This is a genomic window from Aeromonas sp. AE23HZ002T15, from assembly GCF_054165525.2.
On record NZ_CM201342.1, the window covers coordinates 1262844 to 1319523 of the forward strand.

The following is a 56680-nucleotide window of genomic DNA, read 5'->3' on the forward strand; positions in this document are numbered from 1 at the left end:
AGGATGTCGCTGGCGGCGATGGCGAGCGTCCCCTGACTGTGCTGATTGAGGGCGTTGAGGTCGGACTGGCACAACTGCAGCTCGTTGATGGCGCGCTCGGCGCTTTGCAGCAACCGCTCCCCCGCCTGGGTGAGGCGAAAGGGGCTGCGCTCGATGAGCTTGACCCGGGTCGCCTGCTCCAGGTTCTTGAGGTGCAGGCTGACATTGGGCTGGGTCATGTGCAACTCGGTAGCTGTCTGGCCGAAGTGCTGCAGGCGGGCCAGGGTGACGAAGGTGTTTAACCAGTGAATATCCAGCATGAGGTAGCTCTCCCCCGCGGCTGGCGCGACATGGCGGGGCTTTGTCGATAAAGTGGCCGCAATTATATGCCTTCCTTATCGGAACTATAAAGATAATTAATTTTTCTAATCCACCCCAGGCTCCTAGGATGAACGCCTAACGTCTTAGGAGAATGAGTCATGTCGTCTATCGTAGTCGTAGGTGCTAACTGGGGTGATGAAGGCAAGGGCCGCATCGTCGATTATCTGGCAGGTGAGTCCGCCGCCAGCATCCGCTTCCAGGGCGGCAACAACGCCGGCCACACCGTGGTCAACGATCTCGGCACCTTCAAGCTGCACCAGCTGCCGAGCGGCGTCTTCAACCCGGATTGCCTGGTTGTACTCGGCCCTGGCATGGTCATCAGCCCGGAGCCGCTCACCAAGGAGCTGGCCGAAGTGAAGGCCGCCGGCGTGACTCCCAAGCTCGCCATCTCCGATCGCGCCACCTTCTGCCTGCCGATCCACGCGCTGGAAGATACTCTGGAAGAAGTGCGTCTGGGCGACGGCGCCTACGGCTCCACCCGTCAGGGCATTGCCCCCGCTTACGGTGATCGGGTCATGAAAAAGGCGATCCTGGTTGGCTGGCTGAAACAGCCGGACGTGCTGGTCGAGCGCATCCAATTCTTCCTCGACTGGAAACTGCCGCAGCTGAAAGCCCTCTACCCGAGCTTCGAGTTCAAGCAGACCGCCCAGGAGATGGCCGACTGGCTGCTGGAAGTGTCTGCCTCCTGGCGCGATGCCATCTGCAACGTCAGCGAACCCCTCAAGGCGATCCAGGCCCAAAACGGCACCCTGCTGTTCGAAGCCCAGCTGGGCGCCGGCCGTGACCTCATCTACGGCGAGTACCCCTGGGTGACCTCCTCCCACGTCTCCGGCGCCTACGCCGGCATCGGTGGCGGCCTGCCGGCCCTGCGCCCAGAGCGCGTCATCGCCGTGGCCAAGGCGTTCAGCACCTCTGTCGGTACCGGCACCCTGATCACCGCCATGGAGAATCAGGAAGAGTTCCGCAAGTTTGCCAACGAGTTCGGCGCCACCACAGGCCGTCCCCGTGACATCGGCTACTTCGATGCGGTCGCCACCAAGCAGGGTCTGGAGATCCAGGCCGCCAACGAGATCGCCCTGACCAAGCTGGACTGCCTCTCCGGCATGCCGGATCTGAAGATCTGCGTGGCCTACGAAGGGGCTCACACCGAGAACCCGATCTGGCCGCAGACCGCCGGTCTCAAGCCGGTGTACGAGTCCATGGAAGCCTGGAGCGAAGACATCTCCCACATCCGCAAGTTCGAAGACCTGCCCAAGGCTGCCCAGCACTATGTGCTGCGTATCGAAGCCCTGCTGGGTGTGCCTGTGCCCATGGTCTCCGTCGGCCCGGGTCGCGATCAGATGATCCTGCGCTAAGCAACAGGATCTGCTCGCAGCAAGGTGTCAGAACCGGCCTCCTCGAGGCCGGTTTTTTTATGGGCATTCGGCCCGCTCATCGACTCTCTTTCCCCTCATCCCGCCAATATACAGATCGGCTCAGTATTGTCCTCTTATGGCACAAGGTTGAGCCTTTCTGTGAATGCCTGCTCAGCCCCCCTCGCTACACTGGTCCCTCATCCATCGAGGAGCACCACCATGAAGATTGCCACCCGATCCACCCTGGCAGCCCTGCTGTGCGCCGCCGCCCTGCCCGCGGGCGCCATGACCCTGAGCAGCACCGACATCCACGAAGGCCAGTTGATGGACAAATCCTTCAGCTTCAACGGCTTCGGCTGCAAGGGGGAGAACCGCTCACCCCAGCTGAGCTGGCGGGATCTGCCGGCGGGCACCCAGAGCCTGGCCGTCACCGCCTATGATCCCGATGCCCCCACCGGCAGCGGCTGGTGGCACTGGCTGGTGGTCAACCTGCCCGCCAGCCAGAGCTCCCTAGCCAGCAACGCCTCCGGCTCGCTCAAGCAGGGGCTGGAGCTTGGCACCGACTTCGGCAGCCAGGGCTATGGCGGCCCCTGTCCCCCCGCCGGTCACGGCATGCACCGCTACCAGTTTACCGTCTGGGCCCTGCCCCAGGCCCTGGATGTCAAGGCGGACACCCCGCCCGCCATGGTAGGCTACATGCTCAACGCCATGGCGCTCGGCAAGGCGACCCTGACCGCCACCTTCTTCACCCCCAAGGAGTAAGCTGATGAGCACCCCCTTGTTGCAGCAGAGCCGTTATCGCGGGATCCGCCAGCAGCCCCTGCATCGGGTGCTCATCTATGCACCGACCGTCATCTGGGTGCAGCAGGGGCACAAGCAGCTGTGGTGGCAGGATCGGCGCCTCTCCTTTAACAAGGAGAGCTGGCTGCTGATCCCCGCCGGCCACCAGCTCACCTTCGTCAACCAGCCGGAGCAGGGCAGGTTCAGCTCTCACGCCCTGACCCTGCTGGCCCCGCCACCGGCCGAGTGGTTGGAAGCCGAAGCCAGCCCCTTGCGCCTCCAGGATCCCAGGCAGCGGGTCACCCCCGGGCTCGCCTACTGCCACGAGCTCATCTGCGCCATGGAGGAGCGCCGCCTCAGTCGCGCCACCCAGGCTCAGCTGCTACACGGCTTCTACGCCGAGCTTCAGGCCGAAGGGGCCCTTGGCCTGCTGTTTCCCGCCGGCACCATGACGCTCGGGGAGCGGCTGGCCCGTTTTCTCAGCGTGGAGCCCGGCGCCGATCACAGCCTGGAGGGGCTGGCCCCCCATTTCTCCATGAGCCGCGCCTCCCTGGTGCGCAAGCTGGCCGCCGAGGGGCGTAGCTTCCGGCAGCTGCTGACCCAAGTACGCATGAGCCATGCCCTCACCCTGCTGCAGCGGGGACTGAGCCCGCTGGAGGCCGCCCTCGCCTGCGGCTACGATGCTCCCAGCCGCTTCTCCGCCCGCTTCAAGCAGGAGTTCGGAATGACGCCCCATCAGTATCTGCGCACCTGCCCCAGGCCCGAGTCGCCACAAAAGGTAAATAGTTACTAAAAATAACTTGGATGTAACCCCGTGTAACCGGGTGACGCACCTCACATATCCCCGCCACCATTGTGTGACACAGCTCCAATCTTTCCCGTCTTCTTGCCATACAATGGCATTCGCAAGCGCTTTCACTAAAAACAAGATAAAAAACACCTTCCTTAACCTACAAGATCGCAATTGGAGCGAGATATGTTTCGTAAAAATTTACTCTCCATCGCCCTCGGCGTCGCCCTGTTTGGCCTGACCGCCTGCAACGGCAACGATTCCAGCGCCCCGACCACGGCCACCCCGACCCTGGCGAGCCAGTATCAGGACGTGATCGACCGCAGCGGCACCCCGCTCCAGTTCCGCGACTTTGACAGCTACTCCAACCTCAAGTACAACCCGCTGCTGGATCTGGGGGCCTGGCACGGCTTCCTGCTGCCCGCCGGCGAGAACGAATGGGGCGGCTTCACCGGCCCCATGGTGATCGCCGAGGAGTACAGCCTGTTCTTCGCAAGCGAATTGGACAAGCTGACCCTGAGCGATGAGCGCGGTCGCCAATATCCGCTCACCGCCGCCAGCAAGCACGACATCCACGCCATCCCGGGGGCACTCATCCAGCGCTTCGAGTTCGAGCCCTTCACCCTGGAGCTGGAGCTGCGCTACGGCGATGCCCGCACGGCGCTGGTGCGTACCCGCCTCATCAACAACCAGGACGCGCCGCTCACCTTGAATCTCAGCTGGCAGGGTGAGCTGCTCAAGCAGTGGGATGCCAAGAAGACGGTGGCCGAGCAGTACCCGGACTGGACTCGCACCGTCAGCCAGAACGAACAGGGCATCGAGTTCCAGTTCGGCGAGCTGCGCAGCACCTGGAACATGATGCAAAGCGGCAGCGCCCGTTATCGCATCGATCGCACCCTGCCGACCCGCACCACGCTGGATGAGAAGGAACTCGGCTATGTGAGCGAGGCCAGCCTCACTCTGGCGGCCAAGGGCCAGCAGGATGTGTACACCCTGCAGAGTTATGTGCACTCAAGTGACGAGGCGAGCCGCTTCGAGCAGAGCCGCCAGGCCCTGCTGGCCAATCCCGCCAACTATTTCGATGACTCCATTCGCCGCTGGGAAGGGTATCTGGAGCGCGGCCTCTCCAATCAGGGGATCAGCGAATCCGAGCGGCGCATCGCGGTCAAGGCGATGGAGACCCTCAACGGTAACTGGCGCTCCCCGGCCGGCGCCATCCTCCACGACGGGGTGACCCCCTCCAACACGGCCCGCTGGTTCGACGGCGTCTGGGCCTGGGACAGCTGGAAGCACGCCTACGCCATGGCCCACTTCAACCCGGAGGTGGCCAAGAACAACGTGCGCGCCATGTATGACTACCAAATTCAGCCAGACGATCCGGTGCGTCCCCAGGACGCAGGCATGGTCATCGACGCCGTCTTCTACAACAAGCTCTCCGATCGGGGCGGCGACGGCGGCAACTGGAACGAGCGCGACACCAAGCCGCCCCTCTCCGCCTGGGCCATCTGGGAGATCTACAGCGCGACCAAGGACAAGGCCTTCATCGCCGAGATGTATCCCAAGCTCCAGGCCTACCACGACTGGTGGTACAGGGCGCGGGACAACAACCGCAATGGCATCATAGAGTACGGCGCCACCCGCCACGTCGAGCACAACGACGAGTTCGGCAATATCACCTTCAAGGTGCAGTACGCCAGCGTGCCGGCCGGAATCGATCTCTCCAGCTGTACCGTCGAGGGAGATGGCTGGTACGCCTGCGCCGGCATGCCGCTCTACCAGAAGGTACTCGCCGTCGGTGGTTACAGCGACATGGATATAGGTGCCCAGCACGGCGCCGGCTGGGAGTCCGGCATGGACAACGCCGCCCGCTTCGGCTTTATCGAGCAGGATCAGCTCAAGCGCTACGCCGACAAGACCTATGGCGGGGATCTGGCCCGTGCGCGCCAGGACTGGAACGTCGCCTTCTTCGAGAACCACGAGGACGACGGCAGCCTCATCGGCTTCTCCATCGATCAGGAGTCGGTGGAGCTCAACGCCTTCCTCGCCAAGGAGAAGCGCATCCTGGCGGACATGGCAGATCTGCTCGGCAAGCCCGATGACGCTAACCGCTATCGCGAAGGCGCCACCCAGCTCGCCGGTTACATCAATACCTGCCTGTTCGATGAGACCTCCGGCTTCTATTACGATCGCCAGATCCATCAAGGGGACGTGGCAGACGCCAACGGCTGCGTCGGCAAGCTGCTGACCGCCCGTGGCCGTGGCCCGGAAGGCTGGAGCCCGCTCTGGGCCGAGGTGGCGGATAAAGAGAAGGCGGCGCGGGTGCGCGAGGTGATGCTGAGCAGCCAGGAGTTCAACACCAAGGTGCCGCTCGGCACGGCGGCCCTGACCAACCCGGCCTATGACCCCAACATCTACTGGCGCGGCCGGGTCTGGCTGGATCAGTTCTACTTCGGGGTGAAGGGGCTGGAGAACTACGGTTATCGCAGCGATGCCCAGATGCTGGTCAACAAGCTGTTTGCCAATGCCGAGGGGCTGGCGGGCAGTGGCCCCATTCGCGAGAACTACAACCCGGAGACAGGCGCCATGCAGGGGGCCAGCAACTTCAGCTGGAGCTCGGCCCACCTCTATATGCTCTATCGCAACTTCCTGAAGAAAGAGGGCTAATCCCTTCTTCCTGCGGTAATGAGCCAACAAAAAGGCCTCCAGATGGAGGCCTTTTTTATCAGGAGAGTTTGGCTTACTTGACGGTGACCCGGGCAAACTTGCGCTTGCCGACCTGATAGACGGCGGTACCGGCACCGATAAGCGCCTTGCCATCGTCCAGCTTGTCGCCGTCACGCTTGACCGCGCCCTGCTTGATCATGCGCAGCGCCTCCGAGGTGGTCTCCACCAGACCGGCGTCCTTGAGCAGGTTGGCGATGGGCAGGCCTTCCCCTTCCAGGGCCAGCTCGACCTCCGGCATCTCGTCCGGGATGGCGTTCTTGGAGAAGCGCTGGGTGAAGTCTTCGTGGGCCGCTTCGGCCGCCGCTTCGTCGTGGTAGCGGGTGATGATCTCTTTCGCCAGCCAGATCTTCACGTCACGCGGGTTCAGGGTCCCGGCGGCGATGCCGGCCTTGAAACCCTCGATCTCGGTGAGGGGGCGGAAGGAGAGCAGCTCGTAGTAGTTCCACATCAGATCGTCTGTGATGGACATGATCTTGCCGAACATCTCACCCGGGGCATCGTGCACGCCTATGTAGTTGGCGGCGGACTTGGACATCTTCTTGACGCCATCCAGACCCACCAGCAGCGGCATCATCAGCACACACTGGGTGGCCATGCCGGCGTCTTTTTGCAGCTCGCGGCCCATCAGCAGGTTGAACTTCTGATCGGTACCGCCGAGCTCCACGTCCGCCTTCAGCGCGACCGAGTCATAGCCTTGTAGCAGCGGGTAGAGGAATTCGTGAATGGCGATGGACTGGCCGCCGGAATAGCGCTTCTTGAAGTCGTCGCGCTCCATCATGCGGGCCACTGTCTGCTTGGCCGCCAGCTTGATCATGCCGGTCGCCCCGAGCTCGCTCAGCCAGGTGGAGTTGTACTCGATGCGGGTCTTCTTGGGATCCAAAATCTTGAACGCCTGCTCCGCATAGGTGAGGGCGTTGTGCTTGATGGCCTCTTCGGAGAGCGGCGGACGGGTGGCGTTCTTGCCGGAGGGATCCCCCACCATGGCGGTGAAGTCGCCGATCAGCAGGATGATCTCGTGCCCCAGATCCTGGAAGGTCTTCAGCTTGTTGAGGATCACTGTGTGGCCGAGGTGAATGTCGGGAGCCGTCGGGTCCATCCCCAGCTTGATGCGCAGCGGGCGCCCTTCCTTCAACTTGGCGACAAGTTCTTCTTCCACCAGAATTTCTTCCGCTCCGCGCTTGATCTCGGCTAGCGCCACCTCGAGCTGGGACATTTTTTGACTCTCCAATCACGATTCCACAGGGCCAAACATATTACTGGAATGGCGGGCCAATTGGAAAGGCTGTAAAATCCGACGTTCTTTCTCTTCTCGACCCGTCTGCCTCGATGATTATTTGGAACGCCTTCAACTCTCTTCCTACCTGGCACCGTAAAATGGTGCTGATCCTGAGCATCATGGTGATGATGCTGGCGGCCTGGCCGAGCGAGCAGGCCGTCGCTACCCGGGTCAACGATGACCAGCCCCTCGCCGATGCCTCCCCCCTCGATGACGGTGAGGCCCAGCCCCAGGCCCTGGCACAGAAGTCCGCCAAGCCGAGCTATGTCACCAAGCAGGTAAAAGTGCGCCGGGGTGACAACATGCAGGTCATCTTCCAGCGCCTCGGCCTCAGTGCCAGCGATCTCTACCTCATCGCCCAGTTGGAAGAGACCAACCCGCTGCGCACCCTGCAGCCGGGTCAGGAGCTCACCTTCAAACTCACCAAAAGCGGCGATCTGCAGAGCCTCTATTACCCCCACAGCCTGGAGCAGGCCCTGAAAGTCAGCCGTAAGTCCGAGGGCTTCGTCGCCAAACCGGTCAAGCTCGAGCTCGACACCCGCGAGCAGGTGGCCAAGGGCGAGATCCGCTCCAGCTTCTGGGGCGCCGCCGCCGAAGCGGGCATGACCGAGGATCAGATCATGGACCTCGCCGCCATCTTCGGCTGGGACATCGACTTTGCCCAGGATCTGCAGCCGGGAGACAGCTTCCGGGTGGTCTATGAGGACAAATACCAGGATGACGAACGGGTCGCCTCCGGCGACATCCTGGCCGCCGAGTTCATCAACCAGGGCGCCATCTATCGCGCCGTGCTGAACGAGGATGGCAACTACTACACGCCGGAGGGCAAGGCGATGCGCAAGAGCTTCCTGCGCGCGCCGGTCAACTTCAAATACATCAGCTCCAACTTCAATCCGCGCCGCCTGCACCCGGTCACCGGCAAGGTACGCCCCCACAACGGCATCGACTACGTGGCGCCGGTGGGCACTCCCATCATGGCGGCGGGTGGCGGCAGCGTGGTGGCGGCGGGTTACAACCAGTTCAACGGCAACTATGTCTTTATCAAGCACGCCGGCAACTTTGTGACCAAGTACCTGCACCTCTCCAAGCGCACGGTCAACAAGGGCCAGCGGGTCAAGCAGGGGCAGACCATAGGTCTCCTGGGCGGCACCGGCCGGGTCACCGGGCCGCATCTGCACTATGAATTTGTGGTGGGCGGCGTGCACAAGAACCCGCGCACCCTGAATCTGCCCCAAGCTGAAACCCTGAGTGGACGAGAGCTGGCGAACTTCAGGGCTCAGGCCATGCCCCAGCTCGCCAAGCTCGGCAGCAACGAGCTGCAGCTGGCGCAGCATAAACAGGACAGTGGCGGCATCTAACCCGCCGCCAGGGAGTGTGGGATGAAAGAGCGCTATATCGGATTGATGTCGGGGACCAGCCTGGATGGCATAGACGCCGTGCTGATCGAAACGGACGGGGATGCACTGCGGGTCGAGGCGGCCCTCTGCCACCCCTGGCCGAGCGATACCGCCCGCGAGCTGCACGCCCTCTGCACCCCGGGTGAGAACGAGATCGACCGCATGGGGGTGGCGGACAACCTGGTGGCGCGGGAGTTTGCCGCCGCCACCCAGGCGTTGCTCGCCAAAGCAGGGCTCTGCCCTTCCGACATGCGCGCCATCGGCTCCCACGGCCAGACCATCCGCCATCGCCCCCACCTGGGTTTCACCCTGCAGATAGGCAACGCAGCCCTGCTGGCGGCCCTGACCGGCATCGACGTGATCAGCGACTTTCGCACCATGGACATGGCCCTCGGCGGCCAGGGGGCGCCCCTGGTGCCCGCCTTCCATCAGGCCCTGTTCGCCAAACCGGACGCTCTGCGGGTGGTGCTGAACCTCGGCGGCATCGCCAATATTTCCGTGCTGCCGGGCACGCCCGACGGGGTTTATGGTTTCGACACCGGCCCCGCCAACACCCTGCTCGATGGCTGGTATCGCCGCCATCACCCCCAGGGTGGCGACTACGATGCGGGCGGCCTTTGGGCGGCCAGCGGTACCCTCCTTCCTGAGCTGCTTGCCAATCTGCTGGCTCATCCCTACTTCGCCGCCCCCTGGCCCAAGAGCACGGGGCGGGAGATGTTTACCCTGGAATGGCTGGACGGCGAGCTGACCGGCGACTCCTATGCCCCCGTGGATGTGCAGCGCACCCTGCAGGCGCTGACCTGCCACAGCATCGCTCGCCAGTTGCCTGCGCTGGACAAGGCCCATGGTCAGGCCGAGCTCTTCGTCTGCGGTGGCGGCGCCCATAATGCCCCCCTGCTGGCAGAGCTCGCCGCCCTGCTGCCCCGGTGGCGTATTGCCAGCACGGCAGAGCTCGGGCTCGCTCCCGACTGGGTGGAAGGGGCCGCCTTTGCCTGGCTGGCGCAGCGCTTCATTCACCGCGAACCGGGCAACCTGCCCGCCGTTACCGGCGCCAGCCGCCCCGCGGTATTGGGCGCCCTCTATCCCGCCTGAGCAATATCTGCCTCAATCCAGGGAGGGCACAGAGCCCTCCCTACCCTCTCAACGCCAGTGCCAGCGTCCCAGCCATTGATTTCTCGGCAAGTGGATCGGCCTCCTCTCCGAGCCGCATCACCTGATGATCCCGGTTTGAGCAAATTCGCCGCACCGCTCGCCAATCTGGCTCAGGCCACCACCTTCTCCCTGTCACCCGCCCGCAGCAGGCTCTGACGACCGAACCAATAGCCCTGCAGATAGCCGGATTCCAGCTTGGAGAGATCCTGGGTAAAGCGGGAGACCGGAAAATCCGTCGGCGGCGCTATCACCTCGATCTCGCAATCGGCGGGGGGATGGGCGATGAAGTCGAGGGCACGGTTGTAGGAGCGATCCCGCTCCAGCATGGCCTGCGCCAGCGCCGGTTGGGTTTTCAACAGCGCCTTCACCATCCAGCAGAATCTGGGGGGCTTCTTGCGATAGCCATAGGGCTCGGATAACACCACCGTCATCCGGCGCACACCGCGGCGATAGGCCTCTATCACAGGGATGGAGTCGCTGAGCCCCCCATCGGCCATGGGGCGGCCATCGACGCAGGGGGTGCCGTGCTGCACCACAGGCAGCGCGCAAGTGGCGGTCAGCACCTGGTCCATGTTATCGGGCCGCACCCTCAGGTAGGCGGCGGCCCCCGTGCTCACGTCGGTGGCGACCGCATAGAAGGCGATATCGCGGGCGCAGAAGGTCTCGAGATCCAGCGGGAAACGATGACAACTGGTGTGCCACAGCCAGCCGATGTCCACCAGATCCCCCCCTTTCACGAAACGCAGGGGATCGAGGAAGTCGCTGCTGCAGGCCAGCTCTGTGATGATGTGGTGGTTGCGGCGCGGCTGTTCGCTCAGATAGGAGACCAGGTTGGTGGCACCGGCCGACACCCCCATGACCAGATCAAAGGGGTAGTAACGGCTCTCGACGAAAGCATCGAGTACGCCGCTGGCGAAGATGCCGCGCATCGCGCCGCCCTCGACAATCAGGGCGGCAGAGTGGGAACTGAACATGGCAAGGCTCCGTCAGCGGTAATGAGCGCAGGGACTGGCCCTGCCCAGTGATGGACGCCTTCATGCAGAACACCAAGACGCCGCAGCGGGGCGGCTCAGGCAGGCTGTTGACGAGGAGAGGCCAGGCCGCTGCCAACCCGAGAACGTGAAGCAGGTCACAGTATATGCAGCGCAACAACCTTCCAAAAATGAATTTAAATAATAGGAAACATGCGATTTTGGAATGATTTAGGGGGCTGGCGCTTGGCTAACGAGCCTCACTATCTGCGCTAACTCACTAGGCTCAGGCCCGGTCTGAAGGTCATTGAGGGAGCACAGCGAGCATGGCTAGCGGCCAGCCCCCCTGCATGGATCACTGGCTTGGACGATCGCCGCCGATAAGCCTTGCCACTTATGTGTTGATGAGGCGTTTGAGCTCCATCGCCTGCGCTTGAAAGAGTTCATGGTCGGCGGCATGGCGGCTCCTGGCCACCGTGATCCACTGCACGCCGGTTTCATCCGCGTGGGCAAACTCGATGCGAAACTCATATTTCGCGCAGGACAGCAACCCCATCAATGCCCCTGCCAAGAAAGCGGCCATGGGCAGAAAGAGCACGAGAAGCGCACTTTTTGCCTGCTCCTCAGTGGGGATGAAATAGAAGAGCACGCTGGAGGTCACCAGGCCCAGCAAGACCATCTTGCGCAGATGATCTTTCCAGCTCAGCACCCACACCTCGACCCCCTTTATTTTATTCAGGTCATAGCTGTCGTTGTTTATCTGCAATCTGTTATCCGGCTGCCGGATGGAAATAGCACACGCCATTCGATATACCCCTGGATGCGAAAAGCACACGTCAATATGTCTCTTGTCTTGCGATGCCCATTCCGTCGGCGCTGATGAAGATGGAATGGGTGGCCGCATCGGCACTGAGCAAACAGTCATTGCCCATACGAGTCACACGCGACGGATAGTATCGAATGGCGCCAAATTACCAAGGGAATTGAAGAGAAATAGCGACCTGGATCCGATTCGAGTGCCCTGCGCCACCCATATGCGGAGCATCACGCCGTACAGGAGCTTTCCCAGCTGCGATGGAGGTAAAGAGAGACACGCCTTCCATTCAGTCGCGGGAGACGCGCTTCGAGCGGCACAGGAGAGGCACGGATGGCAGGCAAGAGGCGCCCTGGGACAGAGCGCCTCACACAGTCAGCATCCCTAGAAGGCCCCTCTCAGGAAGCGGCTCACCTGCCGCTTGACCGGTGCACACAGGGGGGGCTTGGGGGGCACCAGGTTGATCTGGGTGCGGCCGACCCTGGCCTCACAGCGCTGCAAGATCTGCAGGTAATGGGGGTGGTGGCGCTGGATAAACAGAGAGACCTGATAGGCCCAGGGTTTGGGCACGCCCCAGAGGGTGCTGGCGATGGCGCCGACGATGCAGAAGAAGGCGGGTTCGCGCAGCCCCATCCTGATGCCGTTCTCCAGCGCCTCCCTGAGAGACCCCGAATGGGCGATGCAGGTCATGATGTTGACCATGAAGACCACGTAGTCCTCCTCTCCCCCGCCGCCGACCCGGGCCACCAGCTCGGGCTCGGGTTTGTAGCCGAACTGATGGCCTATGTTCTCCAGGACCGCATTGCGCTGGCGAATGACCTTGGCGTAGAACATCAGCATGGCGGTGCAATCGAGCACCTGGCAGAGCACATCGTGATGAGGATGGGTCTTGGTGGGACGCGGTGTGGTCAGCAGCGCTATCTCCTCCGAGATGGCGAGCAGGCCGATGGGCACCGCCGTGCTGATGAAGGAGAGATCGACGGACACCTCCAGATCCTGGCTGCTCTCCATCTGGGCGATGACCACGTGCTCCGCAAACAGGCGGCGCTGACGTTCGATGAAGGCCCCATAGACCAGATCCCTGAACTTCTTCTGGGGATAGGGGGTATCGAGCAGGGTCTCTATGGTCATGATGGCGGCGCCGGCGCGGCCACGCAGCTGATAATCCGGCGCCAGGGGGAAGTGTTTGCCAAGACGGGGGGGCGGCCTGAAGGTACAGGTTCGACAGTACATATCACCCAATATATAGCCCAGCATAAATCCTCCAACAGTCAGCTCATGATGATCACGGGCGCCGCCTCTGGAGAGTCTCTTGCCTGTGCGTCCAGTCGCCCCCGACGGGGTGCCAGCGGCACAGTTAATCTTATGATTAATAACAGATTCAAAAAGCGACTCCCCTCCCATTCGAGCCACTTATTAACTTTTTAATCAAAAACTGTGAGCTGGATGGCCCCTGGTCCGCTTCCGGCATCCATATCCCCGGAACGACCCGTGAGGATCAGTGCCGCAGGAGGCGCGCTAGAAAATAGGCCGCCGCAAGCAAGAGACTGAAGGTTAGCCACTGCCCCGGGATCAGCCACAGATACCCACAGCCAGCAATGGAACTGGTGAAATATATGAGATGCAAAACCTCAATCACTCGATAGTCAATTCCATAAAGAGGCTGTTGGGGTCGGGCTTGTACTCCCCAAACGGCTCGCAATCCACGAAGCCGTGCTTGCGATAGAGGGCATGGGCCGGGGTGAAGAAGGCCATGGCACCCGTCTCCAGCTTCAGGGTGCGATAGCCCCGCCCCCGCGCTATGGTGATGAGGTGCTGCAAGATGGCCGAGCCAACTCCCCTGCCCCTGGCGGCACCGTGCACCCGCATGGATTTGATCTCCCCGCCATCGGGGGCCAGCTCCTTGATGGCGCCGCAACCCACCAGGGTCTGATCGTCGTAGGCAGACCAGAAGGTGATGGCCGGTGCCTTGAGCCCCTTGAGATCCAGCGCATGCTTGCTCTCCGGCGGCGAGACGGCACGCATGTCATCCAGATGGGCCTGCAGGAAGGCGGCTATCTCGGGGCCGTCGAGGCGGTCGATGACTATCTCCATTTGGGCGATCTCCTTGAAAAGGGGTGGCAAGGGCTCCGGTGGCCGGCGTCGGCCCCCTGGAGTCAGCCCTTATTGATACGCCATCGAGCACGCCAGATCCAGTCAGCCCGGTTAGCCCTTCCTAAGGGAGCACTCGCCCGGACAGCTATTCCGATCCTATCCCTGGCAATATCAAACCGGCCGGAAAATATATGCCATAAGGGACGACGAATATCGAGGGCTGACGGGATATGAAGAGAGCCAGCATTCAGAAGCGGTGAATCATATTTCAGGGCATATATCGATAAAGGCGGAATCAAGAACCGCTAGCATATTTTTAGCCGGCGAGATAGCCCCTCCTTTTAGCCAAGATTGCATATTCATTCACAATAAAATCCATTTTCTGCAAGATGGCGCATAATGTTAACCCTTTATTCACACTCCGCCTTGCCCCAGCCTCGGTGAAAGGCCTGTCCCGGCGGCCTTGCCACGAGAAAAGTGCTGTTTGAATCGTCTTTTTCCTGCCTTTATCGTGAATCTAAGTGCAATTTGGCGATATTTCAGAGCATTGAGCCATCTCATAGAAATGAGATCCCGGTTTGCATCGCGGTCAAAGGCGCTCCTAGAATCCTCCCGACTGAAATAATCCAAACCAACCCTCTCTTATCCAATCCCTCTGCCTGGTGGATTGCCGCAATAACCGAGGAGAGGTTGTCGTTGATGGTTGTTCATCGAAACGGGCTCGCCAATATGCCAGGCGACCCTGGGTGCAGCCATTCGACAACCCCTGGTCAGGACCCTACCTATATCAATAATGAATATTTAGAAGAGGAACATCCTATGAGTGGCACCATTATCAAGGCGGCAAGAAATACCGAACTCGCTCCCCAGCAGCTGGGTCCCTACACCCAGAGCGTGGCCTTCTCCCACTACAACAATATTTCGGCTCAACTGCCCGTCGATCCCAAGACCGGCAAGCTGATCGGTGGTGATATCAAGGATCAGGCCAGACAGTGCCTCACCAATATCAAGGCCATCGTCGAGAGCATCGGCCATGTGATGGACGACACGGTGAAAGTCACCATCTTCCTCAAGGAGATCACCGATCTGGACGCGGTCAATGCCGTGTATGCGGAATTCTTCCCAGGCTATGTGCCGACCCGCACCGTGCTCGCCGTGGCCGCCCTGCCGATGCACGCCCTGGTGCAGATGGACGCCATCATCTCCAACGGGGAAGGCACCTTCCCGCAAGATCCCTGCCCCTTGGTCAAACTCGCCCGTAATAGCGACAAGGCACCGCGCAGCGCCCTCTCCACCCAGACCGTCGCCTTCTCCCACTACAACAATATCGGTGCCCAGTTGCCCATCGATATGGCATCGGGCAAGCTGGTCGAGGATGGCATCAAGGCGCAGGCCGCCCAGTGCCTGGCCCATATCAAGGCCGTGCTTGAAGGCATCGATGTGCCGTTCGATGACATCGTCAAGGTCACCGTCTATCTGCAGAGCCTTGCGGATCTCGAGGTGGTTGACGAGGTCTACCGTACCTTCTTCCCGGACTCCGCCATCGCACGCGCCGTCGCCTACCTGCCGGCCCGCTCGGTGATAGCCGCCTCCGCCCTGCCCATGGGCGCCCTGGTGCAGATGGATGCGGTCATCTCCCACGGTGACGGCACTCCGCCACAACTGGTGGAAGACAGACACAACCTGGTGATCCGCGCCCGCAACACCGACAAGGCCCCGCGCAGCGCAATGCACACCCAGACCGTCGCCTTCTCCCACTACAACCATATCGCGGGCCAGCTGCCGCTGGATATGGCCACCGGCAAGGTGCTGACCGGCTGCGTTCGTGAGCAGACCGCTCAGTGTCTCGGCCATATCAAGACCATCGTCGAGAGCATCGGCCATGTGATGGACGATATCGTCAAGGTCAATATCCAGGTGAAGAACATCGAGGATCTGGAGGCGGTCAACGCCATCTATACCCAGTACTTCCCGAGCTACCACCCCGCCCGCACCGTGATCGGCGTGAGCGAGCTGCCCGCCGGCGCCCTGGTACAGATGGATGCCGTGATGTCCAATGCGGAAAGCACCCCGCCTTTGGTTTAAGGCATTGCTTTAACGATAAAAAGACACCGGCCTAAGCCGGTGTCTTTTTATTTAAAAATTCAATAGCAACTGACAATATCATTTTTTATTTTCGTCAGTACTTTGACTTATTTCACCAACTAAATCACGAATGGACTCAATACAATATAACAATTCAGCAATGCTAATGGTCGGCAACCCTAACTTCTCATATGAATATCGGCTTCTCACGAAAAGCTTATCGTAATGCTTAACTAACTCGATTAATTCATCGAATGAATGTTGTATCCTTCCATTATTAAACAAATCACCAATGTTGATTTTAATAGCATCATCGACATTAGACAAAATAATGCTTAAGTCGTGTTCGCGTGTCTCTGTTTTTTTTCCGTAACCACACCACCTTCACTACCATCTGAATATTTTTCATAGCTTTCAATAACTGACAGTGTGTTTAGTGACTTTATATATAGCTCCATTGCCAGTGCTGCATTTGTGAGCATTGGAAGTAATACTCCGGAGCCTGTGGCATATATCTAATAATTTTTGCACTTTGATAAAACTGTTCAGCCGCATCCAATACTACGATATTAGGTATATCTAAGCGTTTATATTTATTCATCATGCTTTACCATTTTCAGCCTCACATTGATAAAACTGATCAAATCACTGAATAGCTGGTATGTACAGATAATAGAACTCAGGCTGACTAAATAAAAAAGCGCCTCCCGAGGGAGGCGCTTTTCAGTTCAATGCAAAGCAATCAGGGATTACAGGGATTCAGCGGTAGCAACCACGTTTTCCACGGTAAAGCCGAATTCCTTGAACAGCAGCTCGGCCGGTGCGGACTCACCGAAGGTGTGCATGCCGATGATCTTGCCGTTCAGGCCCACGTACTTGTACCAGTAGTCGGCGATGCCCGCTTCGATGGCGACGCGCTTGGTCACGGAGGACGGCAGCACGGATTCCTTGTACTCGGCGGATTGGGCGTCGAACACGTCGGTGGCCGGCAGGGAGACCACGCGCACGGCACGGCCCTTGGCGGTCAGCTCGACGTAGGCGGCCACGGCCAGCTCCACTTCGGAACCGGTGGCGATCAGGATGATCTCCGGGGTACCGGCACAATCCTTCAGCACGTAACCACCCTTGGCGACGTCGACCAGCTGCTGGGCAGTGCGGTCCATCTGGGCCAGGTTCTGACGGGAGAAGATCAGGGAAGTCGGGCCGTCGGTGCGCTCGATGGCGTGCTTCCAGGCGATGGCGGATTCCACCTGATCGCACGGACGCCAGGTGCTCATGTTCGGGGTCAGACGCAGGGAGGCAATCTGCTCGACCGGCTGGTGAGTCGGGCCATCTTCACCCAGACCGATGGAGTCGTGGGTGTAGACGAAGATGGCGCGCTGCTTCATCAGGGCGGCCATGCGCAGGGCGTTGCGAGCGTATTCCATGAACATCAGGAAGGTCGCGCCGTAAGGAATGAAGCCACCGTGCAGGGCGATGCCGTTCATGATGGCGGACATGCCGAACTCACGCACACCGTAGTGGATGTAGTTGCCGGAGGCGTCGTCGTTGGTCAGGGACTTGGAACCGGACCACATGGTCAGGTTGGACGGCGCCAGATCCGCGGAACCACCCATGAACTCGGGCAGCAGCTTGCCGAAGGCTTCCAGAGCATTCTGGGACGCTTTACGGGTCGCGATCTTGGCCGGGTTGGCTTGCAGGGCTTCGATGATCTTGGCGGACTCTGCGGCCCAGTTGGCCGGCAGCTCGCCAGTGGTGCGACGCTTGAACTCGGCAGCCAGGGTCGGGTGCGCGGCTTCATAGGCGGCAAACTTGGCAGCCCAGTCGGCTTCCAGCTTGGTGCCCTTCTCCTGGGCATTCCACTCGGCGGCGATGTCAGACGGGATGACGAAGGGCGCGTGGTCCCACTTCAGGAAGGCACGGGCGGCGGCGATCTCGTCGTTGCCCAGCGGTGAGCCGTGGCAATCGTGGGAGCCGGACTTGTTCGGGGAACCGTAGCCGATGATGGTGCGGCAGCAGATCAGGGTCGGCTTGCCGGTCTCGGCCTTGGCGGCTTCGATGGCGGCATTGATGGCTTCCGGGCTGTGACCGTCCACGGCCGGGATGACGTGCCAACCGTAGGCTTCGAAGCGCTTGGGGGTGTCATCGGTGAACCAGCCTTCGACGTGACCGTCGATGGAGATGCCGTTGTCATCCCAGAAGGCGATCAGCTTGCCCAGTTGCAGGGTACCGGCCAGGGAGCAAGCCTCGTGGGAGATACCTTCCATCAGGCAGCCGTCGCCCATGAAGGCGTAGGTGTAGTGGTCGACGATGTCGTGACCCGGCTGGTTGAACTGCTCGGCCATGGCCTTCTCGGCGATCGCCATGCCCACGGCATTGGTGATGCCCTGACCCAGCGGGCCTGTGGTGGTCTCGATGCCAGGAGCATAACCGTACTCCGGGTGACCCGGGGTGCGAGAGTGCAGTTGGCGGAAGTTCTTCAGGTCATCGATGGAGAGATCGTAACCGGAGAGGTGCAGCAGGGAGTACAGCAGCATGGAGCCGTGGCCGTTGGAGAGGATGAAACGGTCGCGGTCGGCCCACTTGGGGTTGTTCGGGTTGTGCTTGAGGTGGCCACGCCACAGCACTTCGGCGATGTCTGCCATTCCCATGGGGGCGCCCGGGTGACCGGAGTTGGCTTTTTGAACGGCATCCATACTCAATGCGCGAATGGCATTGGCAAGCTCTTTACGAGAAGGCATCTGTATCTCCTGCGATTGCTTCATTTGATGGCCAAGAATAAGGCGCGTTATTGTCCCAGCAGGGGGCGTGGCGTGCAAATGTTATCTGGACGAATAAAGCCGCTTTGGGAGCACAATCGCTTTTCTTGGACAGGAAAACGATTCAATTCGGCCCTCCCCTCACCCCAAATGGGGTAGATGCCGACTCGGGCGGCGCCAAACCAAAATAGTGCTGGCAATCACCCATGGGGCTAATTAAAATAGACGTCCAGATGTAGATACCTCTACAGTCATCCTGTCATTATCCGGTTATGGCCGCGGCGATAACCCCACACGATTGAGAACCAAACATGGCAAAGCTGTTTACTTCCGAGTCGGTCTCCGAAGGCCATCCCGATAAAATCGCCGACCAGATCTCCGATGCGGTCCTGGACGCCATCCTAGTACAGGACACCAAGGCGCGTGTCGCCTGCGAGACCTTGGTCAAGACCGGCATGGTGATGGTCGCCGGTGAAGTGACCACCTCTGCCTGGGTCGATATCGAGCAGATCGTGCGCGATACCGTGCGCGAGATCGGTTACACCCACTCCGACATGGGCTTCGATGCCGACTCCTGCGCCGTGCTGAACGCCATCGGCAAGCAGTCCCCGGACATCAACCAGGGCGTCGACCGTACCGATCCGTACGAGCAGGGCGCCGGTGACCAGGGCCTGATGTTCGGCTACGCCACCAACGAAACCGACGTGCTGATGCCAGCCCCCATCACCTACTCCCACCTGCTGGTAAAACGCCAGGCCGAAGTACGCAAGAACGGCACCCTGCCGTGGCTGCGCCCGGATGCCAAGAGCCAGCTGACCTTCGCCTACGACAACGAAGGCAAGATCCTGGGTGTGGATGCCGTGGTGCTCTCCACCCAGCATTGCGACTCCGTCAGCCACAGCGACCTGGTGGAAGCGGTGCGCGAGGAGATCATCAAGCCGGTGCTGCCGACCGAGTGGATCACCAAGGACACCAAGTACTTCATCAACCCGACCGGTCGTTTCGTCATCGGCGGCCCCATGGGTGACTGCGGTCTGACCGGTCGCAAGATCATCGTCGACACCTACGGCGGCATGGCCCGTCACGGTGGTGGCGCCTTCTCCGGCAAGGATCCGTCCAAAGTTGACCGCTCCGCCGCCTACGCCGCCCGCTACGTGGCCAAGAACATAGTCGCCGCCGGTCTGGCGGATCGCTGTGAAGTGCAGGTCTCCTACGCCATCGGCGTGGCCGAGCCTACCTCCATCAGCGTCGAAACCTTCGGCACCGGCAAGGTTGCCGAGGAGCTGCTGGTGAAGCTGGTGCGCGAGTTCTTCGAGCTGCGCCCCTACGGCCTCATCGAGATGCTGGATCTCAAGCGTCCCATCTACCAGGCGACCGCCGCCTATGGCCACTTCGGTCGCGACGAGTTCCCCTGGGAGAAGACCGACAAGGCCGCCCTGCTGCGCGACGCCGCCGGTCTGTAATGTCCCGAGGCATGTGCCTGTGATAAAAGGGGAGCCTGGCTCCCCTTTTGCTTATCCGCCGACCGACAGGATTGCCCATGACGGCCCTCCCCTCCCCCTCTGCCTTGCTCACCGAGCGGGTCGACGTCTGTTTCTCGCAGGCCGAGGCACGACTCGGCCGCTCCTTCCCGCGCCCGTGCATTTATCTGAACATGCGTGGCCGGGCGGCGGGTTCTGCGCGGCTGCAAACCTGGGAGCTGCGCTTCAACCCCGCGCTCTATGAGGCCAACCAGCAGGCCTTCATGGAGGAGGTGGTGCCCCACGAGGTGGCGCACCTGCTGGTCTATGCCCTCTGGGGCGAGGGGCGCGGCAGGAACCGGGTACTGCCCCACGGCCGCCAGTGGCAGTCGGTGATGCGGGAGGTGTTCAACCTCGAACCCAGAACCACCCACAGCTTCGATCTCGCCGTGCTGGGGGAGCGCACCCAACCCTATGTCTGCGCCTGCCAGCAACATCGGCTCTCCATTCGTCGCCACAACAAGGTGATGCGCGGGGAGGCCCGCTACCACTGTCGCCGCTGTCGCCAGCCCCTGGTGTATCAACCGGATACGGATTGAGTCAGGTTATGGCGCCAGCCTGTGGTAGGGTGCCCGACGTCGTTTCATCGTTTCATTTTCAAGGATCCCCATGTCTCGCCCCCAGTTCGCTTATCCCCTGCTCTCCCTTGGCCTGACCCTGCTGATCAGTGTCCCGCTCCAGGCCCAGGAGGCCCAGACTTTCCGCGCCGCCAAGCAGGATCTCGTCAAGCTCTATCAGAGCCACCCCACCACCTTCTACTGTGGCTGCAACATCAAGTTCAACGGCAAGAAGATGGCCCCGGACTGGGAGAGCTGTGGCTACCTGCCCCGCAAGCAGGCCAATCGTGCTGCCCGCATCGAGTGGGAGCACGTGGTGCCCGCCTGGGAGTTCGGCCACCAGCTGCAGTGCTGGCAGGAGGGGGGTCGCAAGAACTGCGGCAAGAGCGCCGAGTTCAACAAGATGGAAGGCGACATGCACAACCTCTTCCCCGCCATTGGCGAGGTGAACGGCGATCGCGCGAACTACCGCTTCTCCGACTGGAACGGCAAGCCGAACCAGTACGGCAAGTGCCAGATGCTGGTGGACTTCAAGGATCAGCGGGTGCAGCCCCCCAAGGGGCCGGTACGTGGCCAGATCGCCCGCGCCTACCTCTACATGGGGGAACAGTACGGGCTGCGCCTGGCGGCGCAACAGCGTAAACTGTTCGAGGCCTGGGACAGGCAGTACCCGGCGGATCGCTGGGAGTGCGAGCGCAACCGCCGCATCGGCAAGCTGCAGGGCAATACCAACCCCTTCATTGAAAAGCAGTGCCAGTAGCCCAATCTATGAAAGAAGGGATTTAACATCCCTTCCCTTGAGCAAGAGACAGAATTCATCCATGCGCATTCCACGTATCTATGAGCCGGCCTCCCTGCAGGTCGGCCAGACCCTGGCCCTGTCGGAAGACGGCGCCAACCACATCGGCCGGGTGCTGCGCATGCAGCCGGGCCAGCAGCTCGAGCTGTTCAACGGCGATGGCAACCAGTACCCCGCCACCATAGCGAGCGTCGGCAAGAAGTCGGTGGAAGTGCACATCGACCGTTGCGATGCCCAGTCGGTGGAATCGCCGCTCGCCATCCACCTCGGCCAAGTCATCAGCCGCGGTGACAAGATGGACTTCACCATCCAGAAATCCGTGGAGCTCGGCGTCACTTGCATCACCCCGCTCTTCTCCGAGCGCTGCGGCGTCAAGCTGCCGGCGGATCGGCTGGAGAAGAAGCGCGAGCAGTGGCAGAAGGTGGTGATCAGCGCCTGCGAGCAGTGCGGTCGCAATACCGTGCCCGAGGTGCGCATGCCCATGGAGCTGGACGCCTGGCTGGCGGAAGAGACCAAGGAGCTCAAGCTCAACCTGCACCCCCGCGCCGAGTACAGCATCAACACTCTGCCGGTGCCGGAACATGGTGTGCGCCTGCTGATAGGCCCGGAAGGGGGCTTGTCCAGCGACGAGATCGCCCGTACCGTGCAGGAAGATTTCAAGGAGATGCTGCTCGGGCCCCGAGTGCTGCGCACCGAGACCGCCGCCTTGACCGCCATCACGGCGCTGCAGTGCCGCTTTGGCGATCTGGCCTGACACCTGTCCAACGTCTTGCTGCGAGGCCCTGAACAAGGCCCCTGCGCCGTTTGCGGCCTCTCGCGGCAGACCTTGAACAAGTTCTGATAATCTCAACCCTATCGAGCCACAGAAGGAATTTCGGATGACCATCAAACTCGGCATCGTGATGGACCCCATCTCGGCCATCAACATCAAGAAAGACTCCAGCTTCGCCATGCTCGAAGAGGCGCAGAAGCGCGGCTACGAGCTCTTCTACCTGGAGATGTCGGATCTCTACATGGAGGCGGGCCGCGCCTTCGGCACCATGCGCCCCCTCAAGGTGCAGTACGACTACGCCAACTGGTTCGAACTGGGTGAGGTTGTCGATCAGCCCCTCTCCACCCTGGACGTGATCCTGATGCGCAAGGATCCGCCGTTTGACACCGAATTCATCTACGCCACCTACATGCTGGAGCGAGCCGAGGATGAGGGCTGCCTCATCGTCAACAAGCCCCAGAGCCTGCGCGACGCCAACGAGAAGCTCTACACCGCCTGGTTCGCCGAGCACACCCCCACCACCCTCGTCACTCGCAGAGCCGACAAGCTTCGCGCCTTCCACGCCGAGCATAAAGACGTGATCCTCAAACCCCTGGATGGCATGGGTGGCGCCTCCATCTTCCGCATGAAGGCAGACGATGCCAACGTCGGTGTCATCATCGAGACTCTGACAGAGCACGGCAGTCAGTACTGCATGGCCCAAACTTATCTGCCCGCCATCAAGGACGGTGACAAGCGGGTGCTGGTGGTGGACGGCGAACCCGTGCCCTACTGCCTGGCCCGCATCCCGGCCCAGGGGGAGACCCGCGGCAACCTGGCGGCCGGTGGCCGCGGCGAGGCGCGCCCCTTGAGCGAGGCCGACTGGGCCATCGCCCGCGCGGTGGGTCCGACCCTGAAAGAAAAAGGCCTCATCTTCGTCGGCCTCGACATCATCGGCGATCGGCTGACCGAGATTAACGTCACCAGCCCCACCTGCATCCGCGAGATCGAGGCGGCCTTCGACGTCTCCATCACCGGCATGCTGATGGACACCATCGAGCGGCGTCTGGGGCGCTGATGGCCTCATGGGTCGGTGCCGCTCATCTGGCGGCACCGACTCGGTAGCCAAGCACCACAGGGGCCCTCGCGGCCCCTGTGGTTTTTGCGCCAGGGCTCCCGCCACCTCCCGGAGTTGTGTCCCAGCCGTGAAAAAGCGGTTTTGCCCGCCGCCCCTAACTGCCATAATCACCCCAAACACCTTTGCACTATTTGATGTCTATGCAAACACTGCAAAATCACTATCTGCTCGCCATGCCGAGCCTGACGGACGCCTACTTCGAGCGCTCTCTCGTCTATCTGTGCGAGCACAGCAGCGAGGGGGCCATGGGGCTGGTGGTCAATATCCCGGTCGACATGTCCCTGGATGCCATGCTGGCCAAGCTCAAGCTCAATCCTCCCGACACCGCCCAGATGAAGCAGCCGGTGCTGCAGGGGGGCCCGGTCCACGCGGATCGCGGCTTCGTGCTGCACAGCTTCCGCCCCGGTTTCAACTCCACCCTGCAGGTGAGCGACGAGATGATGGTCACCACCTCCAAGGACATTCTGGAGACGCTCGGCACCGACGAGGCCCCCAGCCACTGGCTGGTGGCGCTGGGCTACGCCGGCTGGAGTGCGGGCCAGCTCGAACAGGAGCTGGTGGATGGCGCCTGGCTGGTGATCCCCCCCAACGCGGATCTGGTGTTCAACACTCCCATTCACCAGCGCTGGCAACAGGCCGCCGCCAGCATAGGGGTCAATCCCTTGCACCTCTCCAGCCAGGTGGGGCATAGCTGATGCGGTTCAACACCACTCTGTTCCACCAGCGCTGGCAGCAGGCCGCCGCCAGCATAGGGGTCAACCCCTTGCACCTCTCCAGCCAGGTGGGGCATAGCTAGCCTTGCACCAAGCGGGCCCCAAGGGCCCCTTTTACTTGTTTCGTTTTAAGGAATTCCATGTCATCACGCAGCATCATGGGCTTTGACTACGGCACCAAGAGTATAGGTGTCGCCATCGGCCAGGAGATCACCGGCACAGCCCGCCCCCTGCGCTCCCTCAAGGCCAACGACGGCGTGCCCAACTGGGATGAAATCGAGAAGCTGCTCAAGGAGTGGCAGCCGGATCTGCTGGTGGTGGGCCTGCCGCTGAACATGGATGGCACGGATCAGGAGATCACGGTGCGCGCTCGCAAGTTCGGCAATCGCCTGCACGGCCGCTTCGGCAAGCCGGTGGAATTCAAGGACGAGCGCCTGACCACCACGGACGCCCGCGCCCGCCTGTTCGAGCGCGGCGGCTACAAGGCGCTGGACAAGGGCAGCGTGGACGGGGTCTCCGCCCAGCTGATCCTGGAAGCCTGGATGGAAGAGCAGTACGGCTGAGCCCCGGGACCAGCCATTTCCTGGCCCTTACGGCTAGGGATGTGTCACCGCTCAGCCCTCATCAGCCGTCACACCGCCCCATGGAAAGCGGGCGCCTCCCCTCTCCGATGCAAGGCCATAGAGCCGCCTTATCTCGTTGCGCAGCCACATCACCTTGGCATCCCGGTTATGGCGCTTGTGCCACAGCAGGATGAAAGAGATCTCCAACTGCACGTAGAGTGCCTCGGTCAGTGGCAGCGGCATGGCGATCAGATTGGCGTGCTGTCTGGCGGCATAACCCGTGCAATAGGATGGTGCCACCGCGATCAGCTCATGGCTCGACTGGGAGGCGATATGCAGTGCCTGCTCGAAGCTCGCGACCATGATGGGGACCTGACGATGCAGCCCCTGGTCCTCCAGCAGATCATCGAGGGCCCAGCTGTCGCTGGCCTCCCACACCACGCTGATCTGGGGGCAGGCGAGAAAATGCTCCAGCGACCACTTCTGCTCCAGCAACGGGTGGTCCTTGCGCAGGAACACCACGGGTCTGTCTCTGAACAGCACCTCGTGATCGATGTAGTAGGGCAGCCGGTTGACCCTGGCCTGGGAACGACCATGGGTCTCCCGGGCACAGAAGCCGAGATCTGCATCCCCGTTGACGATGTCGTTGAGGGAGTGGTGATCCCACCCCAGCATCCTGACCACCGAATAGGGGTATTTCTCGTATATGGTCATGGGTAGTTCACTCAGGAAACTGATGCCAAAGGGGGACTCCATCGCCAGACTGAAGCGGGCCCCTTCGGGGATCGCCTCGCTACTCCGGGAGGTGATGCTGTCGGTGAGCTGGAACCAGGCTCTGAGTTCCTCCTCCAGCGTCAGGGAGAGGTTGGTCGGCTGTAGCCCCTGCCGCACCCGCACGAACAAGGGGTCCTCAAACCAGTCCCTCAACTTGCCGAGCGACTTGCTCACCGCCGAGGGGGTGACGCAGAGCTTCTTCGCTGCCCCCGCCACGCTGCGCTCCTGCATCAGGTGCTTGAAAACCACCAGCAGGTTCAAATCCAGTTCACCCAGGTTACGCATGTTTCCTCTCACTTATCCCCGCAACCGCGCTTCGCGCACCGCAAGCCATGGTAACAGCACCCTGACGGCCAGGTAACTGAACAGAGCCAGCAACAGGGAGCCAAGCAGCATCTCGGACGGAGTCAATCCCAGATGTCCCGTCAACCAGATATAGAGACCGGAGAGGCTGATCTGCATGATACAGAGCACCGAGCTGGCGAACGCCACATGGTGCCGGCAACCATCCAGCGCCTCCCCCATCGCCACTCCGAAACCGCAGGAGAAACCGACGCAGACCATCGCAAACCCAGGCAGCAGCAACCGGATATCGCCCCCCAGCTGCCAGCAACCGAGCAACAAAACCATCGCCAACAGATAGGCAAGGTGGGAGAGCGCCAACACCCCGTGCTTGCCGAGCCGGCGCAACAGCAGCGGTGTCAGGAAGGAGGTGGACATGCTCACCCCGGCCATCACCATCATCACGATGGAGTACTGCTCCGCGGTGAAGCCGAATTCCTTCATCAGGATCAGCGGCGAGACGCTGACATAGACCAGAATGGCGGTCACGCCAGCGCTGGTCAGCAAGGAGAGCAACATGAAGTGCGGGGAGCGCAGCAGGGCAAATGGCAGCGCCCCACCACTTCCCGGTTGGCGGGCCGGGCGGGTCTCCTTGAGCAGCAGCAGGTTGACCAGACCGCTGCAGGCGGCCACCAGCGCCATCGCCACGAAGATGCCGCGCCACTCGAAGCGGGCGAGGATGAGGTAGCCGAGCACCGGCGCCAGCACAGGGATGACGCAGATCACCCCGTTGATCATGGAGAGCGCCGTCGCCAGCCGCTCCTGGCTCAGCACATCCCGCAGCACGGTAAAGGTCATGGCGTAGAGTGCGCCGGCCCCGACTCCCTGCCAGAAACGCCCCAGATAGAAGCCGTCGATGCTGGCCGCATTGGCCGCCACCAGCGAGGCGATGACAAAGATGAGGGCGCCCCCCAGCACCACCCGGCGCCGGCCGTAACGATCCGCAATCATGCCTCCCAGCAGCACGGTGGCCGCCATGCCGAACAGATAGATGGAGAAGGCGGTATGGATCTGCGCCTCGCTCGCCTGCAGGGCATCGGCTATCCGGGGCACCGCCACCAGATAGAGGTCGATCCCGACCGGATAGAGGATGATCATCAGGAAACTGCACAGCAGGAAGATGCCCATGAATGCTCCATTGAAGAGGGCCCCACCGGCAAAGACGATTTATCGACGACGCAAGGAGGCGAGACCGGGTGAGGATGGGGAGCACTATAGGGGTGAGATCCGCTCGCACCTAGTGAAGAGATGGCGATCGGTAGATTCCTGTTTGGAAATGTTGCGCCTGACGTGACGCCTGTCTGGCAATGTTTGCGTGCTGAGTGAGGGTGCAGAGGCCGGGGTCATCGACAGGCACGCCAGTGACCCGGCGTACCTGACTTCATCAAAACAACAACCTCCTCCTTAGTCGGTCAGCTGACTCAGGATGGTGTAAGCCGTTTTGATGCGCACCTCGTTGGGGTAGTTGCGATTGGCCAGCATGACGATGCCTATCCCCTTGGCGGGCACGAAGGCCACGTAGGCGCCAAAGCCGTTGGTGGAGCCCGTCTTGTTGAACAGGGTGCTGGCCTTGGCCGGGGCGGGCTTGGGCACAGGGGTCACCGGATGGGGCTTTAACACCATGTCGGTGCTGTTGCCGGCCTGCAGGGTCTCGAGGCTGAGCGGGTAGTCATACATCTCCCACCCCAACCCCTGGGTCATGGCTCCCACCGAATAGAGGCCGGTATGCGTCAGGGCGATGGCCGCCTGCAACCGCTCGTTCGGCTGCTTGCCCTTGCTCACCCCGCTCCTGTTTGCCTCGGCCATATTCGCCTCGACGAACCTGAGCAGATCCCGCGCCGAGGTCTTGATGCCATAGGCCTCGGCGGCCAGCATACCCGGATTGACCCGGATGGCCTTGTCGCCCTTGTCATAGCCAAAGGCATAGTGCGCCATGGCCGCCTCGGGCACGCTGATATAGGTGTGCGCCAGGCCGAGCTGGGGCAGCAGGGTCTGCTCCATCAGCTGCTCGAAGGAGCGACCCTGACTGCGGGCAGCCAGATGGCCGAACAGCCCTATGCTGGGGTTCGAATACTGGCGATGGGTGCCGGCCGCATAGGCGGGTGACCACTGCCGGTAGTAGGCCTGCATCTTGTCGGCGGTATCCACCTCATCCGGGAACTGCAGGGGCAGGCCGCCGGCGCTGTAGGTCGCGAGCTGCCCCATGGTCACCCGATCAAACGCGCTGCCCTTGAGGGCGGGATCCAGCGTGCTCACCCTGTCATCCAGACGAAAATGACCGCCGGCGACCCCATAGGCTCCAAGCGTCGCGGTGAGCGTCTTGCTGACCGAGCCTATCTCGAACAGGGTCTGCTCATCGACCCGGACGCCCGCCTCCTTGTTGGCGAGGCCATAGTGGAAGAGATGGGTCTTGCCCTCCTTGAGCAGGGCGACCGCCATCCCCGGGATCCGGTACTGCGCGAGCACAGGCTCTATGGCCGCATCCACCGAGGCCTTGAGCGCCTCCGGTTCAGTGCCGGCCTGGGCCAGACCGGCCCACAGCAGCGTGGTCAGGGCCAGCCAGTTCATCCCCTGTCGTTGTTCCATGATCTTCTCCTCATCTATCGGTTTGGATTGCCGCCTCGGCGGCAGGCAGGGCGCCATCCTAAACCGGCTGAGTGTGCTCAATGTGAAGTCCGGATGAAAGGCGATTAGAAACCGCCGCCAGCCATCCGCCAAAAGAAGAGGGGAGCAAACGCTCCCCTCTTTCATTCACATAGAACCCGGCCGCACTCAGGCCTGCTTGTTCTTCGGCGGATTGTCCCAGATCCCCTCTTCCAGCTGGCTGCGCAGCTCGGGATACTTGTTGGCATCGAAGGTGGGCACCCGGCCCAGCTTGAGCTGATCGTTGTAATCCTTGGCCAGCTTGATGGCGACCCCGGAGAGCAGCAGTATGGCCACCAAGTTGACGATGGCCATCATCCCCATGGAGACGTCCGCCAGCGCCCAGACGGTCGGCAGTTCGCCCACGGAGCCGAACATCACCATGCCCAGCACGAACATGCGGAACAGCATCAGACCGCCCTTGTGGTTGTGCTCGAGGAACACCAGGTTGGTCTCGGCGTAGGAGTAGTTCGCGACGATGGAGGTAAAGGCGAAGAAGAAGATGGCCGCGGCGATGAAGATGTTGCCACCGCCCCCGATCTGGGAGGAGAGCGCACGCTGGGTCAGCTCCACGCCGGTCACCCCTGAGCCCGGTTCGAACTGGCCGGACATCAGGATAATGGCCGCGGTACAGGTACAGATGACGATGGTGTCGAGGAAGACCCCCAGCATCTGCACATAACCCTGGGAGGCCGGGTGCGGCGGGTATGGCGTGGCGGTGGCGGCGGCGTTCGGGGCCGAGCCCATGCCCGCCTCGTTGGAGAAGAGGCCGCGCTTGATGCCGTTGATCATCGCCTGGGAGATGGCATAGCCCATGGCGCCGGAACCCGCCTGCTCGATGCCAAACGCCGACTTGATGATGAGGGAGAACACATGGGGCAGCTCGCCGATGTTCATGATCACCACGAACAGCGCCATCAGGATATAGGCCATCGCCATGAAGGGCACCACCAGCTCGGCGAAGCGGGCGATGCCGCGAATGCCGCCGAAGATGATGAGACCGGAGAGCACCACCAGGGCCAGGCCGCTCACCCAGTCGGGGATGCCGAAGGCCACGTTCATGGCCAGGCTGATGGAGTTCGCCTGCACCGCGTTGAACACCAGACCGAACGCCAGCAGCAGGCAGAGGGAGAAGACCACCCCCATCCAGCGCATGCCGAGACCGCGCTCCATGTAGTAGGCAGGGCCGCCGCGGTAGTTGCCGTCCTCGTCCTTCACCTTGTAGAGCTGGGCCAGGGTACTTTCCACGAAGGCGGTGGCCATGCCGATGAAGGCGATCAGCCACATCCAGAAGATGGCGCCAGGGCCACCGAGGTAGATGGCGACGGCGACGCCCGCCAGGTTGCCGGTGCCCACACGGGCCGCCAGACTGGTGCACAGTGCCTGGAAGGAGGAGATGCCGGCCTGGTCGGATTTACGGCTGTTGCGCAGTACCGAGAACATGTGGCCGAAGTGGCGAAGCTGGATAAACCCCAGGCGGAACGTGAAGAAGATCCCGACCCCGATGAGCAGGTAGATGAGCACGGCTCCCCACATCAGGTCGTTAATCATTGCGATCAAGGTGTCCATAATTCTCTCGTTGTTGTTATCACATCCATGGCCAGTCTGCGCTGACCGCTCTCTGTCGATTTTGGGTTTAGCTTTTCGCTAAAGGGGCGGAATCTAGCATAGGGAGGCCGCCGGGAATAGTGATTCAGTTCACTACAAAGACAAAAAACGAACGATTTGACCCAATAAAGCTTCATTTAGCACGCAAACTTTCAACAAATTTTGGTGTGCAATCCATCGGCCGACAAATTAGCGCCAAAGGAATACTGGTCGCAATTCCCCCTTCGGGAGAGACAAATGGAAATGAGGTCTGGATCGCGGGAGGCAAGCGTTTACCTGTTGGACAGTGGTCGGCGCAGGCTGTAACGCAAAACGTTTTACACGTAATTAAATTTCAAGTGGCTGATGAAAGTATTTATGTGACGGGCTGCACAGATTTGATAATCAACTAAAAAATTTGTATTTATCTGGGCCGGAGCCAGCCGGGATAGGCCCCATTAAAATCACTACTAATCAACTAGTTACCACCTTTTACCCCCTCCCCTTTTCGCAACTGGACGAGAAGCATACACCCCCCCCTATTGCAGGATGCGCCACATCCGTATTAATTAGGCAGGCAATGGCGATGGGCCCCGCCCGTCATGCTTTTCTGAGCCTGAGCCGCCGAGTTCCTGTAATTTTATTTCAGAACGCCCGTCTCACGCCCGCAACCCCTGGGATTGCTCCCGCATAAAGAGATGATATTTGCTATGGCCGATAAATTGACCCAGCTGAAAGCCCTGACCACGGTAGTTGCCGACACCGGCGACATCGAAGCCATCAAGCGCTACCAGCCCATCGATGCCACCACCAACCCCTCCCTGGTGTTGAAGGCATCCGAGATCCCCGAGTATGCGGCACTGATCGACGACGCCATCAGCTGGGCCAAATCCCAGAGCCAGGACAAGGCACAGCAAATCATCGACGCGGGCGACAAGCTGGCGGTCAACATCGGTCTGGAGGTGCTGAAGATAGTTCCGGGTCGCATCTCCACCGAGGTGGACGCCCGTCTCTCCTTCGACACCGCCGCCAGCATCGCCAAGGCCCGCAAGCTGATCCGTCTCTACAACGAAGCTGGCATCACCAACGATCGTATCCTGATCAAGCTGGCCTCCACCTGGGAAGGGATCCGCGCCGCCGAGGTGCTGGAGAAGGAAGGCATCCAATGCAACCTGACCCTGCTGTTCTCCTTCGCCCAGGCCCGCGCCTGTGCCGAAGCCGGCGCCTTCCTGATCTCCCCCTTCGTCGGTCGCATCCTCGACTGGTACAAGGCCAAGCACAACCGTGACTACACCGCGAGCGAAGATCCGGGCGTGGTCTCCGTCACCGCCATCTACGACTACTACAAGCAGCACGACTACCCGACAGTGGTCATGGGCGCGAGTTTCCGCAACACCGGCGAGATCCTGGAACTGGCCGGCTGTGATCGTCTGACCATTGGTCCTGCCCTGCTGGAAGAGCTGAGCAAGGCCGAAGGCACCGTAGTGCGCAAGCTGAACTACACCGGCGAGCGCAAGGCCAAACCGACCCCCATGACCGAAGCCGAGTTCCGCTGGGAGCTGAACCAGGACGCCATGGCCGTCGAGAAGCTGGGCGAAGGCATCCGCATGTTTGCCGTCGATCAGGGCAAGCTGGAAACCATGCTGGCCGGTCGTCTGTAACCAGGGCGGTATCCGGTCCAGCACTCGCCGCCAGACCGCTGTTTTCACACCGAAAACAGAGACCGGCGCCTCGAGACCAGGGGCCGAGCATCCACGATAAAAACCGGGCTCCCGCGAGGGGGCCCGGTTTTTTTATGGGCCCTTTCCGGTTGTCACAAGCTCGTCACAAAAACGTTTTATTTTCAAAGCCACCGTGTTATACGGATGGTGACAACCATAAAACCAAGGAGGGAGCCATGGACATGTTCAACTTCGATTTTGACGAGGTCGTTGAGCTGGGTTCACGTAGCCGCGGGACATCGGGAAAGAAGCGTAAATGGCGCGAGATCGAGGCGCTCAAAGACAAGCACCGCTTGCAGAAGGAGCTGCAATCCATCGATATCGCCTACGAAGGATCGGACGAGCTGGAGCTCTGAGCCACGAGTCACCAGAGCGGGTCCTAAAACCCCATAACAAAACGCCCCGAACCTGTCGGGGCGTTGTCGTTTCTGGCGGGGATCAGGGGGAGAGGGGCAGTGAGAGCTGCCTGGCCAGGGCCTGGAAATGCTGGCTCACCTCGGCCCCGAACAGGGGATCGTTTTCCGCCCTGTTGTGCCAGAGCTGCTCCAGGTGGCGCCAGTCATCCTCGGTCAGGGAGTCACGCAGGTGAGGGAAGATCACCCCCTCCTCATAGTTCATGTGAGCCTCCTGCTGCTCGATGAACTGCTCCAGCCGCGCGGTGAACTGATCCAGCGGGATGACCGCATCCATCAGGATCATCTCCACCATCTCCTTGAGCTCGGTGCCCGTCTCCAGCAGTTGGGCGTGCTCCTCATGCAGGCGGTTCGCCACCTCCCCCTCCACCACCCGGTATTTCAGGTAGTAGTCGTAGATCATGTCCTCCTTGGGGTGGTGAACCTTGTCGGACACCTCCCGCAGATAATCCACCACGTCCCGGATCAGGAAGTAACTGATGGGCTGTTCGCCGCGAATGGCGACCAGCTTGTACTTCAACAGCTGCAGCAGCTTGGCGATGTTGAGGTGATCCTTGTGCAAACTGGATAACATGGGCACTCCTTGCGCTCGGTAGATAAAGGTTCTGTCTCGAGTATACGGTCATTTATTGCGCCAACTTTGCACTCAATCAAATCTGGCGCAGACAGTTTTCCCTCCTTTACCTCAACGCCAAGCCCGGATCCCGGCACCCAACCCGCCAGAAATGGGCCACCACCGGCCCGCGGATGCAATCATCCGGCGAGCGCCATCAGCCCGCGGTGGACGCATCGCAGACCGAGAGCCAGTCGATGGGCGCCTTGCCCTGACCCGCCAGCAGCCGGTTGGTCTCGGAGAAGTGGCCGCAGCCGATGAAGCCGCGGTGGGCGGAGAGCGGACTCGGGTGCGGCGCGCTCAGCACGTGGTGACGCTGGCGGTCGATGAAGCGCCCCTTCTTCTGGGCATGGGCCCCCCACAACAGGAAGACCACCCCCTCGCAGCTGGCGTTGACCTGCTCTATGACCCTGTCGGTGAAGGTCTCCCAACCGAGATGCGCATGGGAGTGGGCCATGCCCGCCTGCACCGTCAGCACCGTATTGAGCAGCAGCACCCCCTGTGTGGCCCAGGACTCCAGGAAGCCGTGGTTTGGCGTGACAAATCCTGGCAGGTCCCGCTGCATCTCCTTGTAGATGTTGACCAGAGAGGGGGGCGTGCGCACCCCGGGCAGCACGGAGAAACAGAGACCGTGGGCTTGGTTCGGGCCGTGATAGGGATCCTGGCCCAGGATCACCACCTTGACCCTGTCCAGCTCGGTCAGCTTGAAGGCGTTGAACACCTCGGTGGCGGGGGGATAGATCACCTTGCCCGCCTCCCGCTCACTCCTGACGGTCGCCAGGGTGGCCTTGAAATAGTCCTGCTCCTTCTCGGATCCAATCACATCTGTCCAGGTCAGCACACCACTCTCCTCTTGAATACCCCAATACCAGATCCCCGCCCTCGGGGTCGAATTCCACAACGCACGGGCGCAGGGTTCGCCCCAGAGGCAACGAGGGGCCCAGAATAGGGGCCAAGGCAGGCAGACGCAACCGTGGCCGAGCCGTAGAGACCCCGATCAGGCGGGACAGCCCCCTCTGCACCCGAATCCACCTGATTAGACGATGCATTAACCATGAACTTATCCTTTTTATCGATGCATCCTGGCCCCGATACGTCCTCTCACCCAGGTTTCGGCCGCCTCGCCAGCCATTCTTGCCCTCGCAGGCCCAATCCCGGCAACGGCAAAACCATAAAGATGTAGTTAAATTACTAGATTTACCGATTATAAAATGCATAATTTATATATCTTACGAAATCATAAAAATGAGAGATTTTTGATTAACCTCAATAATTTAATCCTCTCAAGACTCGCCAATCAGACTATTTTTTGATTTAGATCAACTTTCATATTATTACACTCGTGGTATATATGACCCCAACGAAGCAAAGGTGTAAGGCAAGGCCCCTTTAAATCATCCATTCGATGAGGTGGTTTAAAAACATCAGGGGTATCTCCTTACCAATGAAATCCCTTCCTATTAGGAGTCATACCATGATCAAGGGCATCCAAATCACCCAGTCCGCCAACGCCGCTCTGCTGAACTCTTTCTGGCTGCTGGACGAAGAGAAACAACAGGCTCGCTGTATCTGCGCCAAGGGCGACAGCTTCGCCGCCGACCAGGAAGTCGCCTTGTCTGATCTGGGTCAGTTCGAATACCGTGAGCTGCCGGTTCAGCAAGAACCCGTGGTGGAAGGTGGTCAGCACCTGAACGTCAACGTGCTGCGCCGCGAGACCCTGGAAGACGCCATCGCCAATCCGGAAAAATACCCGCAGCTGACCATCCGCGTCTCCGGTTATGCAGTGCGCTTCAACGCCCTGACCCCGGAACAGCAGCGTGACGTGGTCACCCGCACCTTCACCCAGAGCCTGTAATCGCCTCTGCAGTGACAACAAAAAACGGCCCATGAGGGCCGTTTTTTTATGGGCGATGGCCAACGCTCGCACCAGGAGCTCCGGCCATCTTCCTAGCCGTGCTGCTCGACGCTCTGCACGGCGGCAGGCTTGGCGAGCGCCGCCTGCATCTGTCCCTCGTCCAGCTGATCGCAGTAGCGGGCCACCACCAGGGTCGCCACCCCGTTGCCGATGAGGTTCGTCAGGGCCCGCGCCTCCGACATGAAGCGATCTATCCCCAGGATCAGCGCCAGCCCGGCCAGCGGCAGGTGCCCCACCGCCGAGATGGTGGCCGCCAGCACGATGAAGCCGCTGCCGGTGACCCCGGCCGCCCCCTTGGAGGAGATGAGCAGCACCACCAGCAGGGTGATCTGATGGAACAGATCCAGCGGGGTATTGGTCGCCTGGGCGATGAAGACGGCGGCCATGGTCAGGTAGATGGAGGTGCCATCCAGGTTGAAGGAGTAACCGGTCGGGATCACCAGGCCCACCACCGACTTCTTGCAGCCGAGGGCCTCCATCTTCACCAGCATGCGCGGCAGGACGGACTCTGATGAGGATGTGCCGAGCACGATCAAGAGCTCCTCCCGGATATAGGCAATAAAGCGCAAAATGCTGAAACCATTGGCCTTGGCGATGCTGCCGAGCACCAGGAATATAAACAGCAGACAGGTCAGATAGAAGCTGGCAATAAGTTGTCCGAGCTGGACCAGGGAGCCGATGCCATATTTCCCTATGGTGAAGGCCATGGCACCGAATGCACCCACAGGCGCCAATTTCATGATCATGTTGATGATCCCGAAAATAACCTGGGAGAAGCTGTCCACCATATTGAAGATCAGTTTTCCCTTCTCGCCGATATGGTGCAAGGAGAAGCCAAACAGCACCGCAAATAACAGCACCTGCAGAATATTGCCGCTGGCGAAGGCGCCGATCACGCTGGCCGGGATCACGTCCAGCAGGAAGGGGATGATGCCCTGTGACTTCGCCTGCTCTGCATAGGCCGAGATGGCGCTGGTATCCAGGGAGGCGGGATCCACGTTCATGCCGGCCCCCGGTTGCAGCAGGTTCACCACACACAGGCCGATGACCAGGGCCAGGGTGCTCACCACCTCGAAGTAGACCAGGGCGATGGCCCCCGTCTTGCCCACCGCCTTCATGCTCTCCATGCCGGCGATACCGGTCACCACGGTGCAGAAAATAACGGGGGCGATGATCATCTTGATTAATTTCACGAAGCCATCGCCAAGGGGTTTCATATCGGCACCCAGGCTCGGATAGAAGTGTCCCAACAATACCCCTATGGTGATGGCCAATATCACCTGAAAGTAGAGGCTGCTTAATATTTTCTTGTGCATGCTCAACGTCCTGTTAATTAATTGACACGGGCGATGGCAAAAAACGCGTGCAGGGATCCGCGGCGAGATAGTTAACTCATCTCACCCGGTTCATGCCATTTCGCCATTCCAACGGCGGCACTTTCACACGTTATAAGAATCAATTTAGCGACATCAATCACACAATATATTTAACATCATTAACACCACAGCAACCGTGATATAGCTGGTCAATGATTTATTTGAGACCTCATTGAGGACCTATCAGATATAAAGACAAATATAAAAGCGGATATAAAAATGCCCCGCATGGCGGGGCATTGTTAAGCAAGGGATCCCTTGGGATCAGGCTGAGGTATCCAGCGGCTCGAACCCCTTGATGAGATCGTCGATGGCCTTCATCTGCTTGAGGAAGCCTTCCAGCTTGTCCAGCGGCAGGGCGCTCGGACCGTCGCAGCGGGCCACTTTCGGATCCGGGTGGGATTCGATAAACAGGCCCGCTAGGCCCACCGCCATGCCGGCACGGGCCAGCTCGGTCACCTGATCACGACGACCACCTGAGGCTGCCCCCAGGGGATCCCGGCACTGCAGGGAGTGGGTCACATCGAAGATGACGGGGTAGCCACCCGTGGTCTTCTTCATCACCCCCAGACCCAGCATGTCCACCACCAGGTTGTCGTAACCGAAGTTGGCACCGCGCTCGCACAGGATCAGGCGATCGTTGCCGCACTCCTCGAACTTGTCGGTGATGTTCTTCATCTGGCTCGGGCTCAGGAACTGGGGCTTCTTGATGTTGATGACGTTGCCGGTGCGGGCCATGGCCTCCACCAGATCGGTCTGGCGCGCCAGGAAGGCGGGCAGCTGGATGACGTCAACCACCTCGGCCACCGGCTTGGCCTGGTGTACCTCGTGCAGATCCGAGATGACCGGCATGCCGAAGGTCGCCTTCAGCTCCTGGAAGATCTTCATCCCCTCTTCCAGACCCGGCCCCCGGTAGGAGTGGATGGAGGAGCGGTTCGCCTTGTCCCAGCTCGCCTTGAACACGAAGGGAATGCCAAGCTTGGTGGTCACCTCGACATACTTCTCGCACACGGCCATCGCCATGTCGCGGGACTCCAGCACATTCATGCCGCCAAACAGCACGAAGGGCTTGTCGTTGGCCACATTGATGTCGTTGATCTTGATATTTTTCTGTTCCATCTCAGCATCCTTAAGTGAAGGGGCTTCCCCGGGTCCCTCAATGGAGGGGCTTGGGGCTCAGATCCAGGGCGGCCAGCTGTGTCTTCAACACGTCCGCCACAGGATCGTCCGGGCATTGTTCAATAAAGTATTCGAAATCGTCTGCCGCGAAGCGGGGGCAGTCCAGTTGCTCGTAGATGAAGCCCCGATCCCGCGTCTCCAGGGGATCCCCGGGCTTCATGCGCAGCAGCAACTCGCTGCAGCGCAGCGCCTCCGTCATCCGCTCCTCCCGCAGCAAGGCGCCCTTGCTGACGTTGAGCAGTCGCTCGATGATCTCCCACTGACCGGAAGGCTGCAGCAGATCGTCGCTCAGGGTCGCGAGGTTGCCGAGGGCACCGCGCAGCAGCAGCTCGATGCGGTGCAGGCTCAACTCGTCGCCGTTGAAGGGGTCCACATAGACCTCTCCCTCGCTGCCGGCGAAGCTCACCAGGAAGTGGCCAGGGAAGCAGATCCCCTCCACGTCCAGGCCAATCTTGCGGCCCAGCTGGATGATGAGGATGCCGAGGCTCACCGGGATGCCCTTGCGCCGCGTCAGCACCTGGGCGAGATCGCAGTTCGCGCTCGAGAAGTAATCCTGCCAGTCCCCCTTGAACCCCAGGGTCTGGTAGAAACCGGCAAGTAACTGGCGGCGCACCTCGTCGCAGTTGCCTTCGACTATCGCCTCGTCCAGCCAGCCATCCAGCCAGGCCAGCTGTGCCTCACCGCCCCGGCTGCCCCCCTGGATCTCGTCGCTGACGCATAGCGCCAGCTCGGCCAGATCATGAGCCTCGAAGTCGGTCCATTCATCCACACGCATCATCTTCGTCATTCCTAGCCGAACAGGCTGGCCTGTTTCAGGACAGCGAGCTTGGCGATAAAGAAGATCCACCCCAGGGCCCCCAGGAAGGCAAACCAGCGGATGGCATTGCTGCGCGCCAGACGCAGCGCCATCATGGCCAGAAACGCCACCACCAGGATGGCGGTCAGCTTCTCGCTGAGCCAGGGGGTACCATTGTTGAGGGGATTGAGATCCAGCACCATGCACAGCAGCACGCCAGAGAGTATGACCAGGCCGTTCAACCAGCCCGTCAGCTTCATGATCTGGCCGCTGTAGGCACGGCCGGAGCCGGTCTGCACCCAGTAAAACCGCAGTATAAACATCAGCACCGCCGCCGCGATCAGCACCAGGTGCAGGTGTTTGAGAGCAAAATACATCACTTGTCCTTACCAATGTGTGAATCGGACGCCGGCTCCCCGGGCCATTGCCCCAGGCTCACCCTGTCGTTATCCCCGTAATCCCGCACCGTGGCTACCTGAAGGTAGCCCTGTTGCAGCAGGAGTTGACGCACCGCGTCCCCCTGCTCCCAGCCGTGCTCCAGCAGGAGCCAGCCACCGGGCAGCAGATGGGCCGGTGCCTGCCCTACGATAAGCCGGATGTCCGCCAACCCCTGTTCGTCCGCCACCAGGGCGGAACGGGGTTCGAAGCGCACGTCCCCCTCATCGAGATGGGGATCCGCCCCGTCGATATAGGGGGGATTGGAGACGATCATCGCAAAGCGCGGCGCCCCCTCTCGCAGGGGCTCGAACCAGCTGCCGTCCCGCACCTCGATGGGCAACCCCAGGGCCACGCTGTTGTGGCGCGCCAGGGCGACCGCCTCCGGCATCCTGTCCACCGCCCAGACATCGGCATCGGGCCGCTCGGACTTGAGCGCCAGGGCGATGGCCCCGGTACCCGTACCGAGATCCAGCAGGGCGCAAGGGCCGACTGGCAGGCGAGCCAGCGCCTGCTCCACCAGCACTTCTGTGTCCGGGCGCGGGATCAGGGTCGCCGGGCTCACCTTGAGGGGCAGGGACCAGAACTCCCGCTCACCGACGAGGTGGGCGATGGGCTCCCCCGCGAGGCGGCGGGCGAGCCAGCCTTGCAGGGTGGCCTGCTGGCCCGCATCGAGCTCGCGCTCCGGCCAGGTCATCAGGTAGCTGCGTCGGCAGTCCAGCAGGTGGCAGAGCAGGGCGTCGGCATCGGCACGGGGGGACTCCCCCCCGGCCAAGACCGTCATGATATGGGTTCGAGCCTGCTGAATCTGCATCAGCCGTTGTCTGCCAGGGAGGCGAGCTGATCCGCCTGGTATTCCTGCACCAGCGGCGTGATCACGCAGTCCAGATCCCCCTCCAGGATCTCGCCGAGGCGATAGAGGGTGAGGTTGATGCGGTGCTCGGAGAGGCGCCCCTGAGGGTAGTTGTAGGTGCGGATGCGCTCTGAGCGATCGCCGGAGCCCACCAGGTTGCGGCGGGTGCTCTGCTCGGCGGCGCGGTGACGCTCATCCTCGGCCGCCTGCAGGCGGGCGGAGAGCACGGACATCGCCTTGGCGCGGTTCTTGTGCTGGGAGCGCTCATCCTGGCACTCCACCACCAGACCGGTGGGCAGGTGGGTGATGCGGATGGCGGAGTCCGTCTTGTTGACGTGCTGACCACCGGCCCCGGAGGCGCGGAAGGTGTCTATCTTCAGCTCGGACGGGTTGATCTCGATCTGCTCGGCTTCCGGCACTTCCGGCAGCACGGCCACGGTACAGGCTGAGGTGTGCACCCGGCCCTGGGATTCGGTCTCCGGCACCCGCTGCACCCTGTGGCCGCCGGACTCGAACTTGAGGCGACCGTAGACGCGCTCGCCGTCCACCTTGGCGATCACCTCCTTGTAGCCACCGTGCTCGCCGTCGTTGCAGCTGACGATGGAGACGCGCCAGCCCTGGCGCTCGGCGTAGCGGGAATACATGCGGAACAGGTCCCCCGCGAAGATGGCCGCCTCGTCGCCACCGGCGCCGGCGCGGATCTCCAGATAGCAGTTGTTGTCATCCTTGGGATCCTTGGGCAGCAGCATCACCTGCAGCGCCTGCTCCTGCTCCTCGAAGGCGGCCTTGGCGAGTGGCAGCTCCTCCTGGGCCATCTCCCGCAGATCGGCGTCATCCTCCTCCAGCATCAGCCTGGTGGTCTCCAGATCTCCTTCGGCCTGACGGAAGCGCTGGAAGGCCTGGACTATGTCTTCGAGCTGGGCATATTCCCGAGTCAGGGCACGGTATCTGTCCTGATCCGAGGCCACGCCGGGCTCGCCGAGCAGGGCCTGTACTTCTTCGTGGCGCTCGATGAGGCCTTCCAGCTTTCTGATCAATGACGGGTTCATGACTCTTGTTTCTCGATAATTCGGGTTCTGGATGGGGGAAGGGACGGCAGACGTGCCAGCCCCTGAACTATGACTCTTGTGACAATCCCAGCACCTGACGCAACTGGGACAGCTTGTGGGCATCCCCCTGGGAGGCGGCCTGACGCAGGGCCTGGGTCGGTGCATGGATCAACTTGTTGGTGAGGCGGTGCGCCATGGCCTTGAGCGCCTGCTCGGCGCTCTCGCCCTGCTGCAGGGCCAGCAAGGCCCGTTGCAGCTCCTCGTCGGCCACCTGCTGGGACTGGTGGCGATAATCGCGGATGAGATCCACCGAGTGCAGGCTGCGATACCAGCCCATGAAGTCGTCGCGCTCTTCCTGCACGATGAGCTCGGCCTCGGCGGCGGCCCGTTTGCGGGTCTCGAGGTTCTGCTCGATGATCCCCTGCAGATCGTCCACCGTGTAGAGGTAGGCGTCCGGCAGCTCGTCCACTTCGGCCTCGATGTCCCGCGGCACGGCGATGTCCACCAGGAACATGGGCTTGAAGCGGCGCGCCTTGAGGGCCCGCTCCACCATGCCCTTGCCGATGATGGGCAAGGGGCTCGCAGTAGAGCTGATGACGATGTCCGCCTCGTGCAGGTAGTCCGGGATCTCCTCCAGGGTCATCACCTGGGCACCGAACTCTTCGGCCAGCAGCTGGGCCCGCTGCAGGGTGCGGTTCGCCACCATCATCTGGGTGACGTTCTGCTCGCGCAGGTGACGGGCCACGAGTTCTATGGTCTCGCCGGCGCCCACCAGCAGCACCTTGGTCTGGGAAAGATCGGAGAAGATGCGCCGACCCAGGCTCACGGCGGCGAAGGCCACCGACACGGCGCTGGCGCCGATCTCGGTGTCGGTACGCACCCGCTTGGCCACTGAGAAGGATTTCTGGAACAGTCGCTCCAGCGAACCTTTCACCGCCTCGGCCTGCTGGGCATGGGCGTAGGACTGCTTGATCTGCCCCAGGATCTGGGGCTCCCCCAGCACCAGGGAATCCAGGCCGCAGGCGACCCGCATCAGGTGGCGTACCGCCTCCTCGTCCCGGTGCCGGTAGATGGCGGAGACCACCTCGGCCGCATCCAGCTTGTGGAAGTGCTGAAGCCAGTGCAGCACCTGCTCCCCCTCCCCCTGCTCCAGGCTGCAGTACAGCTCGGTTCGGTTGCAGGTGGAGACGATCACCGCCTCGCTGACGCCGGGCTGCTCCACCAGCTCACGCAGGGCGCGATCGATGCAGTCCGGGCCAAAGGCGACCCGTTCCCGCAAGGCGACACTGGCGGTGTTGTGGTTGATTCCGAGGGCAAGCAGACTCATGAGTGGGTGGCGATCATTTCGTGCACAGGGTGTAGAGGCCGTCAATTGTACGAGAAAGGGTAAGTCTTTAAAAGCGATACGGCCGCCCCTTATACTGTGGCAAATTCCTTCTCCGGAGCCTGACCTTGTTCTTGCGCATCTTCTCTCTCGCCTGCCTGCTGGTGCTGGCCGGCTGTACCACCACCTCCCCCCAGCGGGATCAGGTCAACTGGCAACAGGAGCGAGCCCGCCTCGAGCGCCTCGATCACTGGCAGCTGTCTGGCAAGATGGCCATCATCACCGCCCAGCAGAAGGGCAGCGCCCGCCTCAACTGGCAGCAGGACGGTGACGACTATCGCCTCAACCTCACCAGCCTGATCGGCACCCATATTCTGGAGCTCTCCCGCACCAAGGGCGAAGTCACGCTCATAGACAATGACGGCAAGACCCACCAGAGCCAAGACGCCGAGGCGCTCATCTACCAGCTCACCGGCTGGAACATCCCGGTACAGGGGCTGCCCGAATGGATCAAGGGGCTGCCCGGCCGGGCCGAGTTCGAACTCAACCCCGACGCCAGCCTGGCCAGCGTGCGGGACGGCCAGTGGCAGATCGTCTACGGCGACTACCGGGATCAGGCCGGCTATCGCCTGCCCCACCTGCTGACCATGACCGGCCAGGGCAGCCGCCTCAAGCTGCAGATCAACCAGTGGAACCTGATGCCATGATGGCCGGCTCAGCGCAGGCGCAGCTGCCGACCCTCCGCTGGCCCGCCCCGGCCAAGCTGAACCTCTTCCTGCACGTCAATGGCCGCCGCCCGGACGGCTATCACGAGCTGCAGACCCTCTTCATCTTCCTCGACCACGGGGACTGGCTGGAGTTCGAGCCGCTCGAAGGCACGGATTTGCTCACCCTGAGCCCCGCCATCCCCGGCGTCCCCGACGAGCAGAACCTGATCATCCGGGCCGCCCGCCTGCTGCAAGCCAGGTTGCCGAGCCCCCGGGGGGCCCACATCAAGCTGGAGAAGGTGCTGCCCATGGGGGGCGGCATCGGCGGCGGCTCCTCGGATGCGGCCACCACCCTGGTGGCCCTGAATCATCTCTGGCAGGCGGGTTTGAGCGAAGATGAACTGGCGGAGCTTGGGGTACAACTCGGCGCCGACGTGCCCGTGTTCGTGCGCGGACGGGCCGCCTTCGCGGAGGGGGTGGGTGAGCGGCTGCAGCCGGTCGAGGTGCCATCGGCCTGGTATCTTGTGCTCAAGCCAGATTGCCATGTGGCGACGGCCGTCGTGTTCCAGGATCCGGATCTGCCGAGAAATACCCCCAAGATGGCATTGCACAACCTGCTGGACGGGGAGTGGAAAAACGATTGCGAGTCGCTGGTGAAAAAGCGCCACCCCGAGGTTGCCAATGCGCTCGGCTGGTTGCTAGAATACGCGCCGTCAAGAATGACGGGCACTGGAGCCTGCGTCTTTGCTCAATTTAAAGACGAAGTGGCTGCTCGGAAGGTGTTGGCAAAGGTGCCGGAAGGCTGGGATGGGTTTATCGCCAAGGGCGAGAACATATCACCACTCTTCGTCACTTTGCAACAAGTCAGTGATTGGGGTATCGCCAAGCGGTAAGGCAGCGGGTTTTGATCTCGCCATCCCTAGGTTCGAATCCTAGTACCCCAGCCATTCTCTTGGTGAATGAGACAGGCAATCGATGACGGTCCGGACAGTGTGAACAGACATTCTCCCCAAACCGTCCGCTTTTGACCCTGCCCCATCACCAATGGCTGACTGCACCCCAGGCCGGTGACAGCCTGTGGCGACCTCGCCCGTCAACGCTATGAATCGTTTGCCAAAGAACGATATGGGTCCAAACAGACCCTCCACAAACTGGATGCAACCCCGAGGTTTCAAACCGTGCCTGACATGAAGCTGTTTGCTGGTAACGCAACGCCGGAACTAGCCCAGAAGATCGCAGATCGCCTGTTTATCAAACTCGGCAATGCTGCCGTAGGTCGCTTTAGCGACGGCGAGATCAGCGTACAGATCAACGAGAATGTACGTGGTGGCGATATCTTCATCATTCAATCCACCTGTGCCCCGACCAATGACAATCTGATGGAATTGATCGTCATGGTGGATGCACTGCGTCGTGCTTCAGCTGGCCGTATTACTGCCGTAATCCCCTACTTTGGTTATGCCCGTCAGGACCGCCGCGTCCGCTCCGCCCGTGTGCCCATCACCGCCAAGGTCGTCGCCGACTTCCTCTCCAGCGTGGGTGTGGATCGCGTGTTGACCGTTGACCTGCATGCCGAGCAGATCCAGGGCTTCTTCGACGTCCCGGTGGACAACGTGTTCGGCAGCCCAGTGCTGCTGGAAGACATGATGTCCAAGAATCTCGAATCCCCCGTGGTTGTATCGCCGGACATCGGCGGTGTGGTGCGTGCCCGTGCCATCGCCAAGCTGCTGGATGACACCGACATCGCCATCATCGACAAGCGTCGTCCCCGCCCGAACGTCTCCCAGGTCATGCACCTGATCGGTGACGTGGCCGGCCGCGACTGCATCATCGTCGATGACATGATCGATACCGGTGGCACTCTGTGCAAGGCGGCCGAAGCCCTGAAAGAGCGTGGTGCCAAGCGTGTGTTCGCCTATGCGACTCACCCCGTCTTCTCCGGCTCCGCCGTGGAAAACATCAAGAATTCGGTCATCGATGAGCTGATCATCACCGACTCCATCCCGCTCACCGCCGAGATGAAAGCCGTCGGCAAGGTCAAGCAACTGACCCTGTCCACCGTGCTGGCCGAAGCCATTCGCCGTATCAGCAACGAAGAGTCCATCTCTGCCATGTTTGAGCATTGATAGACCCCGTTGTGACAAAAACCGCCAACTGGCGGTTTTTGTCTTTTTAGCTCCCCCGGTATTGCCCTGCCCCGGCAGGTTAAGGATTGTCCATGAAGTGCCCCCGTCTTCTGCTTGTTTTCCCGCTCTGTGCCCTGCTCTCTGCCTGCTTGCCCGGCAAGGAGAGCTCTCCCTTCACCCTGACCCTGGCGCACATGAACGACACCCACTCCCAGTTCGATCCGGTCAACGCCGAGTTCAAGGGCACCATCTTCAACAAGGCGGAGAGCGACACCCTCTACACCCGCATCGGCGGCTACCCTCGCCTGCTCACCATGGCCAAGGCCTACCAGGCCGAGGCGCTGGCCAAGAATGAACCCCTGCTGCTGCTGCACGGCGGCGACGCCTGGCAGGGCAGCGGCTACTTCAAGCTCAACGAGGGGATGGCCAACGCCGAGCTGCTGAGCCAGTTCGGCCTCGACGCCATGGCCCTTGGCAACCACGAGTTCGATCTCGACAACCAGAAGCTGGCCCGCTTCATCCAGGGGGTGAACTTCCCGGTGCTCGCCGCCAACCTGGATGCCAGCGACGACGAGGATCTCGCCCGGGCCGACAACCTCAAGCCCTTCGTGGTCTACGCCTTCGAGGGCAACCAGAAGAGCCCGGTCCCGGATCTCAACCACCTGCCCAAGGGCAAGCAGCTGGTCGCCGTCATGGGGTTGGTGCTGGAGGACATGGCCAACATCTCCCCCAACGTGGGTGAGCTCCATTTTCGCAAGGAGGTCGAGGCGGCCCAGGCCACGGTGGATCTGTTGCAGGCCAAGGGGATCAACCAGATCGTCGCCCTGACCCACATCGGCAATGCCCGGGATCTGGCCCTCGCCGCCGAGGTGAACGGGCTGGACGCCATCGTTGGCGGCCACTCCCACAGCCTGCTCGGCGACTTCACCAACGTCGGCTGGGGCAACACGGGGGAATACGCGGCCCTGATCACCAACCCGGACGGAGTCGGCCTCACCTGCGTGGTGCAGGCGGGCTCCTACGCCCAGGCCATCGGCCGCGCCCGCGTCAGCTTCGACGGTCATGGTCGGGTCATCGGCTGCAAGGGTCAGAACCAGCTGCTGGCGAGCCGCGACTTCTTCGCCGACCCCGCCCGCCAGCAGCCCCTGGACAAGGCCCGCAGCCGACAGGCGAGCAAGTTTGTCGATGCCCAGCCGAACCTGGTGGCGGTGGATGAGGATCCGCGCCTGCGCGGCCTCATCGACAGCCACTTCAAGCCGGCCCTGGACAAGGCGTTCGGCCCCGTCATCGCCACCCTGCCGGCGGCACTGCAAAACGCCCGCCGCCCCGGAGACAACGGCAGCGACAGCCACGGCTCGGACGTCGCCCCCCTGGTGGCCGAGGGGCAATATTATTGGGCCAACACCCCGGTGGTGCAGGCCCTGACCGGTGGCCCGGTGAACTTCGCCCTGCTGGCGGTGGGGGGCGTGCGCGCCGACCTGCCCGCCGGCGAGCTGCGGGAGGGGGACCCCGCCCTCACCCTGCTGCCGTTCAAGAATCCCCTCAGCGTACTGACCCTCTCCGGTGCCGACGTGCGGGCCCTCTTGACCGAGACCATCACAGCCACCCTGCCCGCCAGCGCCCACGCCGGCAAGTTCCCCTATGGCGGGCACCTGCGCTACCGCTTCACCGAGACGGTGGCGGGCAAGCGCGGCACCCTGAGCCAGTTGCAATGGCAGAGTGCCGATGGGCAGTGGCAGGATGTCGTGGATAACCAGCGCTACAAGGTGGTGACGAACGCCTACAGCGCCAACGGCAACGACGGCTGGCAGGCGCTGGCCCGCGCCCAGGCGCAGCAGGCCGAGCGGGTGGATCTCGCCTGGGTCGATGGCAAGCTCACCGCCTTCCCTGTGCTAAAGGTGGAGCAGAACGGCGCCCAGCTGAACGCCCGCTACGCGGAAGGTCAGACATTGGATTGCAAGGCCCGTGGCGTGGATTGCGGCACGGACGCAGCCTCCTTCGTGCAGTACGTGAAGGAGCAGCGCCCGACCCTGACGGCCCTCGCCGAGGAGACGGTCACCCTGCTGCGAGCCCAGTGACGGGCACCCGGGAGGATTACAGAGACGGGCTCTGACAGGGCCCGTTTTTTCTCCTGTTTGTCGCCCTGTCAGCCCTAATTCCCCACCTGGCCTGCGCTTTGGTTGAGTGATCGCCACTCGGCGGCTAGAATATTGCGTCCCATTGCCCTGGGCCATCGGTTGATGGCGCCCAGCAGTGCAACTAGCGAGTGAAGACATCAAGCGTGACGAATCAAATCAAACTGATTGTCGGGCTGGGTAATCCCGGCCCCGAATACGCCAAGACCCGCCACAACGCGGGGGCCTGGTATGTGGAGCAGCTGGCCCGCTGGCACAACGTCAGCCTGCGCGAAGAGCCCAAGTTCTTCGGCCACACCGCCCGCATCCTGGTGGAGGGGCAGGATGTGCGCCTGCTCATCCCGAATACCTATATGAACCTCTCCGGCAAGGCCGTGGCGGCGCTGGCGCGCTTCTACCAGATAGCCCCGGAAGAGATCCTGGTGGCCCACGATGAACTGGATCTGCCCCCCGGCATCGCCAAGTTCAAGCAAGGGGGCGGTCACGGCGGTCACAACGGCCTAAAAGACATCATCGCCAGGATGGGCAACAACAATAACTTCTTCCGCCTGCGTCTGGGGATAGGTCACCCCGGCGCCAAGGAGCTGGTGGCCGGCTTCGTGCTGACCAAGGCCCCCAGCAGTGAACAGAGCCTGATCGAGGCCGCACTGGACGAAGCCCTGCGCGCCACCGACGTGCTGTTCAAACAGGACATGACCAAGGCCATGAACCGGCTGCACAGCTTCAAGGCCGAGAAAGTCTGAATACGGATACCTGGCAAGTGTCAGGGTCACACAATATGACAGGGTCGCCTCCGCGGCCCTCACACAGCATCCATCAATAAGGTAACAATCCATGGGTTTTAAATGCGGTATCGTGGGCCTGCCCAATGTAGGTAAATCCACCCTGTTCAATGCGCTGACCAAGGCCGGCATCGAAGCCGCCAACTTCCCGTTCTGCACCATTGAACCGAACACGGGTGTGGTCCCCATGCCGGATCCCCGTCTCGACGCCCTGGCTGCCATCATCAACCCCCAGCGCGTGGTGCCGACCACCATGGAATTCGTGGACATCGCCGGCCTGGTGGCGGGCGCCTCCAAGGGTGAGGGTCTGGGCAATCAGTTCCTGGCCAACATCCGCGAGACCGAGGCCATCGGCCACGTGGTGCGCTGCTTCGAAGACGAGAACATCGTCCACGTCGCGGGCAAGGTCTCCCCGGCCGATGACATCGAGGTGATCAATACCGAGCTGGCCCTGTCTGACCTGGACGCCTGCGAGCGCGCCATCAACCGTCAGTCCAAGCGCGCCAAGGGCGGTGACAAGGACGCCAAGCTGGAAGTGGAAGTGCTGGAGAAGATCAAGGTGGCCCTGGAAAACGGCCAGATGATCCGCGGCATGAAGCTGGACAAAGACGAGCTGGCCGCCGTTGCCCACCTCAACTTCCTGACCTTGAAGCCCACCATGTACATCGCCAACGTGGCGGAAGACGGCTTCGAGAACAACCCCTTCCTGGACAAGGTGCGTGAGATCGCCGCCGCCGAGAACGCCGTCGTGGTCGTGGTCTGCTGCGCCATCGAGGCAGACATCGCCGAGCTGGACGACGCCGATCGCGCCGAGTTTATGGCAGATCTGGGCATCGAAGAGCCGGGTCTGAACCGGGTGATCCGCTCCGGTTACGAGCTGCTGAACCTGCAAACCTACTTCACCGCCGGGGTGAAGGAAGTGCGCGCCTGGACCATTCCGGTCGGTGCCACCGCGCCGCAGGCCGCCGGCAAGATCCACACCGACTTCGAAAAGGGCTTCATCCGTGCCCAGACCATCGCCTTCGACGACTTCATCACCTACAAGGGTGAGCAGGGCGCCAAGGAAGCAGGCAAGATGCGCGCCGAAGGGAAGGACTACATCGTCAAGGATGGCGATATCATGAACTTCCTGTTCAACGTCTAACGACGCAGCCATCCAGAGGGCCACCGCCAATCCGGCAGTCCCCTCAGCGATGCAAAAAGCCCGTCCAATCCTGGACGGGCTTTTTTATTGCAGTCAAAAACACTGCAAGGTGGCGACCTTAAAGATCACAGATGATGCCAATTCCACATTGGCAATATAAACGCCAACCAAAGACGAGCCATTTATAGGAAACGCCCTCGCCCGCTCTCAGGGGCGCATCCAGGCACTGCCAAACTGCACATAGACGGCGGATCCCTCCCGGCTCCAGGCCAGATCCAGCCCCATGTGCAGGCCGTACTTGCGCGCTATCTCGTAACGCACGCCAACTCCCCCCGCCACCACGCTACGCTCGTCGAAGAGGGCGCTGCCCGAGTCGCCAAACCCCTTGCCCACCCCGCCAAAGCCCACCAGGCTGTAGCGATCCCAAACGGGCCACAGCAGCTCCGCTTCCAGCTGCGCCACCCTCTGCCCCTGATAACGCATGGCGGGTACCCCGCGCAGGGAGACATAGGGAGACATATAGAAGGGGGTATCGCCGGCGTTGCCGCTCAGGGAGCCGTTGATCCCGAGGCTGGCCCGGTGCGGCAGGGGCACGTACTGGATGCCGGTCAGGTCATAGCGGGTGAAGTCGAGATCGCTGCCAAGACCCGGCGCGAAGACGGTGGCGCTGGCCTCCAGATAACTGCCCGCTCTCGGGGTGAAGATGTTGTCGCGGCTGTCGTGGGTGAAACTGGCGCCGAGACCGCTGATGCGTTGCTCCCGATCGCTCTGGGGCAACACCATGGGCGAGTCGAAGGTGGCCTTGGTATCGGCGAGCAGGTAACTCAGCCCCAGCCAGCTGTCACTCTCCCCCAGCCGGTAGCGCTCCCGCACCAGGCCGCCGGTGAGATCCAGGGTATAGGAGTAAGCGCGCGGCTCCCCGCCACCCAGCCCGCGCCCGTAATAGTCGAGGTTCAGGCTGGTCTTGATGGCCCCCAGATGGGAATTCAACCTGTTGTCGAGCCAGTAGCGCAGATCGCCGCCAAAGTAACCGTGCGTCCCGTTCTCCGTCCCCAGCCCACCGACGAGGGTGATGTTGGGGCGGTTGAAGCCGCTGCCGGGATCCGGCCTGTCGATAAAGGCGAGGGCACCGACCGCCCCCAGCCCCAGGGCCGGCTCGGTGATGGGGATCACCACGGGCATGAAGCCATAGGCCTGGTCGATGAAGCGGCTCACATCCAGCCTGCCATCGTCACCGCGGATCAGGGAGTGGGTAGGCTGGCCCGTGCCGAGAGTACTGGCGTTGGCGGTGCCGGCAATCTCTGCCCCCTCCTTCCGTGCCTCGCCCTTCTGCTCCTTGCCCACCACACTGGCGGTCTGGGTTGCGGCGGCCAGCGCCACTCCGGACGTCAGCGTCATCGCCAACAGGCGGATGAACAACGCAGGCAGGCAGAGTCCCGCCTTCAGCCAAGACTCATAGCCGGACGCCGGCAACAGAGCACCGGGCTTTTTCAATCCAGGGCTGTTTTTGTGCAACGGAAGACCTCTTCTTATGGGGATTTGACCCCGTCGGGCCCGGCCCCTCGGCGTCAGTAGCCAGGGTATGTCCGGAAAACAGTCGGGCGGCGCAGGAATATGGAGAGCAATCGCTCAAAAAATCGCTGTCGAATAAAGCAACAAGCTGATTTTAGATGATATTTAATGACCGGATTGCGCCGATCTTCACCCTTTGGCCGCCCACCCGACCCTCTCTGAATGGGCTCCTGTGCCCACCGATTTTACGTTTGATCGGCCCTCGCCGGTCGCCAAGATCCGCGAATTGTTGGGGTTTTGTTCAATACGGGCGAAGAAGTCGCCAAACACACTGCTTTTGCGCTTTTCAGGGGAAAAAAGGGTTGACGCCCCAGAGCCAGATACGCATAATTCCGGCCGCACAGTGATGAGGCAACGACTCACTGGAAGCAAGGTTGGCTATGTAGCTCAGTTGGTTAGAGCATCGCACTCATAATGCGGGGGTCACAGGTTCGAATCCCGTCATAGCCACCATCTCAAGTTGGGGTATCGCCAAGCGGTAAGGCAGCGGGTTTTGATCTCGCCATCCCTAGGTTCGAATCCTAGTACCCCAGCCATTTTTAAAGATGTTGGACAGTCTCTGTCGGGCATCGCTGTTGGGGTATCGCCAAGCGGTAAGGCAGCGGGTTTTGATCTCGCCATCCCTAGGTTCGAATCCTAGTACCCCAGCCATTTTTTTGTTCTCTTCCACTCAGGTGGTCGATAACAACGGCTATGTAGCTCAGTTGGTTAGAGCATCGCACTCATAATGCGGGGGTCACAGGTTCGAATCCCGTCATAGCCACCATTATTTCTGTTGGGGTATCGCCAAGCGGTAAGGCAGCGGGTTTTGATCTCGCCATCCCTAGGTTCGAATCCTAGTACCCCAGCCATTTTTAAAGATGTTGGACAGTCTCTGTCGAGCATCGCTGTTGGGGTATCGCCAAGCGGTAAGGCAGCGGGTTTTGATCTCGCCATCCCTAGGTTCGAATCCTAGTACCCCAGCCATTTTTCTGTTCTCTTCCACTCAGGTGGTCGATAACAATGGCTATGTAGCTCAGTTGGTTAGAGCATCGCACTCATAATGCGGGGGTCACAGGTTCGAATCCCGTCATAGCCACCATTAATTTTGCGGAAGTGGCGAAATTGGTAGACGCACCAGATTTAGGTTCTGGCGCTTAGGCGTGAGAGTTCGAGTCTCTCCTTCCGCACCATTGATAGCAGTACCAAACAGACCAGCTCAGGCTGGTTTTTTTGTATCCGTTTTTCGCAATTCCTCCCTTTTTCCCTTTATCGCTTCTCCCCTTTCACCCAACGCCTGCAGCCTACCGTCGACGAATCGGCTGGATGCCCGTCCTCGCAATCAACCATGGGGTCATAAAAAAGCGGCCCAGAGGCCGCTCGTGTCGTATTCCATCGTCAGAACGGGAAGAACCAGGGGATGGCGATGACGCTCACCACCATCACCAGCAGGGTGAAAGGCACCCCGATGCGGATGAAATCCACGAACTGGTAGTTGCCAGGCCCCAGCACCAGCGTATTCACCGGTGACGAGACCGGCGTCATGAAGGCCGCCGAGGCCGCGATGGCGATGGTCATGGCAAAGGGATAGGGGGAGACCCCCATCTGCTGGGCCGTGCCGAGCGCAATGGGTGCCATCAGCACCGCGGTCGCCGTGTTGGAGATAAAGAGTCCGATGACGGCGCACAGCACGAACAGGCTGGCCAGCATCACGCGAGGCCCCATCTCCCCCACGGCACTGATGAGGGCGCCGACGATGAGATCCACCCCGCCGGTCTTCTGCAGTGCCAGGGCGAAGGGCAGCATGCCGACGATCAGCAGCAGGGTCGGCCAGTGGATGGACTTGTAGGCGCTCTCCATGTCGATGCAGCGGAACTTGCCCATCAGCAGGCAGGCGATGAGGGCCGCGATGACGTTGGGCACGGGATCCGTCACCATCAGGGCTATCATGACCCCGAGCGCGATCAGGGCGTGGATGGCCTGACTGCGGGCGGGTGCCATCTCATCCACCTCGGCGGGCAGGCCCAGCAGCAGGAAGTCTCGTACCCTGGCCTGCAGCTGGCGAATGAGGCTCCAGTTGCCCACCACCAGCAGGCTGTCCCCCATCTGCAGCGGCTCGTCCACCAGCTTGCCGGTGAGCGCCTCCCCGCCCCGGCGAATGCCCACTACGCTCAGGCCGAAATGGGTGCGAAACGCCGCCTCGCGGATGCTCTTGCCGAGCAGACGGGATTCGGGGATGAGGGAGACCTCGGCCATGCCCACCTCCCGCGCCTGATCGGAGAAGTATTCGCCCCGCAGTATCATGGGTTCGAGCCGCGCCTCGCTGCAGAACTCGCGCACATCCACCTCGGGGTCTGACATGTCGATGAGCAGCACGTCCTTGGCCTGGAACTCGGTGACGCCGGAGACGGTTACCATCACCCGCCGAAACTTGCGCCAGCGCTCCAGCCCGATGACATTGGCGCCGTAGCGGGCCCGCAGTTGCAGCTCGTCCAGGGTCTGACCGATCAGCGGCGAATCCGGGCGGATCGCCAGTCGGCGGGCACGGCCCGCCAGCCGGTAGTCCCGAATGAGATCGCGCATGGTGCTGCGCCCCGCCGGCTTGCCCTTGCCTTCTTCCCCACCCCGCACCAGACGGTTGCGCATCAGCAGCATGTAGAGCACCCCCAGCCCCAGGATCAGCACCCCCATGGGGGTGAAGCCGAAGAAGCCGAAGCCCTGGATGCCGTGGCGCATCAGCTCGCTGTTGACCACCATGTTGGGGGGGGTCGCCACCAGCGTCATCATGCCGCTGATGAGACCGGCAAAGCCGAGCGGCATCATCAGCCGACCGGCCGGGATCCCCATGCGGTTCGCCACGCTCAGCACCACTGGGATGAAGATGGCCACCACCCCTGTGCTGCTCATCACGGCCCCCAGGGTGGCCACCGCCACCATCAGGAGCACCAGTAAACGGGTCTCGCTGCTGCCCGCCACCTTCACCAGGCCATCCCCCACCTGGTAGGCGATGCCGGTGCGCACCAGCCCCTCCCCCACCACGAACAGGGCGGCGATCAGGATGACGTTGGGATCGCTGAACCCCGCCAGCGCCTCCGGCAGGGTCAGGGTGCCGCTCAGCACGAACAGGATGACAACCCCCAAGGCCACCACGTCCATGCGCACCTTGTTGGTAATAAATAGATAGATGGCGCCCACCAGCATGCAGAGGACCCAGATCAGCTCGGAATTCACACTCGCTCCTTATGTTCAGCTCCACCCCGGCCTGCCAGGGTGGCTCCCATCAGACCACAGCCTGTGCGCCCCCATTTTGTGACATATCAATAAAGGGGCAGGGCATCATCGCATATCAGGGCGCCATTGGGGGCTCAAACTTGTGCCCCTCTCTTTGCGCATTCTTTGAGGTGACAAGCCCGGGGCCGGACAAAAGTCCTGCCGGCTCCCCTGCGCCGCCCCTAGAATAGGCCCGGTCCGAGCACCTTCCCAATTTTCAAAGGAAACGAAAATGAGCATATTCGAGTGGTTCAGCATCCATCACACCCTGGTGACCATTCCCCTTGGCGGTGGCTACGCCATGTCCTGGATTGAGGCCATCGGCACCCTGTTCGGGTTGGCCTGCATCTGGCTCGCCAGCCAGGAGAAGACCATCAACTACCTGTTCGGTCTCATCAACGTCAGCCTGTTTGCCATCATCTTCTTCCAGATTCAGCTCTACGGCCTGTTGCTGCTGCAGCTGTTCTTCTTCTGCGCCAACCTCTACGGCTGGTACGCCTGGAGCCGCCCCGCCAACGCGCAGGGGGAGAGCCTGCAGATCCGCTGGCTGAGCAAACCCAAGCTGCTGCTGACCGTGGTGGTAAGCGTCGTCGCCATCGCCCTGCTGACCCGCTACATAGACCCGGTATTCGCCGCCCTGGCCCGCACCGCAGTCTCGCTACTGAACCTGTTTGGCGCCAACCTCGCCATCCCCGAGCCCTCCCCCGACGCCTTCCCGTTCTGGGATGCCTGCATGACGGTGCTCTCCGTGGTGGCCCAGATCCTGATGACCCGCAAATACGTGGAGAACTGGATCCTCTGGGTGGTCATCAACCTCATCAGCATCGGCGTCTACGCCGCCCAGGGGGTCTATGCCATGTCCCTCGAGTACCTGATCCTGCTGTTCGTCGCCGCCAACGGCACCCGCCTCTGGATGCTGGCCGCCAAGCGCTCCCGGCAAGGAGCGGTCGCATGAGCCTGCTGCCTCATCTGCAATGCTCCCCGGATCAGATAGCCGAGCGGGTCATACTGTGCGGCGATCCGGCCAGGGTCGATCGCATCGCTGGCCAGCTCGAGGGCAGCGTATTGCTCGGCCAGAACCGGGAGTTTCGCCTCATCAACGGCCTCCATCAGGGCCTGCCCATCACCGTCTGCAGCACAGGCATCGGCGGGGCCTCCGCCGTCATAGCGCTGGAGGAGCTGGTACAGGCCGGCGCCCGAACCCTGATACGGGTCGGCTCCGCCGGTGCCCTGCAGCCTGAGATGGCGTTGGGGGATCTGATCGTGGTGGAGGGGGCGGTGCGCAGCGAGGGTGCCTCCCTGGCCTATCTGCCCCCCGAGTACCCCGCCTGCGCCGACATCCGCCTGCAGGTCGCCCTGCTCGAGCGGATCGCCGCCAGCGGTCACCCCCACTGGCACGGACTGGTGCGCTCCCACGACAGCTTCTACCGGGATGACGAGCTGGCGGTGTGCCGCTACTGGCATGAACGCGGGGTGCTGGGGGCGGACATGGAGACCGCCTCCCTGCTCACGGTCGGGCGCCTTCGCAGGGTGCGGGTCGCCGCCGTGCTCTGCAACGTGGTGGCGTTCGAGCAGGATGTGCAGCAGGGGGTGAGTGACTACGCCAGCAGCGAAACCGCCATGATGGAGGGAGAGCGGCTGGCCATCGCCGCCGCCCTCCACGCTCTGGTGCAATAGGCCCGGGGCCCACTCAGGGCCCCGGCAAAACGTTAAGCCCGGCACATTCGGGGGCGACCGCGCTGGTATCCGCCCCGCCCTCTTGCTAGCCTCATGGCCCTCGTCAATCCGGGTCGCCTCTCATGCAGCAACAACCCTACCCCCTCGGCCGCTTTCACGTCGAGCTTGCCGCACTCGAGCCGCGCTTTGCCAGCGCCCTTGAGGCGTGCCGCCTGCACCTGCGCCGCTACCTGCCGGGCGAAGCCATCATGCGCCAGGGAGAGCAGTGTGAGCACCTCTATCTGGTGGAGCGGGGCCGGGTCTCCCTCAACAGCGCCGTCCATTCCGGGCGGCTGTTCCAGCTCGGCGAGATTGAGTGCCAGTCACAGATCTTCGGCGAGATGGAGTTCTTCAGTGCCACCCCGGTACAGTGGAGCGTGGTGGCCGAGACGGAGCTGGATGCCAGCGTCATCTGTGGTCACAAGCTCGCTCAGCGGCTGCTGGCCGAGCCCGAGCTGACCCTGTTCTTCGCCGCGGCGCTGGCCAGCGACTATCTGGATACCCTGGACATCACCACCAGCCGCCTGCTGCACCCCATCGCCTACAACATCGCCTATGAGTTGTGGCGCGAGCGCCAGCGCACTCCCATGCTGGGGTCGCGAAAACGGGCCCACGAGGCGGCGCGTTTCGGCACCACGGAGCGGGTCTATCGCCGCGCCCTCAAGGAGCTGATAGAACAAGGCATCGTCGGTGAGGGCAGCGACGGCCCCGTCATCGCCGATCTCGCAAAGCTGCGCGCCTACCTCGATCTCTGATCCCCATTCACCCTTTTCAGGAGCCAATATGTCCGCCCATCCCTACCCCGAGTTCACCTTCTTCAGCCGTTTCGTGGATGACATCCAGGGGGGCCGCAAGACCATCACCATCCGCGACGAGAGCGAGGCCCAGTGGCAGCCTGGCCAGCGCCTCTCCCTCTTCACCAACCCGGAGCACCAGCCCTTCGGCGCCATCGAAGTGCTGACGGTGCGGCCTGTGGCCATCGATGCCCTGAACGACGAGCACGCCCGCCAGGAGAACATGACGCTCGCCGAGCTCAGACAGGTGATCCGGGACATCTACCCCGAGCTGCCGCCGCTCTATGTGATTGAATTCAGGCTGATCTAGCCTCTAATCTGTGAGCGCACTCACGGCGGGTCTCTTGTCATGGACGGCCAGAGGCGCATAATCACTGTTTTTATATACAGTTATTGTGGAGTGCCCCCATGCAAACCTCTCTCGAACCCGCCATCGCCGAGATAGTCGACGGTTTTATCGCCGCCGGCCGCCCCAAAGCCAGTGAGCTGAGCTGGCAAGCGAGACGCCAAGGCTATCTCGCCTCGGCTCCGCTCGGCGGCGAGCGGGAGCAGGTCGGGGCCATAGCGGAGTGGCACGAGCCCCACTATGCCGTACGTCTCTATCGTCCGGCCAAGGCGCAGACTGCCCACCCTGCCCTTATCTACTTTCACGGCGGCTGCTTCGTGAGCGGGGATTTCGAGACTCACGATCGCCAGCTGCGCATGCTGTGCAACCGCGCCAATGCCCTGGTATTCGCGGTGCACACCCGCCTCGCCCCCGAGCATGTCTACCCGGCCGCCCACGACGACGCCCTGGCGGCGACCCTGGCCATCATGGCCCGTCTCACCGAGTGGGGC

Annotated in this window: 51 protein-coding genes, 9 tRNA genes and 1 pseudogene (2 of these 61 only partly in view); 39 read left to right on the forward strand and 22 right to left on the reverse strand. The window is 61.7% G+C overall.

Annotated features, from left to right (window positions below):
- A protein-coding gene (locus ACT5M9_RS05690; protein WP_457981080.1) for a LysR family transcriptional regulator crosses the window boundary here: on the reverse strand, positions 1-299 show its start. It extends 610 nt beyond the left edge of the window; the window shows 299 of its 909 coding nt (coding positions 1-299); its start codon is at positions 297-299; its stop codon lies off the left edge, out of view.
- Positions 300-458: 159 nt separating this feature from the next.
- Here ACT5M9_RS05690 and ACT5M9_RS05695 point away from each other — a divergent pair, with 159 nt between their 5' ends.
- The 4 genes from ACT5M9_RS05695 to ygjK all read left to right on the forward strand — a co-directional run bounded on the left by ACT5M9_RS05695 (position 459) and on the right by ygjK (position 5949).
- Positions 459-1715: an adenylosuccinate synthetase gene (locus ACT5M9_RS05695; RefSeq protein ID WP_349918911.1), complete on the forward strand. Its 1257-nt coding sequence runs from the start codon at positions 459-461 to the stop codon at positions 1713-1715.
- Between the two features lie 219 nt (positions 1716-1934).
- Positions 1935-2477 carry a YbhB/YbcL family Raf kinase inhibitor-like protein gene (locus ACT5M9_RS05700; RefSeq protein ID WP_457981078.1) on the forward strand — a complete coding sequence of 181 codons (543 nt, stop codon included), beginning with the start codon at positions 1935-1937 and terminating at the stop codon, positions 2475-2477.
- Between the two features lie 4 nt (positions 2478-2481).
- A complete protein-coding gene (locus ACT5M9_RS05705) occupies positions 2482-3288 on the forward strand; it encodes a helix-turn-helix transcriptional regulator (protein WP_457981077.1) in 807 nt (268 codons plus the stop codon).
- 183 nt (positions 3289-3471) lie between these two features.
- Positions 3472-5949, forward strand: coding sequence for an alpha-glucosidase (gene ygjK, locus ACT5M9_RS05710; protein ID WP_457981075.1), 2478 nt, complete (start codon positions 3472-3474; stop codon positions 5947-5949).
- A gap of 73 nt (positions 5950-6022) precedes the next feature.
- On the opposite strand, the gene tyrS is transcribed toward ygjK, so the two are convergent.
- Positions 6023-7222, reverse strand: a complete 1200-nt coding sequence (gene tyrS, locus ACT5M9_RS05715; protein WP_457981073.1) for a tyrosine--tRNA ligase — start codon at positions 7220-7222, stop codon at positions 6023-6025.
- 113 nt (positions 7223-7335) lie between these two features.
- Between tyrS and ACT5M9_RS05720 the strand changes: the two genes are divergently transcribed.
- Entirely contained in the window at positions 7336-8643 is a 1308-nt protein-coding gene (locus ACT5M9_RS05720) for a peptidoglycan DD-metalloendopeptidase family protein (protein ID WP_457981071.1), read from the forward strand.
- A gap of 21 nt (positions 8644-8664) precedes the next feature.
- Entirely contained in the window at positions 8665-9774 is a 1110-nt protein-coding gene (locus ACT5M9_RS05725) for an anhydro-N-acetylmuramic acid kinase (protein WP_457981069.1), read from the forward strand.
- A gap of 170 nt (positions 9775-9944) precedes the next feature.
- On the opposite strand, the gene ACT5M9_RS05730 is transcribed toward ACT5M9_RS05725, so the two are convergent.
- The 4 genes from ACT5M9_RS05730 to ACT5M9_RS05745 all read right to left on the reverse strand — a co-directional run bounded on the left by ACT5M9_RS05730 (position 9945) and on the right by ACT5M9_RS05745 (position 13713).
- Positions 9945-10808 carry a patatin-like phospholipase family protein gene (locus tag ACT5M9_RS05730; protein ID WP_457981067.1) on the reverse strand — a complete coding sequence of 288 codons (864 nt, stop codon included), beginning with the start codon at positions 10806-10808 and terminating at the stop codon, positions 9945-9947.
- Between the two features lie 391 nt (positions 10809-11199).
- On the reverse strand, positions 11200-11610 hold the full coding sequence (locus ACT5M9_RS05735; RefSeq protein ID WP_457981066.1) for a hypothetical protein: 411 nt from the start codon (positions 11608-11610) through the stop codon (positions 11200-11202).
- A 393-nt stretch (positions 11611-12003) separates the two neighbouring features.
- Positions 12004-12876 (reverse strand): hypothetical protein, encoded by an 873-nt coding sequence (locus ACT5M9_RS05740; protein WP_457981064.1) that lies wholly within the window; start codon positions 12874-12876, stop codon positions 12004-12006.
- Between the two features lie 378 nt (positions 12877-13254).
- Positions 13255-13713, reverse strand: a complete 459-nt coding sequence (locus ACT5M9_RS05745) for a GNAT family N-acetyltransferase (RefSeq protein ID WP_457981062.1) — start codon at positions 13711-13713, stop codon at positions 13255-13257.
- Between the two features lie 819 nt (positions 13714-14532).
- Here ACT5M9_RS05745 and ACT5M9_RS05750 point away from each other — a divergent pair.
- On the forward strand, positions 14533-15798 hold the full coding sequence (locus ACT5M9_RS05750; protein ID WP_457981060.1) for a Rid family detoxifying hydrolase: 1266 nt from the start codon (positions 14533-14535) through the stop codon (positions 15796-15798).
- 749 nt (positions 15799-16547) lie between these two features.
- Here ACT5M9_RS05750 and tkt read toward each other — a convergent pair.
- Positions 16548-18539: a transketolase gene (gene tkt / locus ACT5M9_RS05755; RefSeq protein ID WP_457981058.1), complete on the reverse strand. Its 1992-nt coding sequence runs from the start codon at positions 18537-18539 to the stop codon at positions 16548-16550.
- A gap of 329 nt (positions 18540-18868) precedes the next feature.
- On the opposite strand from tkt, the gene metK reads away from it, so the two are divergent.
- From metK to ruvX, 8 genes and pseudogenes are all read left to right on the forward strand, one after another.
- Complete coding sequence (metK, locus tag ACT5M9_RS05760; RefSeq protein WP_438548677.1) at positions 18869-20020, forward strand: methionine adenosyltransferase; 1152 nt, start codon at positions 18869-18871, stop codon at positions 20018-20020.
- 77 nt (positions 20021-20097) lie between these two features.
- Positions 20098-20616 carry a SprT family zinc-dependent metalloprotease gene (locus ACT5M9_RS05765; protein WP_457981056.1) on the forward strand — a complete coding sequence of 173 codons (519 nt, stop codon included), beginning with the start codon at positions 20098-20100 and terminating at the stop codon, positions 20614-20616.
- A gap of 70 nt (positions 20617-20686) precedes the next feature.
- Positions 20687-21394 (forward strand): endonuclease, encoded by a 708-nt coding sequence (locus ACT5M9_RS05770; protein ID WP_438548675.1) that lies wholly within the window; start codon positions 20687-20689, stop codon positions 21392-21394.
- A gap of 61 nt (positions 21395-21455) precedes the next feature.
- Positions 21456-22187 (forward strand): 16S rRNA (uracil(1498)-N(3))-methyltransferase, encoded by a 732-nt coding sequence (gene rsmE / locus ACT5M9_RS05775; RefSeq protein WP_457981054.1) that lies wholly within the window; start codon positions 21456-21458, stop codon positions 22185-22187.
- A gap of 124 nt (positions 22188-22311) precedes the next feature.
- Positions 22312-23262, forward strand: a complete 951-nt coding sequence (gene gshB / locus ACT5M9_RS05780; protein WP_457981052.1) for a glutathione synthase — start codon at positions 22312-22314, stop codon at positions 23260-23262.
- Between the two features lie 200 nt (positions 23263-23462).
- Positions 23463-24017, forward strand: a complete 555-nt coding sequence (locus ACT5M9_RS05785; RefSeq protein ID WP_438548672.1) for a YqgE/AlgH family protein — start codon at positions 23463-23465, stop codon at positions 24015-24017.
- A gap of 14 nt (positions 24018-24031) precedes the next feature.
- A pseudogene (locus tag ACT5M9_RS05790) lies at positions 24032-24118 on the forward strand (YqgE/AlgH family protein); the annotation flags it as partial.
- A 57-nt stretch (positions 24119-24175) separates the two neighbouring features.
- On the forward strand, positions 24176-24598 hold the full coding sequence (ruvX, locus tag ACT5M9_RS05795) for a Holliday junction resolvase RuvX (protein ID WP_438548671.1): 423 nt from the start codon (positions 24176-24178) through the stop codon (positions 24596-24598).
- Positions 24599-24649: 51 nt separating this feature from the next.
- On the opposite strand, the gene yidZ is transcribed toward ruvX, so the two are convergent.
- The 4 genes from yidZ to ACT5M9_RS05815 form a co-directional block, all read right to left on the reverse strand.
- A complete protein-coding gene (gene yidZ / locus ACT5M9_RS05800) occupies positions 24650-25657 on the reverse strand; it encodes an HTH-type transcriptional regulator YidZ (protein ID WP_457981050.1) in 1008 nt (335 codons plus the stop codon).
- A gap of 12 nt (positions 25658-25669) precedes the next feature.
- Positions 25670-26842, reverse strand: a complete 1173-nt coding sequence (locus tag ACT5M9_RS05805) for an MdtL family multidrug efflux MFS transporter (RefSeq protein ID WP_457981048.1) — start codon at positions 26840-26842, stop codon at positions 25670-25672.
- Positions 26843-27118: 276 nt separating this feature from the next.
- Entirely contained in the window at positions 27119-28300 is a 1182-nt protein-coding gene (gene ampC / locus ACT5M9_RS05810; protein WP_457981046.1) for a class C beta-lactamase, read from the reverse strand.
- Positions 28301-28486: 186 nt separating this feature from the next.
- Positions 28487-29926 carry an alanine/glycine:cation symporter family protein gene (locus ACT5M9_RS05815; protein WP_438548667.1) on the reverse strand — a complete coding sequence of 480 codons (1440 nt, stop codon included), beginning with the start codon at positions 29924-29926 and terminating at the stop codon, positions 28487-28489.
- 119 nt (positions 29927-30045) lie between these two features.
- Here ACT5M9_RS05815 and ACT5M9_RS05820 point away from each other — a divergent pair, with 119 nt between their 5' ends.
- The 3 genes from ACT5M9_RS05820 (at position 30046) to ACT5M9_RS05830 (ending at position 32021) form a co-directional block, all read left to right on the forward strand.
- Positions 30046-30357, forward strand: coding sequence for a hypothetical protein (locus tag ACT5M9_RS05820; RefSeq protein ID WP_457981043.1), 312 nt, complete (start codon positions 30046-30048; stop codon positions 30355-30357).
- Positions 30358-30654: 297 nt separating this feature from the next.
- Complete coding sequence (gene tal / locus ACT5M9_RS05825) at positions 30655-31605, forward strand: transaldolase (protein WP_438548666.1); 951 nt, start codon at positions 30655-30657, stop codon at positions 31603-31605.
- Positions 31606-31841: 236 nt separating this feature from the next.
- Positions 31842-32021, forward strand: coding sequence for a DUF3545 family protein (locus tag ACT5M9_RS05830; RefSeq protein ID WP_438548665.1), 180 nt, complete (start codon positions 31842-31844; stop codon positions 32019-32021).
- 82 nt (positions 32022-32103) lie between these two features.
- On the opposite strand, the gene ACT5M9_RS05835 is transcribed toward ACT5M9_RS05830, so the two are convergent.
- Positions 32104-32652: a hemerythrin domain-containing protein gene (locus tag ACT5M9_RS05835; protein WP_457981041.1), complete on the reverse strand. Its 549-nt coding sequence runs from the start codon at positions 32650-32652 to the stop codon at positions 32104-32106.
- A gap of 196 nt (positions 32653-32848) precedes the next feature.
- On the reverse strand, positions 32849-33532 hold the full coding sequence (gene ung / locus ACT5M9_RS05840) for a uracil-DNA glycosylase (protein ID WP_457981039.1): 684 nt from the start codon (positions 33530-33532) through the stop codon (positions 32849-32851).
- A 633-nt stretch (positions 33533-34165) separates the two neighbouring features.
- Between ung and grcA the strand changes: the two genes are divergently transcribed.
- Positions 34166-34546 carry an autonomous glycyl radical cofactor GrcA gene (gene grcA, locus ACT5M9_RS05845; protein WP_438548662.1) on the forward strand — a complete coding sequence of 127 codons (381 nt, stop codon included), beginning with the start codon at positions 34166-34168 and terminating at the stop codon, positions 34544-34546.
- Positions 34547-34638: 92 nt separating this feature from the next.
- Here the strand turns inward: grcA and ACT5M9_RS05850 are convergent, their stop codons facing one another.
- From ACT5M9_RS05850 to hemA, 7 genes are all read right to left on the reverse strand, one after another.
- Positions 34639-35922 (reverse strand): dicarboxylate/amino acid:cation symporter, encoded by a 1284-nt coding sequence (locus ACT5M9_RS05850; RefSeq protein ID WP_457981037.1) that lies wholly within the window; start codon positions 35920-35922, stop codon positions 34639-34641.
- A 324-nt stretch (positions 35923-36246) separates the two neighbouring features.
- Complete coding sequence (gene kdsA / locus ACT5M9_RS05855; protein ID WP_438548660.1) at positions 36247-37101, reverse strand: 3-deoxy-8-phosphooctulonate synthase; 855 nt, start codon at positions 37099-37101, stop codon at positions 36247-36249.
- A gap of 37 nt (positions 37102-37138) precedes the next feature.
- A complete protein-coding gene (locus tag ACT5M9_RS05860; protein WP_438548659.1) occupies positions 37139-37939 on the reverse strand; it encodes a SirB1 family protein in 801 nt (266 codons plus the stop codon).
- Between the two features lie 11 nt (positions 37940-37950).
- Positions 37951-38334 (reverse strand): SirB2 family protein, encoded by a 384-nt coding sequence (locus ACT5M9_RS05865; protein WP_457981035.1) that lies wholly within the window; start codon positions 38332-38334, stop codon positions 37951-37953.
- On the reverse strand, positions 38334-39206 hold the full coding sequence (prmC, locus tag ACT5M9_RS05870) for a peptide chain release factor N(5)-glutamine methyltransferase (RefSeq protein ID WP_457981033.1): 873 nt from the start codon (positions 39204-39206) through the stop codon (positions 38334-38336). The genes ACT5M9_RS05865 and prmC overlap by 1 nt, the downstream gene beginning before the upstream one ends.
- Positions 39206-40294, reverse strand: coding sequence for a peptide chain release factor 1 (gene prfA / locus ACT5M9_RS05875; protein WP_438548656.1), 1089 nt, complete (start codon positions 40292-40294; stop codon positions 39206-39208). The genes prmC and prfA overlap by 1 nt, the downstream gene beginning before the upstream one ends.
- Positions 40295-40361: 67 nt before the next feature.
- Positions 40362-41621: a glutamyl-tRNA reductase gene (gene hemA, locus ACT5M9_RS05880; RefSeq protein WP_457981031.1), complete on the reverse strand. Its 1260-nt coding sequence runs from the start codon at positions 41619-41621 to the stop codon at positions 40362-40364.
- Between the two features lie 119 nt (positions 41622-41740).
- Here hemA and lolB point away from each other — a divergent pair, with 119 nt between their 5' ends.
- The 7 genes from lolB to ychF all read left to right on the forward strand — a co-directional run bounded on the left by lolB (position 41741) and on the right by ychF (position 48512).
- Positions 41741-42325 (forward strand): lipoprotein insertase outer membrane protein LolB, encoded by a 585-nt coding sequence (gene lolB, locus ACT5M9_RS05885; RefSeq protein WP_457981652.1) that lies wholly within the window; start codon positions 41741-41743, stop codon positions 42323-42325.
- Positions 42326-42348: 23 nt separating this feature from the next.
- Complete coding sequence (gene ispE / locus ACT5M9_RS05890; RefSeq protein ID WP_457981650.1) at positions 42349-43218, forward strand: 4-(cytidine 5'-diphospho)-2-C-methyl-D-erythritol kinase; 870 nt, start codon at positions 42349-42351, stop codon at positions 43216-43218.
- Positions 43198-43272: transfer RNA gene (locus ACT5M9_RS05895), tRNA-Gln, on the forward strand. The genes ispE and ACT5M9_RS05895 overlap by 21 nt, the downstream gene beginning before the upstream one ends.
- Before the next feature lie 231 nt (positions 43273-43503).
- On the forward strand, positions 43504-44451 hold the full coding sequence (locus ACT5M9_RS05900; protein WP_349918973.1) for a ribose-phosphate pyrophosphokinase: 948 nt from the start codon (positions 43504-43506) through the stop codon (positions 44449-44451).
- Positions 44452-44543: 92 nt separating this feature from the next.
- The gene (locus tag ACT5M9_RS05905) at positions 44544-46529 is read left to right on the forward strand and encodes a bifunctional metallophosphatase/5'-nucleotidase (RefSeq protein WP_457981029.1); all 1986 of its coding nucleotides are present in this window, start codon (positions 44544-44546) and stop codon (positions 46527-46529) included.
- A 203-nt stretch (positions 46530-46732) separates the two neighbouring features.
- Positions 46733-47329 (forward strand): aminoacyl-tRNA hydrolase, encoded by a 597-nt coding sequence (pth, locus tag ACT5M9_RS05910; protein WP_457981027.1) that lies wholly within the window; start codon positions 46733-46735, stop codon positions 47327-47329.
- 91 nt (positions 47330-47420) lie between these two features.
- Positions 47421-48512, forward strand: a complete 1092-nt coding sequence (ychF, locus tag ACT5M9_RS05915) for a redox-regulated ATPase YchF (RefSeq protein WP_457981026.1) — start codon at positions 47421-47423, stop codon at positions 48510-48512.
- Between the two features lie 207 nt (positions 48513-48719).
- Here ychF and ACT5M9_RS05920 read toward each other — a convergent pair whose 3' ends face one another.
- Entirely contained in the window at positions 48720-50006 is a 1287-nt protein-coding gene (locus tag ACT5M9_RS05920) for a BamA/TamA family outer membrane protein (RefSeq protein ID WP_457981024.1), read from the reverse strand.
- A 454-nt stretch (positions 50007-50460) separates the two neighbouring features.
- Between ACT5M9_RS05920 and ACT5M9_RS05925 the strand changes: the two genes are divergently transcribed.
- The 8 genes from ACT5M9_RS05925 to ACT5M9_RS05960 all read left to right on the forward strand — a co-directional run bounded on the left by ACT5M9_RS05925 (position 50461) and on the right by ACT5M9_RS05960 (position 51256).
- Positions 50461-50537 (forward strand) — tRNA-Met (locus ACT5M9_RS05925).
- Positions 50538-50545: 8 nt separating this feature from the next.
- Positions 50546-50620, forward strand: a tRNA-Gln gene (locus ACT5M9_RS05930).
- A gap of 40 nt (positions 50621-50660) precedes the next feature.
- A tRNA-Gln gene (locus ACT5M9_RS05935) sits at positions 50661-50735 on the forward strand.
- A 38-nt stretch (positions 50736-50773) separates the two neighbouring features.
- Positions 50774-50850: transfer RNA gene (locus tag ACT5M9_RS05940), tRNA-Met, on the forward strand.
- A gap of 10 nt (positions 50851-50860) precedes the next feature.
- A tRNA-Gln gene (locus tag ACT5M9_RS05945) sits at positions 50861-50935 on the forward strand.
- A 40-nt stretch (positions 50936-50975) separates the two neighbouring features.
- A tRNA-Gln gene (locus ACT5M9_RS05950) sits at positions 50976-51050 on the forward strand.
- Positions 51051-51088: 38 nt separating this feature from the next.
- Positions 51089-51165, forward strand: a tRNA-Met gene (locus ACT5M9_RS05955).
- Positions 51166-51173: 8 nt separating this feature from the next.
- Positions 51174-51256: transfer RNA gene (locus tag ACT5M9_RS05960), tRNA-Leu, on the forward strand.
- Between the two features lie 205 nt (positions 51257-51461).
- On the opposite strand, the gene ACT5M9_RS05965 is transcribed toward ACT5M9_RS05960, so the two are convergent.
- Complete coding sequence (locus tag ACT5M9_RS05965; RefSeq protein WP_457981022.1) at positions 51462-53294, reverse strand: SLC13 family permease; 1833 nt, start codon at positions 53292-53294, stop codon at positions 51462-51464.
- Positions 53295-53565: 271 nt separating this feature from the next.
- Between ACT5M9_RS05965 and pnuC the strand changes: the two genes are divergently transcribed.
- The 5 genes from pnuC to ACT5M9_RS05990 all read left to right on the forward strand — a co-directional run.
- Positions 53566-54288, forward strand: a complete 723-nt coding sequence (gene pnuC, locus ACT5M9_RS05970; RefSeq protein WP_457981020.1) for a nicotinamide riboside transporter PnuC — start codon at positions 53566-53568, stop codon at positions 54286-54288.
- Positions 54285-55010 carry a nucleoside phosphorylase gene (locus ACT5M9_RS05975; RefSeq protein ID WP_457981018.1) on the forward strand — a complete coding sequence of 242 codons (726 nt, stop codon included), beginning with the start codon at positions 54285-54287 and terminating at the stop codon, positions 55008-55010. The genes pnuC and ACT5M9_RS05975 overlap by 4 nt, the downstream gene beginning before the upstream one ends.
- Before the next feature lie 122 nt (positions 55011-55132).
- Positions 55133-55804, forward strand: a complete 672-nt coding sequence (locus ACT5M9_RS05980; RefSeq protein WP_457981016.1) for a Crp/Fnr family transcriptional regulator — start codon at positions 55133-55135, stop codon at positions 55802-55804.
- Between the two features lie 28 nt (positions 55805-55832).
- Positions 55833-56153 carry a N(4)-acetylcytidine aminohydrolase gene (gene yqfB, locus ACT5M9_RS05985; RefSeq protein WP_457981015.1) on the forward strand — a complete coding sequence of 107 codons (321 nt, stop codon included), beginning with the start codon at positions 55833-55835 and terminating at the stop codon, positions 56151-56153.
- Between the two features lie 98 nt (positions 56154-56251).
- On the forward strand, positions 56252-56680 hold the 5' end (the start) of the coding sequence (locus ACT5M9_RS05990) for an alpha/beta hydrolase (RefSeq protein ID WP_457981013.1). The gene runs 489 nt beyond the window's last position; 429 of the gene's 918 nt are visible here — the first part of the coding sequence; the start codon lies at positions 56252-56254; its stop codon lies beyond the right edge, outside the window.

Bases quoted from the DNA above. Each gene is read 5' to 3' on its own strand.
- gshB (WP_457981052.1), top strand. From the start codon at position 22,312: ATGACCATCAAACTCGGCATCGTGATGGACCCCATCTCGGCCATCAAC.
- tal (WP_438548666.1), top strand. From the start codon at position 30,655: ATGGCCGATAAATTGACCCAGCTGAAAGCCCTGACCACGGTAGTTGCC.
- ACT5M9_RS05770 (WP_438548675.1), top strand. From the start codon at position 20,687: ATGTCTCGCCCCCAGTTCGCTTATCCCCTGCTCTCCCTTGGCCTGACC.
- ACT5M9_RS05735 (WP_457981066.1), bottom strand. From the start codon at position 11,610: ATGGCGTGTGCTATTTCCATCCGGCAGCCGGATAACAGATTGCAGATA.
- kdsA (WP_438548660.1), bottom strand. From the start codon at position 37,101: ATGGAACAGAAAAATATCAAGATCAACGACATCAATGTGGCCAACGAC.
- ACT5M9_RS05905 (WP_457981029.1), top strand. From the start codon at position 44,544: ATGAAGTGCCCCCGTCTTCTGCTTGTTTTCCCGCTCTGTGCCCTGCTC.
- ACT5M9_RS05980 (WP_457981016.1), top strand. From the start codon at position 55,133: ATGCAGCAACAACCCTACCCCCTCGGCCGCTTTCACGTCGAGCTTGCC.
- ampC (WP_457981046.1), bottom strand. From the start codon at position 28,300: ATGGAACAACGACAGGGGATGAACTGGCTGGCCCTGACCACGCTGCTG.
- ACT5M9_RS05975 (WP_457981018.1), top strand. From the start codon at position 54,285: ATGAGCCTGCTGCCTCATCTGCAATGCTCCCCGGATCAGATAGCCGAG.
- ACT5M9_RS05830 (WP_438548665.1), top strand. From the start codon at position 31,842: ATGGACATGTTCAACTTCGATTTTGACGAGGTCGTTGAGCTGGGTTCA.
- ACT5M9_RS05740 (WP_457981064.1), bottom strand. From the start codon at position 12,876: ATGCTGGGCTATATATTGGGTGATATGTACTGTCGAACCTGTACCTTC.
- grcA (WP_438548662.1), top strand. From the start codon at position 34,166: ATGATCAAGGGCATCCAAATCACCCAGTCCGCCAACGCCGCTCTGCTG.
- hemA (WP_457981031.1), bottom strand. From the start codon at position 41,621: ATGAGTCTGCTTGCCCTCGGAATCAACCACAACACCGCCAGTGTCGCC.
- ACT5M9_RS05815 (WP_438548667.1), bottom strand. From the start codon at position 29,926: ATGGACACCTTGATCGCAATGATTAACGACCTGATGTGGGGAGCCGTG.
- ACT5M9_RS05725 (WP_457981069.1), top strand. From the start codon at position 8,665: ATGAAAGAGCGCTATATCGGATTGATGTCGGGGACCAGCCTGGATGGC.
- ACT5M9_RS05765 (WP_457981056.1), top strand. From the start codon at position 20,098: ATGACGGCCCTCCCCTCCCCCTCTGCCTTGCTCACCGAGCGGGTCGAC.
- ACT5M9_RS05705 (WP_457981077.1), top strand. From the start codon at position 2,482: ATGAGCACCCCCTTGTTGCAGCAGAGCCGTTATCGCGGGATCCGCCAG.
- ACT5M9_RS05835 (WP_457981041.1), bottom strand. From the start codon at position 32,652: ATGTTATCCAGTTTGCACAAGGATCACCTCAACATCGCCAAGCTGCTG.
- ychF (WP_457981026.1), top strand. From the start codon at position 47,421: ATGGGTTTTAAATGCGGTATCGTGGGCCTGCCCAATGTAGGTAAATCC.
- prfA (WP_438548656.1), bottom strand. From the start codon at position 40,294: ATGAACCCGTCATTGATCAGAAAGCTGGAAGGCCTCATCGAGCGCCAC.
- yqfB (WP_457981015.1), top strand. From the start codon at position 55,833: ATGTCCGCCCATCCCTACCCCGAGTTCACCTTCTTCAGCCGTTTCGTG.
- ACT5M9_RS05865 (WP_457981035.1), bottom strand. From the start codon at position 38,334: ATGTATTTTGCTCTCAAACACCTGCACCTGGTGCTGATCGCGGCGGCG.
- pnuC (WP_457981020.1), top strand. From the start codon at position 53,566: ATGAGCATATTCGAGTGGTTCAGCATCCATCACACCCTGGTGACCATT.
- ACT5M9_RS05785 (WP_438548672.1), top strand. From the start codon at position 23,463: ATGCAAACACTGCAAAATCACTATCTGCTCGCCATGCCGAGCCTGACG.
- metK (WP_438548677.1), top strand. From the start codon at position 18,869: ATGGCAAAGCTGTTTACTTCCGAGTCGGTCTCCGAAGGCCATCCCGAT.
- ACT5M9_RS05745 (WP_457981062.1), bottom strand. From the start codon at position 13,713: ATGGAGATAGTCATCGACCGCCTCGACGGCCCCGAGATAGCCGCCTTC.
- ACT5M9_RS05805 (WP_457981048.1), bottom strand. From the start codon at position 26,842: ATGGGCATCTTCCTGCTGTGCAGTTTCCTGATGATCATCCTCTATCCG.
- ACT5M9_RS05700 (WP_457981078.1), top strand. From the start codon at position 1,935: ATGAAGATTGCCACCCGATCCACCCTGGCAGCCCTGCTGTGCGCCGCC.
- tyrS (WP_457981073.1), bottom strand. From the start codon at position 7,222: ATGTCCCAGCTCGAGGTGGCGCTAGCCGAGATCAAGCGCGGAGCGGAA.
- rsmE (WP_457981054.1), top strand. From the start codon at position 21,456: ATGCGCATTCCACGTATCTATGAGCCGGCCTCCCTGCAGGTCGGCCAG.
- ACT5M9_RS05695 (WP_349918911.1), top strand. From the start codon at position 459: ATGTCGTCTATCGTAGTCGTAGGTGCTAACTGGGGTGATGAAGGCAAG.
- ACT5M9_RS05730 (WP_457981067.1), bottom strand. From the start codon at position 10,808: ATGTTCAGTTCCCACTCTGCCGCCCTGATTGTCGAGGGCGGCGCGATG.
- tkt (WP_457981058.1), bottom strand. From the start codon at position 18,539: ATGCCTTCTCGTAAAGAGCTTGCCAATGCCATTCGCGCATTGAGTATG.
- prmC (WP_457981033.1), bottom strand. From the start codon at position 39,206: ATGCAGATTCAGCAGGCTCGAACCCATATCATGACGGTCTTGGCCGGG.
- ACT5M9_RS05720 (WP_457981071.1), top strand. From the start codon at position 7,336: ATGATTATTTGGAACGCCTTCAACTCTCTTCCTACCTGGCACCGTAAA.
- yidZ (WP_457981050.1), bottom strand. From the start codon at position 25,657: ATGCGTAACCTGGGTGAACTGGATTTGAACCTGCTGGTGGTTTTCAAG.
- ACT5M9_RS05850 (WP_457981037.1), bottom strand. From the start codon at position 35,922: ATGCACAAGAAAATATTAAGCAGCCTCTACTTTCAGGTGATATTGGCC.
- ACT5M9_RS05860 (WP_438548659.1), bottom strand. From the start codon at position 37,939: ATGATGCGTGTGGATGAATGGACCGACTTCGAGGCTCATGATCTGGCC.
- ruvX (WP_438548671.1), top strand. From the start codon at position 24,176: ATGTCATCACGCAGCATCATGGGCTTTGACTACGGCACCAAGAGTATA.
- ygjK (WP_457981075.1), top strand. From the start codon at position 3,472: ATGTTTCGTAAAAATTTACTCTCCATCGCCCTCGGCGTCGCCCTGTTT.
- ACT5M9_RS05750 (WP_457981060.1), top strand. From the start codon at position 14,533: ATGAGTGGCACCATTATCAAGGCGGCAAGAAATACCGAACTCGCTCCC.